Genomic DNA, 56,225 nt, shown 5'->3' with positions numbered 1-56,225 from the left:
GCCGCGCAGCGGCTTGCGGTGGTAGCGCTCGTGGGCCGTCGCGAGCCCCCACACGACGGTGGCGTAGTTCCAGCGCAGCCATTCCGGGTCGTCGGCGTCGTAGGGCAGGCCGTCCGGACGGGTGCCCTTCACGGTGTGGTGCATGGCGCGGACGGTCCGCGCGAGCCGCTCGGCGGTCTCGGTGGAGCCGTAGGCGGTGCCGATGAAGAACGACAGCGAGTGGCCGAGCCGGACGGCGGCGCCCTCGGGGTCGATGCCGCCGGTCGGGACGCCGTCCACCCGCTCGGGGATGCGGGAGTGGTCGTAGGCCATCCAGCTGATGCTGGGGTCGAGGCCCTCGATGTAGGCGGCGCCGACCAGGCCGAGGACCAGGGTCGGCAGGTGCGAGTGGACGTACCAGACCGCGCTGTCCGGGCCGAACCAGCCCGGGTCGCCCTCTGGCCCGGCGAACTCCAGGCCCCGGAAGAACCGGGACCGGATCTCGGCGTCGAAGGCCCGCTCGAACCGTGCCGCGAGGAGGTTGCTTCTCGGTGCCATCCCGGCGCTCCCGTCAAAGTCTGGCTACGACCGTGTCCAGACCTCAGCGTAAGCGTCTGGGTACATGCGTGTCCAGACTTGGTATCGTGACGGCCATGGCGAACGCCCGGACGGCCGCGAACACCCGGTGGGCGGGCATCCCCGCCGCCCGGCGCCGCGACGAGCGGCGCGACATGCTCGTCCGGGCCGCCTACCGGCTCTTCACCGCCGGCGGCGAGGCGGCCCTGGCCGTCCGCGCGGTGTGCCGCGAGGCCGAGCTGCACACGCGCTACTTCTACGAGAACTTCGCCGACACCGCCGAGCTGCTCGCGGCCGTGTACGACCAGCAGGCCACGGCGCTCGGCGACGTCCTGGCCCGCGCGGTGGAGGACGCCGGCCCCCGCCCCGACGCGCGCACCCGCGCCGGCATCCGCGCCGTCCTGCGGTTCATCAGCGAGGATCCCGGCCGCGGGCGGGTCCTGTTCGCCGAGGCGCGCGGCAACGAGATCCTCGCCGCCCGCCGCCGCGCGGCGCAGACCGCGCTGCTGGAGGGCGTCCTCGCGATGACCAGCGACCAGGACCCGCCGCTCCCCGTCGTCATCGCCGCGACCATGTTCACCGGCGCCATGACCGAACTCGCCCAGCAGTGGGCCGACGGCCGCCTCGGCGACGACCTCGACGCCGTCGTCGACACCGCCGGCACCCTCTCCCTCGCCATGCGCTGTTAGCCCCCGGTCGCGGGCATGGTCACCGGGCTTCTCAGGCCCCTGCGCCTCGACGGGCCGCCGCCGTTCGGTGGAGCGCGAGGGCGGCCGTGCCGGTCGTCAGCGTGACCGCCAGCCCGGCCAGGACATGCCGCTGCCGCCGTGTTCGCCGTTCGACCCGCGCATAGGGTTCCGTGGAGAACGAGACGAGCTCGTACCGGGACACCCACCGGCCCGGCAGGGCGCGCTCCATCGCGTGGTCGGCCTTCCGGGCGAGCTTGAAGGCCGGTGAGGCGACCTTCTCCCGCATCTCCGTGAAGTTCTCGAGCGCCATCCTGCCGATGGCGTCCGCGTTGCCCTTACGGCGCTCCTCGTACAGCGGCAGCGCGCGGTCCCATCGGCCGGCGGTCTCGGTGAGGCAGCGGTCGAGTTCGACGACGTCCTCGAAGGCGCAGTTGGCGCCCTGCCCGTAGAACGGGACGATCGCGTGGGCGGCGTCGCCGATCAGTGCGGCCCCGCGGCCCGGCACCAGCCACCTGTCGCAGTGCACGGTGCCGAGCCTGCCCACCGGGTTGCGGAGGTAGTCGTCCACCAGGCCGGGCGAGAGCGGCGGCACATCGGGGTAGCGGGTGCGGAAGTGCCGCTCCACGGCCGCCGGGCCGTCGAGCGCGGCGAACCCGGACGCGCCGTCCCGCGGCCAGAACAGCGTGCAGGTGAACGACCGGTCGGGGTTGGGCAGCGCGATCATCATCGAGCCGCCGCGCGGCCAGATGTGCAGCGCTCCGGGGTCGAGGGCGAACCCGCCGCCGGCCGCGGGGATGGTCAGCTCCTTGTACCCGTGGTCGAGGAACGCGACCTTCTCGCGGACGGCGCCCGACGCCGCCATCTGCGCCCGCACGGCCGATCCGGCGCCGTCGGCTCCGAGGATGACCGGCGCGTCGGCGTGCACCGTGCCGCCGGGGGTCTCGAACCGCAGCGCGCCGGCCGCGAAGTCGGCTCCGGTGAGCCGGTGGCCGAAGTGCACCCGCACTCCGGGTGCGGCCTCGGCGGCGTCGAGCAGCGCGGCGTTGAGCGCGCTCCGGCCGATCGAGTGGATCGCCTTGCCGCCGTCCCGGCTGTAGGGCTGGAAGTCCAGCCCGCCGGCCACGGGGTGGATCATCCGGCCGCTCATCGGCAGCGCGCCCGCCATGACCCGCCGTTCCAGGCCGATCCGGCGCAGCGCGTCCAGGCCCCGCTCGGACAGGGCGAGGTTGATGGAGCGCCCGCGCTCGCCGTCGCCGGTCCGGGGGTCGGGCCGGCGCTCGTACAGGGCGACCTTGTGCCCGCGCCTCGCGAGGTAGCAGGCGAGGAGGGAGCCGGTGAGGCCGGCTCCGACCACGGCGATCTCCTGTGGTGTGCTCATGGGATCGCGGACCTTTCTAGATGTGGGTGCGGGCCGACCACAGCTCCGGGAAGACCTCGCGGTCCAGGCTGCGCCGGAGCCACTGGACGCCGTTCGAGCCCCCGGTGCCGGCCTTGGCACCCATCGCCCGCCGGACCGAGGCCAGATGCCGGTGGCGCCAGTCGCCGAACCCTTCGGAGATCGCGGTCAGCGCCTCGCCGAGCAGCCGCAGATGGTTGCCGGGTCCCGCGTCGCCGTAGATCTCCACCCAGGCGGCCTCCACCGCGGGATGCGGCTGGTGCTCGTCCGAGAAGTCCCTGCCGAGAAGGTCCGCCGGGATGTCGTGCCCCGCGCGGGCGAGCAGCGCGACCACGTCGTCCCAGACGCTGGGCGCCCGCAACGCTGCCGCCAGTTCGGCGTGCACCGCGGGCTGCCGCCTGAAGGGCCGGATGAGCGAGGCCGTCTTGAGTCCCAGGAGGAACTCCAGCCGCCGGTACATCGCGGACTGGAAGCCGGAGCCCTCGCCGAGCAGGTCGCGGAACCGGTTGAAGTCGGCCGGGGTCATCCAGCGCAGGCACTGCCAGCCGGCGTTCAGCCCGTCGAGGTGCAGCGCCGCCCTGCGCGCCGGCAGCAGGGCGCCCCACACGTCGTCGGCGCGCAGCAGCCGCTGGACCTCGCGCAGTTCGTGGTGGACGAGCCCGAAGTACAGCTCCATCACCTGGCTGATCACCAGGAACGACATCTCGCCGGGGTCGTCGCTCAGCGTCCGCTGGAGCGTGTGAAGGGTGTCGGCGCGCACGTAGGCGTCGTAGGGGACGCGTTCCGTGAAGGCCAGCGTGGGCTCGCCCCCGCTCGCGGCGGCGCGCTCGGCGCGCTCCCGCTCGGACGCGGGCCGGATCGATGATGCGAGATCGGTGCTGGTCAACGCTGCCCCTCCTCGTGGCTCGGCGATGTGACGTGGTGTTAATGATCTGATAGGAGATAGGGCGCAGTACATGCCGATTCGAAGGCATCAAGCCGGATATTGCACTGCATCAGCTTCATTCGGCCAGGTTGAGTTTCAGATCGAGAGGACCACCATGGACGAGACCGACTGGCTGCTCCTCGCGCAGCTCCAGGCGGACGCGCGGCTGTCGTTCAGCGAGCTGTCGCGGCGGGTCCACATGTCCCCGCCCGCGGTCGCCGAGCGCGTGCGCCGGATGGAGGAGGCGGGCGTGCTCACCGGTTACCGGGCGCAGGTGGACCCGGCCCGCGTCGGGTGGTCCGTCGTCGCGTTCATCCAGATGTCCTGTTACGGGCCGCGGTGCGTGCTGCGCGCCCCCGAGGTGGCGGAGTGGCCCGAGATCCGCGAGATCCACCGCGTCACCGGCGCCGCGTGCAGCCTGCTGAAGATCGCGGCGTCCTCCATGGACGCCTTCGAGTCGCTGATCGACCGGCTCGCCCCCTTCGGGCAGCCCACCAGCACGATGGTGCTGTCCACACCGCTGGCCTGGTCGCCGATCACGTCCCCCGACGCCCCGGCGGCCCCCTGACCCGCGAGCGGGGCCGCCGCGCGGGCGGGGGAAGTCAGACGGCCCGCGCGGCGGGCTCGGACGCGGGCTCGGGCTCGCGGAGCGGGAAATGGCACGCGGCGACGTGGCCGGGACCGAAGTCGCGCAGCACCGGCTCCTCCTCGGCGCACCGGGCCTGCGCGCGCGGGCAGCGCGTGCGGAATCGGCAGCCGGACGGCGGATCGAACGGGCTGGGCATCTCGATGGCGCCGCCGGCCTGCTCGCCGGCCTCGGCGCCCGCGTCCTCGGCGGGTCCGGCTCCCGGCTCCGGCACGGGGATCGCGGCGATCAGCCCGGCGGTGTAGGGGTGCGCGGCGCGCAGGTAGACGTCGTCCGGCGAGCCGATCTCGACCAGCTTCCCCAGGTACATCACCCCGACCGTGTCCGCCAGGTAGCGGACGACGGTGAGGTCATGGGAGATCACCACGAAGGTGAGGTCGTGCTTGGCCTGGAGCCGCCGCATGAGGTTGAGCACCTGCGAGCGGATCGACACGTCCAGCGCGCTCACGGGCTCGTCGGCCACGATCACGCGAGGGTTGAGCGCCAGGGCCCGGGCCAGCGCGATGCGCTGGCGCTGCCCGCCGGAGAACTCGTGCGGGTGCCGGTCCAGGACGTCGTGCGGCAGACCGACCTCGTCCAGGAGGCCGTGGATCGCCGTGAGCCGCTCCCCGGCCGTCCCGACGCCCTGCGCCGCGAACGGCTCCGCCAGGGCGGCGCCGACGCGCATCCGCGGGTCGAGCGCGTCGAGCGAGTCCTGGAACATCATCTGCAGGTCGCGGCGGTGCCGGCGCAGTTCCCGCCCGCGCAGGCGGCCGAGGTCGCCGCCGAGCGCGGTGACGCCGCCGGACGAGGGCTTCTCCAGCGCGACGAGCATCCGGGCCAGCGTGCTCTTCCCGGAGCCGGACTCGCCGACGAGCCCGAAGGTCCGGCCGCGCGGCACCTCGAACGACACTCCGGAGACGGCCTTGACGCTCCGCGCCGGGCCGCGCAGCGACCGGCCGGCCGGGTACTCCTTGACCAGGTCCTCGACGACCATCACGGGGCCGGCGGCACCGGCCGCGGGCGCCTCCGGTGCGGGTTCCGCCGCGGGCTCGGGCGCCGTCGCCGGGAGCGGGCCGTCGACCGGGTGCCAGCAGGCCACCGTGTGCCCGGGCCGCGGCTCGGTGAGCGCCGGCGCCTCCGTCCGGCAGCGGTCGTCGGCCCGCCCGCAGCGGGCGGCGAAGCGGCACCCGGCGGGCGGGGCGGCCAGGTCCGGCGGGGAGCCGGGGATGGAGAACAGGACGTCCTCGCGCCGCTGGGTCAGCCGGGGCGTGCACGCGAGCAGGCCCTGCGCGTACGGGTGGCGCATGCCCGTGAACAGCTCGGCCGTGCCGGCGCTCTCGATGACGCCCCCGGCGTACATGACGCCGACCCGGTCGACCCACTGCGCGACGACCCCCATGTCATGGGTGATCAGCAGCATGGCCATGCCGAGCCGCTCCTTGAGGTCGTGCAGGAGCCGCAGTACCTGCGCCTGCACGGTCACGTCGAGCGCCGTGGTCGGCTCGTCGGCGATCAGCACCTTCGGCTCGCAGGACAGCGCCATGGCGATCATGACCCGCTGCCGGAGCCCGCCGGACAGCTCGTGCGGGTACTGGCCGAGCCGTTCGGCGGGGCCGGCGATGCCGACCATCGCGAGCATCTCCAGGGCCCGGTCGCGCGCCTCCTTGCGGCTCGCACCGCGGTGCAGCCGCACCGGTTCGGCGATCTGCTCGCCGATGGTCTTGGTGGGGTTGAGCGACGTCATCGGGTCCTGGAAGACCATCGCGATCTCGTTGCCGCGGATCCGCTGGTAGCGCCGCTCCGGCAGGCCGGCCAGCTCGCGGCCCTCCAGCCTGATCGACCCGCCGGTGACCCGCCCGCCGGGCGGCAGCAGCCCCATCACCGACAGGCCGGTCATCGACTTGCCGGAGCCCGACTCCCCCACCAGCCCGAGCGTCTCGCCCCGGCGCAGGGTCAGGTCGACCCCGTCGACGGCGCGGACCTCCGACCGGCTCGTCCGGATGCTCGTGCACAGCCCCTCGACCGCCAGCAGGGGCTCCTCGCCGGTCCTCACATCGCCACCTCTCGCGCCGGCGGCCATCAGCGCCGCCTCAGCCGTACGTCGATCGAGTCGCGCAGCGCGTCCCCGACGAAGTTGAACGCCATGACCACCGCGACCAGGCAGCCGCCGACCGGGTAGATGAGCCACCAGGAGCCGTCGAGCAGGGAGCTCACGCCCTTCGACAGCTGGGTGCCCCACTCGACCGCCGGGTAGTTGAGGCCGAATCCGAGGAAGCCCAGCAGCGACACCGCGATGATCGCGTCGGCGACCTGGAAGGTGATGTTCACGATCACCACGCCGAGCGCGTTCGGGATCAGGTGCCGGACGATGATCCGCGCCTTGGTCGCGCCCATCACCGTCGCTGCCGCGACGAACCCGCGCGAGCGCAGCGCCAGCACCTCGGCCCGCACCAGCCGGGCCGGCGCGAGCCAGGAGAACGCCCCGAGGGTCAGGCTGAGCGACAGCACCGTGGAGCTGAACCGGGTCGCGATGATCAGCACGATGAACAGGAACGGGATCGACAGCAGCGTGTCGACGACGCGCATCATGACCGCGTCCAGGAGGCCGCCTGCGAGGCCCGCGACCGTCCCGTAGAGGGTGCCGATCGCGGTGGCGATCAGCGCCGCGAGCAGCCCGATCTGCAGGGACGCCTGGCCGCCCTTCATGATCCGTCCGAGCACGTCGAAGCCCTGCGCGTCGGTGCCGAGCGGGTGCCCGGCGCCGGGCGGCAGCATGCTGTTCACCGGGTCGACGGAGATCTGCTCGGTGACGTAGAGGTGCGGGCCGACGAAGCAGAAGAGGACGAAGAACACGATGATGCCGCCGCCGAGGACGGCGAGCCGGTTCCTGGTGAACTCCCGCAGGGTGAGCCGGCCGCCGCGCGTCCGGCCCGGTGGACGGGTCCCCGGCTCGTCGGGCGCGGTGGGCGCCGTGGTCCGGTCGGTCGCCGATTCGGTCATGCCCGCCGCGTCCTCGGGTCGGTGACCGCCACGAGCAGGTCGGCCACGAGATTGCCCAGGACGGTCAGGGTCGCCGCGATCAGCGTGTAGCCCAGCAGCACCGGATAGTCCTGGTTGTTCAGGGCGTTGAAGAACAGCAGCCCCAGCCCCGGGTAGTTGAAGACCGACTCGACCACCAGGTTGCCGGCGAGCAGCAGCGGGATCGACATGCCGATCAGGGTCACCAGCGGCGCGCAGGCGTTGCGGAGCAGGTGCCGGGTGAGGACCATGCGCATGGACAGGCCCTTCGACCGCGCCACGGTGATGTAGTCCTGCGCGAGCTGGTCGAGCGCCGCCGACCGCTGGTACCTGGAGAAGAGCGCGACCGTCACGCCGGTGAGCGTCAGCACCGGCAGCAGCATGGCGCGCGGGTCGGTGAAGATCACGAAGGCCGAGCTGGACTGGGACGCCTGCGCGGGCAGGACGCCCAGCCCCATCGCGAAGACCTGGATCAGCAGCATCGCCAGCAGGAAGACGGGCATCGAGTAGGCGACGAAGGTGAGGGTCGTCAGCACGGTGTCGCCGATGCCGCCGCGCTTCACCGCCTGGAAGACGCCGAGCGGGACCGCGATGCCGATCGCCAGGACCAGCGCCACGGCGGACAGCAGGGCGGTCCGCCCCGCGTTCTCGGCCACCAGCGCGTTCACGCTCTGGTTCAGCTTGTAGGAGTACCCGAGGTCGCCGTGCAGCAGATGCGCGAGGTAGCTGAGGTACTGCACGACGATCGACCGGTCGTAGCCGTGCTCGTGCTCGAACGCGGCCACCGCCCCCGGGCTCGCCTGGACGCCGAGGATGGCGCGGCCGGGCGAGCCGGCCATCCCGTGCAGCAGGACGAAGGTGATCACCGAGACGCCCAGGATCACGATCACCGACGTCGCGAGCCGCCGCAGCGCGTACTGGATCACGTTCCGCCTCCTTTCCGTGTCGCGGTCCCGGGCGTCGCCGGGACGCCGGCTAGCGCGTGTACCAGTACTCGGGGGTGAGCACGTTGGCGGGCAGGTTGGCGAAGGAGGCGGTCGGGCCGGACAGCGTCTTCTTCCAGGCCCAGATGGTCTGCGCGGCGGGCAGCCACAGCACGGGCAGGCCGGTCCGCAGGTGCTCGACCTCCGCCTGGACGGCCTTGCGGTCCGCGCCGTGCACCGAGGCGTCGATCAGCCTGTCGGTCTCGGGGTCGCCGAAGGCGCCCACGTTGCCCGAGCCCTTGGTGTCGAAGATCCCGGACGCGGTCGGGTAGGGCGGGGTGCTGAAGCCGCCCCAGGTCGACATGGCCCACTCGCCGGCCTTCGACGGCGCCGCCGGGACGTTGTAGTTCTGGATCAGGAAGCTGAAGGTCTTCGGCGCGACGGTGATCGTGATGCCGAGCTTGCGGGCCTCCGAGGCGAACGCGGTGCTGACCGCGCTGTGCAGCTGCGGGCCGCTCCGGTAGAAGAGGTTGAACTTCATCGTCTGGCCCTGCGGGATCCCGGCGCCGCACTGCGACGGCCCGGTGCCGGGACGCTCGCAGGTCGTGGTGCCGTTCGGCACCACCTTCCAGCCGTGGTCCTCCAGCAGCTTGCGTGCGGCGGCGGGGTCGTAGGGGTAGGGCGCGGTGGCGGTGCTTCCGGAGACGTAGGGTGACGTCGCGGGGGCCGTGCCGTAGCTCTCGACGGCCGCGCCGTTGTAGATGCCCTTGCTGGCGATGTACCCGGGCTGGTCGATCAGCCGCTGCAGCGCCTGCCGGATGTAGAGCTGGGCGTAGAGCTTGCCGACGTTGTCGGTGGTGTCCTTGAAGTTGAGCATGATGAAGTTGAAGCCCAGGGCCGGAGCGCCGTAGACGTTGTAGCCCGCGGCCTTGAGCGCCGACACCTGCCCGACGTTGCTCTGGTCGACCGTGGCCATCGCCAGCTTGCCGCTGAGCAGCTGGTTGAACTTCGCGCTCTCGGAGGTGAACGGCCGGAAGTTCAGCGTCGCGAGGTGCGGCTTCTGCGGGCCGCCGTACGCCTTGTTCGCGGTCATCGAGTAGGCGTTCGTCGTCACGTCGAAGCTGCTCAGCCTGTACGGGCCGTCGACCGTCTGCCAGAGCGGGTTCTTCGCGAACGAGGCGGGGTTCCGCGACGCCTTGTCCAGGTAGGCGTAGATCGCCGCGGCGTCCTTCGGCGAGGCGTGGTCGCCGCCGCCCGCGGCGCGCGACCACTGCTCGGCCGGCAGCGGGACGAGCGAGGTCAGCTCGTTGGCGGTGAACCACTCGGGGTTGTAGGCCTCCTTGAGCTTCAGCGTCACCGTGTTCCCGGACGTCGCCTTCGCCTCGGCGACGTTGTCGGGGAACTGGCCGGGCGTGTAGCTGCCCCAGTTCGCCGGGCTCTTCTTCAGCGCGGCCTTCAGCAGGTCGATGAAGAACACCACGTCGTCGGCGTCGACGGGCGTGCCGTCCGACCAGGTGTAGCCGTCGCGCATGGTGATGGTGACCGTCTTGTTCCCGTCGGAGAACTGCGGCGGGGACGCCAGGCTGAGGCTCTCGTCGATCTTGGGGCTGCCGCCCTGCGGGAACCAGTAGAGCGGCCGGTACATGAGCCGCTGGAACTCGTACGTCACGTAGGTGGAGTTGAAGGCGCCGGGGACGATCGGCAGCATGTAGAACGGCCCGGCTCCCGGCTGCTGCGCTATGTCGATGGCGCCGCCGTCCTTGGGCGTCCCCGACTGGGCGGGGATGGAGCCGAAGGTCGGCGACCCCGACTTGTGCTTCGTCGTCCCGCCGCCGCCACCGCCGCACGCCGCCAGCGGCAGCACGGCGGCCAGTGCCCCGGCGAGGAGCGCGTACCGTGTCCGGCCGCCCCGGGCGCGCGCCGTGCGGCGGCCCGATGTCCGTGCACTGCCCGTGCCGATGCAGGTGTTGATGCCCATGCGCGCCCGCTCCTGTGTCGTGTCCGTGGCGGGGGGAATCGCGTGACTCCGCGTCTCGGCGGCCGTCAACTCCCCCAGACCGCCTTCGCGTAGTTGTGGAAGTTCAGGCCGAGGATCTTCTCGATCCGGGTGGAGGAGTAGCCGCGCTCGTCCAGCAGCCGCGCGAGCTCGCGGAACTGGTCGACGCCGCGCAGGTCGACCACGAACGGGAAGGTGTCGGCGCGCTCGCCCGCGGCGGACGCCCCGGCGGCCTGCCGCTGCGCCACCTGCTCGGCGAGCAGCGCCCGGTAGCCGTCCAGGTCGTCGATCGCCGTGATCGTCCCGTCGGTGCCGATGCCGACGTGGTCCTCGCCGCAGACGTTCACCGCGTGCGCGATGTGCTCCACCACGTCCGCGGCCGTGGCGTGGCCCGACGCGTTGACGAACGGCATGAAGTAGATGCCGACGAACCCGCCCTTGGAGGCGACCAGCCGGAGTTCCTCGTCGGTCTTGTTGCGCGGCAGGTCGACCAGCGCGCGGCAGCCCGTGTGGTTGATCGAGATGGGCTGGGTGGACGCGCGCGCGGCCTCCAGGCAGGTCCGCTCGCCGCTGTGGGAGAGGTCCACCATGACGCGGTGCTCGTTGAGCGCCTCCACGACCTGGCGTCCGAGCGGCGTCAGGCCCCGGTTGCCGGGCGCCATCGAGCCGTCGCCGATCTGGTTGGCCTGGTTGTAGGTGAGCTGGATGATCCGCACGCCCAGGCCGGCGAACTCGGCGACCCGTTCGGGGCGGTCCTCCACGGCGGCGGCGTTCTGGAAGCCGTAGATGATGCCGATCTTCCCCAGCCGCTTGGCCTCGGCGATGTCTGCGGCGGTGTCGATCCGCATCAGGTCGCGCGAGTGGGCGGCGATGATCGCGTCCCAGGTGCGGATCTCGTCCAGGGTGTGCTGATAGGGCGGGAAGTCGCCGAGCGTGTACCCCAGGGTCACGTTGATGGCCGTCACGCCGGAGGCGTGCGCGTCGGCGAGGGTCCGCTCGTCGATGGTCAGCTGGTCGCTGGTCTGGACGAGCGCGCCGGACGCGGAGGCCGACGCCGGCGCGTTCGGGTTGTCCAGGCCGCCGAGCGCGTTGACGACGATGAGGTCCTCGATGTCAGCGCTCACGGGGCGCTCCTTCCTGGGCGGCGGCGCCGGCCCGGACGTAGTCCGCCCGGTCGTAGCGCCGGCCGCGCTTGACGGTGGTGACGATGCGGCGCAGGTGGCCGATGTCCTCGCAGGGGTCCGCCTCGACGACCACGAAGTCGGCCCGCTTGCCCGGCTCCACGGTGCCGACCGTGTCCTGGAGCCCGACGGCGGCGGCGCCGGCGGAGGTGGCCGCGCGGATCACCTCGTGGGGCGGCATCCCCATCGCGTGGACGAGGAAGTGCAGCTCCTCGTGGAGCGAGGGGAAGGGGTCGGCCGGCTGTGTCTCGTAATCGGTTCCGGTGCAGATCGTGACCCCCGCGTGCCGTGCCCGGTCGATGAGCCTTCTCAGCACGTCGGGGGCGAGCTCGGCCGCGCCGGGCGCGCTCGACGGCAGCCGCGCCACGAGGCTCGCGGTGGCGTCGAGGACCGTGCCGCGGCGCCGCATGTCGGCGAAGAGCGCGTCGAGGGCGTCGACCGGCGCGTCGAGGAGGCGCCGGTAGGTGTCCGCGAGGTGCCCGCGCTGCCGCCGGTACTCGCCGGGCCGGTCGCCGGGGATCTCGTGGGCCAGCATGTGGGCGTGCGAGACCACGTCGGTGCCCGCCGCGACGACCTCGCCGGGCATGGCGGGGAACACCGCCGCGTGCGCCCACACGAGCATCCCCTGCCGGTGGGCCTCCTCGGCGATCCGGGTGACCGTCGCGGCGTCGAGGTCGGCGTAGATCTTGATGGCGACGGCGCCGGTGCCGCGTGCGGCGGCGACGGCCAGCCGCAGGTCGGTGTCCGCGTCGACCGCCTGCATCCAGGGGACGGTGCCGGGCGTCGCGCCCTGGGTCACCTGCCACGTGCGCGGGTCGTCGAAGAACCCCGGGCCCGCCATCAGCGCCGCGCAGTGCACGTCCGGGCCGGGGATCTCGCCGACCAGTGACGCCCGCGCGAGGTCGGCCATCTGCCGCAGGTCGCCGGCCATCTCGCGGATCGCGGTGACGCCGCCATAGATCTGCCGCCGCATCAGCGCCTCCGCCTGCTCCCGGTTGGGCGGCGTCGACAGGTGCTGGTGCGCGTCGACCAGGCCGGGCAGCAGGAACGCGCCCTGCAGGTCGACCGTCTCCGCGCCGGGCGGCACCGCGGCGCCGAGGTCGGCGTCGGGAACGACCGCGGTGATCGTCGGCCCGTCGGTCACCACCGCCATGCCGTGCCGGACCGGGCCGCCGGTCCCGTCGATCAGCGAGACGCCGCGGTAGGCCGTCACCCGGCCGGGTTCGGGCGCGGCGAAGGGAGTGGGGGCGGGGTCGTTGCCCGCGACCGGGGGCTCGTCCTTGTCCGTCATGGCGATCGCACGGTCTCCGTTCTCGGTCCCGGACGGCTGGCGCACCCCTCGGACCAGGTGTGTTACATAGAGCGCAACAAGTGTTACAACATTAGCAACGTCTGCTAATGTGCGTCAAGAATCGGAAAACCCGCTCAGCGACCGTGGAGGGAAGTTGCCCAGACCGGCGAGCTCTGCCGTGGACAAGGCTCTGGATCTCATCGAGTCCGTCGTGCGGGCCGACCGCCCGCTCCGGCTGAGCGAGGTGGCGAACGAGGCGGGGATGCACCGCGCCACCGCCTACCGCATCCTGGTGGACCTGGTGAGGCGCGGCTGGATCATGCGCAGCGAGGACCACTACCTGCCGGGCCCGGTGGTGCTGCAGTTCTCCGAGGCCGCGGCCGCCAACTCGGTGGTCGTGCTGGGCCGGCCCGTGCTGCAGGCGCTGTCGGACCGGACGGCGATGATGGTGAACCTGCAGGTCCTCGAGCCCGAGGGCGCCCGGGTGATCGACGTCGTCCGGCCGCCCCGGCTGGCGATGATCAACGACCTGCTGGGCGAGCTGCTCCCCGTCCACACGTTCGCCGGGCCCATGGCGCTCGTCTCCGCGCTCGACGAGGCCGCGCAGATCCCCTACCTGCGCGCCGCCGAGCAGCAGGGGCATCCGCCGGAGCGCCGCGCCGAGCTGCTCGCCGACATCGAGCGGACCCGGCGCACGGGCTTCGCGCTCGAGCGCGGGCGCAACGAGGAGGTGATCGCCTCCCTCGGCCGCGCGGTGCTCGCCGGCAACGGCCGGCCGCTGTGCGCGCTCACGATCGTCGGCCTGGACAGCGAGTTCGACGATCCCACGCTGACCGGGCTCCAGGACCACCTGACCGCGGCCACCGCGGAGCTGGAACGCGCCCTGACCGGGCCGGACGCCGGAGCCGGCGTTGGCTGATCCCGCAGGCGGCGTGCTCGTCCTCGACCGGGAGGCGACCAGGGCGGCCGCTCCTCCGGAGGCGGTGCTGGAGGCGGTCCGCACCGCGCTCATCGCCGTCGCGGCCGGCGGGGTCTCCGCGCCGCCGCGCGTCGCGGCCCGCTCGGGGCGCGGCCTGCTGGGCGCGATGCCCGGCCACGTGCCCGGGCTGGGCCTGTCGGCGAAGCTCGTGTCGGTCTTCCCCGGCGCCGCCGCGGGCGACCACGGCGCCCACCGCGGCATCGTCGCCCACTTCGACGCCGAGACCGGGCGGCCGCTGGCCGTCATGGACGCCGAGGCGGTCACCGCGGTGCGGACGGCCGCCGCCGCCACGGTCGCCATGCGCGCGCTCGCCCGGCCCGGCGCGTCCCGGATCGCCGTGATCGGCACCGGGACGCAGGCGCGCGCCCAGATCGAGCTCATCGCGCCGCTGGACGGCGTGGAACTCGTCGTCGGCGCGCGCGATCCGGGCAAGGCCGAGCGGCTGGTCGCGGGCCTGCCGGCGGGATCGACGGCGGCCGGCGTCGAGGCGGCGGTCAAGTCGGCCGACGTGGTCTTCTGCTGCACCTCCAGCCGGGAGCCGGTCCTGCAGCGCTCGTGGCTGCGCGACGGCGCCCACCTCAGCTCGGTCGGCGGCTCCGACGGCCCGGAGTTCGGCGCCGAGACGCTGCGGGCGTCGTCGCTGTTCGTCGAGTGGCCCGGCGCCGTGACCGAGCCGCCCCCGGCCGGTGCGTGGGAGCTGCAGGGGACCGACCCCGCCGGCGCCCGCCTCATCGGCGACGTGCTCGCCGGGAGGCGCCCCGGCCGCCGTTCGGCCGCGGAGCTGACGCTCTTCAAGTCCACCGGCCACGCCGCGCTCGACGTCGCGGCGGCCTCCGTGGTCTACCGCGCGGCCCGCGAGCGCGGGCTGGGAATCGCCGTCGACCTCTAGGCGAACGCATGATCCGGCTCGCGCCCCATTCGGATGTGCGGCCGGCACATAACAGTCGTCCCGTTTCCGGGTGCTCTCCTCCCGGATCGGCACCGCACGGAAGGGCGGCTCGCCGCCCCGCTCCCCCGCATTCGGCGCGTGCCGGGACGCGCTCTTCCTCGTTTTCGGAACGCGGTCCGGAGCCGGCCGCGCCGCCTGCGGAAAATGCGTTCGCCCGGCCCGGAGGGTTCGGGGCAGCATGAAGGCCGCGGCGGCGTGGGAGGGCGTGTGGTTCTGGCAGGGGCACGAGAGGGTTCTCAGGACGTTCCGGCGCCCCGCAGGCGAGCCGTCCTGCTGGCGCTGCGCTACTACAGCGCCGTCCTGCGCCGCCACTGGCGGGTCTCACTTCCGGCGATGCTCTTCCCCGCCCTCGGGAACACCTGCCTGTACTACCTGACGCCGCTGGTAGTGGCCGCGCTGGTCGGGCATCTGGCCGGCGGCGGGGACGACGGCTCCGGCGCGGTCCTTCCCTACCTGCTCGCCTTCGCCGGCCTGATGCTGGCGGGCGAGGCGTTCTGGCGGGCGGGTCTGCACTGCCTCAACCGGACGGACGGCCGGGGCATCGAATGGCTCGGCATCACCGGCATGGACGAGCTGCTCGCCAAGGAGACGGCCTTCTTCCACGACAACTTCGCCGGTGCGCTGACCAAGCGGATCCTGAACTTCTCCAGCGGCTTCGAGGACTTCGCCGACACCCTCGCGTTCTCGATCATGGCCAACGTGATCCCGCTGTCGTTCGCCTCGGTGGTCCTGTGGCGGTACCACCCGGCGCTGGTCCTGGTGCTGGTGGGAATGATCGTCCTGACCGGCCTGCTCATCGCCCCGCTCATCCGCCGCCGGCAGGCGCTGGTGGACGCGCGCGAGGCCGCCAAGGTGCGGGTGTCGGGCCACGTCTCCGACGTGGTGACCAACATGGAGACGGTCCGCGCGTTCGCCGCCGAGGAGCGCGAGTCCGCGGAGCACCGGAGCCGGGTGATCGAGCAGCGCCGGCTCTCGCTGCGCTCCTGGGACTACGCCAACCTCCGCGTCGACATGATCGTCGCGCCGATGTCGATCCTGACGAGCGTCCTCGGCCTGCTGGCCGCGGTGGCGCTGCGCGGCGGCCTCGGGGTGGAGGCGGTCGTGGTGACGTTCACCTACTACACCAACGCCACCCGGATCATGTTCGAGTTCAACCAGGTCTACCGGCGGATCGAGAGCACGCTCACCGAGGCCGCGCAGTTCACCGAGCTGCTCCTGGCGCCCCCGGTCGTCGTCGACCCGCCCGACCCGGAGCCGCTGGGCCCGGCCGACGCCTCGGTCCGCTTCGAGCGGGTGCTCTTCGCGCACGGCGGCGGCCCGCCCCTGTTCGACGGGCTGGACCTGGAGATCCCCGGGGGCGCCAAGATCGGGCTGGTGGGCCGGTCCGGCGGCGGCAAGAGCACCCTCACCCGGCTGCTGCTGCGGCTGATGGACGTCGACGGCGGGCGCATCCTGGTCGGCGGCCAGGACATCGCCCGGCTGCGCCAGAACGACCTGCGCGGACTGATCGCCTACGTGCCGCAGGAGCCCGCGATGTTCCACCGGTCGGTGCGCGACAACATCGCCTTCGCCCGGCCGGGCGCCACCGACGAGGAGATCCTGGCGGCCGCGCGGGCGGCGCACGTCACCGAGTTCACCGACGGCCTCCCGGACGGGCTCGGCACGCTGGTCGGCGAACGCGGCGTCAAGCTGTCCGGCGGGCAGCGGCAGCGCGTCGCGCTCGCCCGCGCCATCCTGCGGGACGCGCCGATCCTGCTGCTGGACGAGGCCACCAGCGCCCTGGACTCCGAGAGCGAGGTCCTCGTCCAGGAGGCGCTGTGGCGCCTGATGCGCGACCGCACCGCCCTGGTCGTGGCGCACCGGCTGAGCACGGTCGTCCGCATGGACCGGCTGATCGTCCTCGACCGCGGCCGTGTCCTCGAACAGGGCTCCCACCGGGAGCTCCTCCAGGCGAAGGGCCCCTACGCCCGGCTGTGGCACCACCAGTCCGGCGGCTTCCTCACCGACGAGGCCGCCGCCGAGGACCTGGACCGCCGTCCGGCCTGACGCCGCGGCCGGTGCGCCCGCACCGCCCTGGCGCGAAATAAACGCCAGAATTGTTGACAATTTGGGCGACAGGATTCAGGATCGGTGCTGATCGGCCCTGTTCGGGGGCGGGTTCCGTCTGCAGTTGGAGGAGTCTGAATGAGCACCGACGCCGCCAGTCCGCTGCTCGTGGTGAGCGCCCACGCGGGCGACTTCGTGTGGCGCGCCGCGGGCGCGATCGCGCTGGCCGCGGAGCGCGGCGACCGGGCGAAGGTGGTGTGCCTGAGCTACGGGGAGCGCGGGGAGTCCGCACGGGCCTGGCGCGAGGGCAAGGGCCTCGAGGAGATCAAGGCGCTGCGGCGTGGCGAGGCGGAGGCCGCGGCGGCCGAGCTGGGCGCCGAGATCGAGTTCCTGGACGCCGGCGACTACCCGCTGCGGGAGACGCCCGAGCTGGTGGACCGGCTCGTCCGGGTGTACCGGGAGTTCGAGCCCGCGGTCGTGCTGACGCACACGCTGGCCGACCCGTACAACGGCGACCACCCGGCGGCGGCGCGGATGGCGTTGCAGGCCCGGGTGCTGGCGCAGGCCATCGGGTACGACGCGCCGGGCGAGCCGCTGGGCGCTCCCCCGGTCTTCTTCTTCGAGCCGCACCAGCCGGAGCAGTGCGACTTCAAGCCCGACGTCCTGCTGGACATCACCGCGGTGTTCGAGCGCAAGCGCAAGGCGATGGAGTGCCTCCCCGCGCAGGTGCACATGTGGGACTACTACACCGATCTGGCCAAGCGGCGGGGCGTCCAGCTGAAGCGGAACGCGGGCCCGAACCTGGGGCTCCCCCACGAGACGATGGCGGAGGCGTACGTTCGCGTGTACCCGCAGACGACGGGGGTGCTGGCATGAGGACGGTGGTGGTGACCGACCCGCCGCGCGCGGACGCCGGCGCGGTCGGCGAGCTGGGCGGCTTCGGGGTCGCGACCGTGCACGAGGCGATGGGCCGAACCGGCTACCTCGGGCCGGGCGTCCGCCCGGTGCACCTCGGGTCGCGGATCGCCGGGACGGCGGTGACGGTGCTGTCGTGGCCGGGCGACAACCTGATGATCCACGTCGCCGTCGAGCAGTGCCGGCCGGGCGACGTGCTGGTGGTGGCGACGACGTCGCCGTCCACGGACGGGATGTTCGGCGAGCTGTTCGCGACGGCGCTGCAGTACCGGGGCGTGCGCGGGCTCGTCATCGACGCGGGCGTGCGGGACGTGGCGGACCTGCACGCGATGGGGTTCCCGGTCTGGTCGGCGGCCGTCAGCGCGCAGGGCACGGTGAAGGCCACGCCGGGCGCCGTCAACGTGCCGGTGAGCATCGGCGGCCAGGTCGTCCGGGCGGGCGACGCGATCCTCGCCGACGACGACGGTGTGGTGTGCGTCCCGCGCGAGAAGGTCGCGGACGCGGTGGAGGCGGCGCGCGCGCGGGAGGAGAAGGAGAACGCCACCCGCGCGGCGTTCCAGAAGGGCGAACTCGGGCTCGACCGATACGGGTTGCGCGACCGGCTGGCCGGGATGGGCATCGAGTACGTCCCCTACAGCGAATACGGCGAGTCATGAGCGCCGGGATCCGCTGCATGATGATGCGCGGCGGGACGTCCAAGGGCGCCTACTTCCTCGCCGAGGACCTGCCCGCCGACCCCGCCGAGCGCGACGAACTGCTGCTGCGGGTCATGGGCACGCCCGACCCCCGGCAGATCGACGGGATCGGCGGAGCGCACCCGCTGACCAGCAAGGTCGCGGTGGTCTCCCCCTCGGAGCGGCCGGGCGTCGACGTCGAGTACCTGTTCCTGCAACTCGGCGTCGAGGAGCCGACCGTCTCCGACCAGCAGAACTGCGGGAACCTGCTCGCCGGGATCGGCCCCTTCGCGGTCGAGCGCGGCCTCGTCGCGGCGGGGTCCGGACGCAGCAGCGTGCGGATCCGGATGGTCAACTCCGACAGCATCGCGACCGCGACGTTCGCGACGCCGGGCGGCGCCGTCGACTACGACGGCGACACCGCCATCTCGGGGGTGCCCGGCACCGCCGCGCCGATCGTCCTGGACTTCGAGGACACCGAGGGCTCGGCGTGCGGAGCGCTGCTGCCGACCGGGAACGTCCGGGACGTCGTCGACGGCGTCGAGGTGACGTGCGTCGACAACGGGATGCCGGTCGTGGTCGCCGCCGCGTCCGACCTCGGCGTCACCGGCTACGAGGATCCCGCCGAGCTGGCGGGGCTGCGGGACCGGATCCAGTCGCTGCGGCTGGCGGCCGGGAAGCTGATGGGCCTCGGCGACGTGCCGGACGCGTCCGTCCCGAAGACCACGCTGGTCGCGCCGCCCCGCGACGGCGGGACGATCTGCACCCGCACCTTCATCCCGCTGCGCGTGCACACCTCGATCGGCGTGCTCGGTGCCGTTACCGTCGCGACGGCGCTGCTCATGGACGGTGCGGTCGGCCACGACCTCGCCGAGTTCCCCGCGCCGGGCGTGCCGATGAGCATCGAACACCCCACCGGGCGGCTCGACGTCGAGGTGGAGCTCGACGGAACGTCCGTGCGGCGGTCCAGCATCGTCCGCACCGCCCGCAAGCTCTTCGACGGAACCGTCTTCCCCCGGAGGTCCCTTTGATCACGCACGAGATCGCGCACGTCGGGAGCGTCGAGCTGCTGACGCCCGAGCCGGAGAAGAGCCTGCGGTTCTTCACCCGCGTCATGGGCCTGACCGAGGCCGGCTCCGAGGGCGACTCGGTGTACCTGCGGACGTGGGACGACTACGAGCACCACACCGTCAAGCTGACCGCGCACAGCACGTCCGGGATCCGCCGGACCGCGCTGCGCACCTGGTCGCAGGAGGCCCTCGAACGGCGCGTCAAGGCCATCGAGGAGGCGGGGCTCGGCGTCGGCTGGCGCGACGGCGACCCCGGCATCGGCCCGACGTACGTGTTCCGCGACCCCGACGGCCACGAGCTGGAGCTGTACTGGGAGAGCGAGTGGTACGAGGCGCCGCCGGAGCTGAAGCCGTCGCTGAAGAACCAGGCGCAGGCGTACCCGGCGCGCGGCGTGTGCGTCCGGCGCCTCGACCACGTCAACTACCTGTCCGCCGAGGTCGAGCCGAGCACCGAGTTCCTGATGGAGACGCTGGGCGGGCGCACCACCGAGCAGATCCAGCTCGACAGCGGTGACATCGCGGGGCGCTGGCTGCACTTCACCAACAAGTCCTACGACATCGTCTACACCCGCGACTGGACGGGCGCCAACGGGCGCCTGCACCACGTCGCGTTCGCCACCGACACCCGCGAGGACATCCTCCGCGCCGCCGACATCTTCCTCGACCACGACGTCTTCATCGAGACCGGGCCGCACAAGCACGCCATCCAGCAGACGTTCTTCCTGTACGTCTACGAGCCCGGCGGCAACCGCATCGAGCTGTGCAACCCGTGCGCGCGGCTGGTGCTGGCGCCCGACTGGAAGCCGATCACCTGGACGGAGGCGGAGCGCGCCAAGGGCCAGGCCTGGGGCCTGAAGACGATCGAGTCGTTCCACACCCACGGCACCCCGCCCCTGTGACCCGTTGAAGGCGGGTCAGCGGGAGAGGCGTTGCAGGAGGTCGCGGCTCGCGGCGGCCATCGTCGGGGGGACGTCCAGCTCGGCGAGCATGGCGGCCGCCGCGTCCATCTCGGCGGCGCGGCGGACGGCGTGCTTGTGCGTGCCGGCGACGAGGCGGTCCACGGTCGGCTCCCCGGCCGCGACCAGCTCCTCGACGATGTTGCCGCGCAGCCAGTCCTCGCAGCCGGCCGCCCGCGCCGCCTCCAGCGCCTCGACCACCGAGGCGGCCAGGCCCTTGAAGAAGACGCTGCGCAGCAGCTTGCGGGTCGCGGCGGCGCCCGCCTCGGCGTCCATGACCTCGACGGACGCGCCCAGCCCGGTGAGGATCTCCGCGGCGTCCGCCGCCGCGTCCCCGCTGGTCAGCATGGGGGTGTACAGCCCGCGGCCCGGCACCGGCGCCATGATCGCGATGTCGGCGAACCGCACGCCGGCCGCCTTCGCGGTGGCCGCCAGCTCCCGCTTCAGCCCGGGCGACGCGGTGTTCATGTCGGCCCAGAGGGCGCCGCCGGCGCCCGCGAGCCCGGCGCGCAGGGCCGCCATGGCGTCGTGCGCGCTGTTGACGCTCAGCACCAGGTCGGCGCCGGACGCCGCGTCCGCCTCGCCGGTGCAGGGGATCGTCCCCTCCGGCGCCGCGACGGCCGGGTCGTAGGCCCGCACGGCGGCGCCCGCCGCGGCGAGGTCGCGGGCGATGGCCCCGCCGGCCTCGCCCAGCCCGAGCACGGCGACGGCCGGCCTCCGACCGGTACCCTGCGTCATTCCAGCCTCCTGCCTCCGGCGGCGCGATCATGCCGACCGCTAGACTAAGGTGCGCGACAAAATTGGCGACAATATCTTCGCACGGAGCTCCAGGGGAGGGACAGTGCCGACACCCGACGACCGGGACACCGGCCGCCCGGTGGTGACCGGGATCCGGGAGGCGATCCTCTCCGGCGAGTTCGTCCCCAACCAGCGGCTGGTCGAGGCCGACCTCGCCGAGCGGTTCGACGCCAGCCGCGCGGCGGTCCGCGCCGCCCTCCTGGAGCTCGCCAACGAGGGGCTGATCGAGCGTGTGCAGAACCGCGGCGCCCGGGTGCGCGCGGTGTCGCTGGAGGAGGCCGTCGAGATCAGCGAGCTGCGCATGGTGATCGAGGGGCTGTGCGCGGCCAAGGCCGCCGAGCGGGTCACCGAGGACGGCGTCCGGCTGCTGACCGAGATCGGCGACGGCATGCGCGCGGCCGTCGCGGCCGGGGACGTGTTCGGCTACTCCCGGCTCAACGAGCGGCTGCACCGCGAGATCCGCGAGATCAGCGGCCAGCGCACCGCCGCGCGGGTGCTGGAGCGGCTGCGCGCGCAGAGCGTCCGGCACCAGTTCAAGCTGGCGATGCACCCCGGCCGCCCGGCGGTGTCGCTGCCCGAGCACCTGGCGATCATCGAGGCGATCCGCGACCGCGACCCCGAGTCGGCCGAGCGGGCCGCCCGCGAGCACCTGCGCGGCGTCATCCGCACCCTGCCCGAGGCCGACCGCACCCGCCCGCACGGCAACGGCCTGGCCCGCTGACCCGCGCCCCGGTCGCCCAGGGCGTCGCGGGCGGACGTTCCCGCCGGTCAGGACCGTTCCTGGGCAACGGATTGATCGCGGTCGCGGTAGTGCCTAGATTGGCGGGTGGAGCCCATCCGCCAGCACCGTCCCGGTGAGGGAGCCGCCATGTCCCCGCGAACACGACCGCCCTTCCGCGCCGACCACGTCGGGAGCCTGCTGCGCCCCGCCGACCTGCTGGCCGCGCGCGACGACCACGCCCACGGCCGCATCGACGACCGGCGCCTCGCCGAGGTGGAGGACGCCGCCGTCCGCGACGTGGTGGCGATGCAGCGCCAGGCCGGGCTGCGGACCGCCACCGACGGCGAGTTCCGCCGCACGTCCTGGCACATGGACTTCATCTACCGGCTGGGCGGGATCAGCCCGGCGGACGAGAAGATCAAGGTCAGGTTCCGCAACGAGTCCGGCGACCTGGAGTTCAGCACGGCCGCGCTGCGCGTGCACGACCGGGTCCGCCTCGACGAGACGATCTTCGCCGACCACTTCCGGTTCCTGCGGGACGCCGCGGGCGAGGGCGTCACGCCGAAGCTGACGATCCCGTCGCCGAACATGGTCCACTACCGGGGCGGGCCCGCGGCGATCGACCCGGAGGTGTACCCGGACATCGAGGAGTTCTGGTCCGACCTGGCCGCCGCGTACGCCGAGCAGGTGCGGCGGATCGCCGGTCTCGGCTGCCGCTACCTGCAGCTGGACGACACCAGCCTGGCCTACCTCAACGACCCGAAGCAGCGCGCCATGATCGCCGAGCGCGGCGACGACCCCGACCACCTCCACCTGCGCTACATCAGGCAGATCAACGCGGCGCTCGCGGACCGTCCCGCGGAGCTCGCCGTCACCACGCACATGTGCCGGGGCAACTTCCGCTCGTCGTGGACGGCCGAGGGCGGCTACGACTTCGTCGCCGAGGCGCTGTTCTCCGAGCTGGACGTCGACGGGTTCTTCCTGGAGTACGACGACCCGCGCTCCGGCGGCTTCGAGCCGCTGCGGTTCGTCCCGCCGGGCAAGACGGTCGTGCTCGGCCTGGTCACGACCAAGCGCGGCGAGCTGGAGTCGAAGGACGAGCTGAAGCGCCGCATCGACGAGGCCGCCCGGTTCGTCCCGCTGGAGCAGATCTGCCTGTCGCCGCAGTGCGGCTTCTCCTCCACCGTGGAGGGGAACGCGCTGACGGCGGACCAGCAGTTCGCCAAGCTGCGGCTCATCGCCGAGACCGCCGAGGAGGTCTGGGGCTGAGCCCCGGCCGGGCCGTGCCGGGGACGCTAGACGGTCTCGGTCATGAGGTGTTCGAGGGCGGTGACCGCGTGCGCGCGGTGCACGTCGAGGACGCGGACGGCCTCGTCGGCGTCCCCGGCGCGCAGCGCGGCGAGGGCCGCGCGGTGCTCGCCGATGACGCGTTCGCGGTTGACGCCCTCGCCGTAGTAGATGGAGCGGTAGGCGTCGGTGGCGTCCCACAGCGTGCGGATGAGCCGGATGAGGCGCGGCATGGCGGCGTACTCGTACAGCGCCATGTGGAAGGCCCGGTTGGCCGCCGCCATCGCGAGCACGTCGCCGGCCCGCCCGGCGCGCTCGACCTCGTCCTCGGCGCGGTCGAGGGCGGCGAGGTCGGCGGCGGTCATCAGGGCGGCGGCGCGGCGGACGGCCTCCTCCTCCAGGATGGTGCGGATCCGGTACACCTCGCGCAGGTCGTCCAGGGACAGTTCCTCGACGTAGTAGCCGCGGTGCGCCCGGTAGGTGACCAGCCCTTCGCCCTGCAGGGTCTTGAGCGCCTCGCGCAGCGGGACCCGGCTGACGCCGAGCTCCTCGGCCACCATGTCCTGGCGGATCGGTGCGCCGGGGCGCAGCCGGCCGCTGGTGATGGCGCGCCGCAGCTCCTCCAGGACGAACTGCTGGGCCGTCGGAGGCCGTCTGGGCTGCGTGGTCATCGGCTCAATATCTCATGGCGGTAACGGTGGACGGGCGTCAGTGGGCGGCGGCGGCCCAGTCGGGGCCCGTGCCGATCGCCACGTCCAGCCCGACGCCGAGCGGGTAGGCGGTCGTCATCCGGGTGCGGACGAGGTCGCGGACGGCGTCGTGCTCGCCCGGCGCGAGCTCCAGCACGACCTCGTCGTGGACCTGGAGGAGCAGCCGGCTGCGCGCCCCGGCGGCGGCGAGCGCCGCGTCCACCCGCAGCATCGCGATCTTGACGATGTCGGCGGCGGAGCCCTGCACCGGGGCGTTCAGCGCCATCCGCTCGGCGGTCTCGCGCCGCTGCCTGTTGTCGCTGGTCAGGTGCGGCAGGTAGCGGCGGCGGCCGAGGAGCGTGCGGGTGTAGCCGGTGACGCGGGCCTCCGCGACGACCTCCTCCAGGTAGTCGCGGACGCCGCCGAGCCGCGCGAAGTAGGCGTCCATCAGCGGGCGCGCCTCCGCCATCGCGATGCCGAGCTGCTTGGCCAGCCCGAACGCCGACAGGCCGTAGGCCAGCCCGTACGACATCGCCTTGATCTTGCGGCGCATGTCCGGGGTCACCGCCTCGGGCGCGACCTGGAAGACCCGCGCGGCCATGGTGCCGTGCAGGTCCTCGCCGGACGCGAACGCCGCGAGCAGCGTCGGGTCCTGCGACAGGTGCGCCATGACGCGCAGTTCCAGCTGACCGTAGTCGGCGGTCAGCAGCGCGTCGAAGCCCTCGCCGGGCCGGAACGCCCGCCGGATCCGCCGTCCCTCCTCGGTGCGGACGGGGATGACCTGGAGGTTCGGTTCGGTGGAGGTGAGCCGGCCGGTGGCCGCGACGGTCTGCTGGAACGTGGTGTGCACGCGGCCGTCCGCGCCGATCTCCCGGATGAGCCCGGCGACGGTCGCGCGCAGCCGGGCCAGGTCGCGGTGGCGCAGCAGGATCTGCGGGAGCCCGTTGTCGGTCTGGGTCGCGAGCCAGGTCAGCGCGTCCAGGTCGGTGGAGTGGCCCGACTTGATCTTCTTGGTCTTCGGCAGCCCCAGCTCGCCGAACAGCACCTCCTGGAGCTGCTTGGTGGAGCCGGGGTTGAAGCGGCGCCCGGCGATCTCGGCGGCGTCGTCTGCGGCGCGCTCCATGCCGTCGGCGAAGTGCTGCTCCAGCTCGCGGAGGAGCCCGGCGTCCACGGCGACGCCCGTGCGCTCGGCGCGGGCGAGCAGGCCGGACAGGGGCAGTTCGACGTCGCGCAGCAGCTCGTCCATCCCGGTGGACGCGAGGTCGGGGGCGAGTCGGTCCGCCAACTCCAGGACGGCGCCGGCCTGCAGCATCAGCCCGTCCGGGCCGTCCGAGGGCGGGCGGCGGCCGAGGTAGCGGGCGGCGACGTCCACGACGCCGTACGCGGCGAGGCCGGGCAGCAGCAGGTAGGCGGCCATGGCGGTGTCCGTCATGACCCCGCCGAGCCGCCAGCCGCGGTCGGGCAGGACCCGCGACAGCTCCTTGGCGTCGTGCACCGCCTTGGGACGGCCCGGGTCGGCGAGCCACGCGGCGAACGCGCGCTCGTCGCCCGCGGTGAGCGCGGACGGCTCGAACGCGGCGGCGAACCCGTCGGGCGTGGCGAGCGCGATCCGCTCGATGTCGCCTGTCCCGCGCGTCCAGGTGCAGTCGGCGGCGAGCCCGACCGGCCCGGTCGCCCTGGTGGCGAGCCAGGGCGCCAGCTCGTCCGGACCGAGTTCGTGGCCGCGCAGCACGGGCCCGGTGGGCTCCGGCGGGCGGCCTCCGCCCGGATCGGCCGCGAACAGGCGCTGCCGCAGGCTCGCGTTGCGGAACTCCAGGTCGTCGAGAAGCGCGGTGAAGGCGGCGATGTCGTAGGGCCGCCGCCGCAGATCGCCGACGTCCACGGGGAGGTCGACGTCGCGGACCAGCTCGGTCAGCCGCCGGTTCAGCCGGACGGAGTCGAGCGCAGCGCGCAGCCGCTCCCCCGCCTTGCCCTTCACCTCGCCGGACCGCTCCAGCAGCGCCGCGAGCGACCCGAACTCGCGGATCCACCTGGCGGCGGTCTTCTCCCCGATGCCGGGGATGCCCGGCAGGTTGTCGGACGGGTCGCCGCGCAGCGCCGCGAAGTCGGGGTACTGCGCCGGCGTCAGGCCGTACTTCGCCTCGACCGCCTCCGGTGTGTAGCGGATCATCTCCGACGCCGTCCGGTAGAAGTACAGGACCGTGACGTCGTCGCTGACGAGCTGGAGGGCGTCGCGGTCGCCGGTGACGACAAGGACCTCGAGGCCGTCGGCCACCGCCCGGGCGGCGAGCGTCGCGATGACGTCGTCCGCCTCGTAGCCGGGCGCCCGCAGCACGGACACGTTCATCGCGGCCAGCAGGTCGTCGAGGACGGCGAGCTGGCTCCCGAACTCCTCGGGCGAGCGTGCCCGCGTCGCCTTGTAGTCGGGGAACGCCTCGGTGCGGAACGTGCGGCGCCCGACGTCGAACGCGACCGCGAGATGCGTGGGCCGCTCGTCGCGCAACGCGTTGGCCAGCATGTTCGCGAACCCGTAGACGGCGTTGGTGGGCTGGCCCGCCGTCGTGCTGAAGTTCTCGACCGGCAGGGCGTAGAACGCCCGGTAGGCCAGCGAGTGGCCGTCCAGGAGCAGCAGGCGGGACCGGTCGGTCATGGTCTCATCCTCGCAGCCGCGGGTAGTGGGCACGCGGAGGCACCTGCCGTTGGAGGGGGACATGACGGAGATCAATGTGGGAGGCGTCGGCATCTGGCGCTCCTGGAGCGGCCTGAGTCCGGAACTGGCCAGGGAGGTGGAGCTGCTCGGCTACGGGACGATCTGGATCGGCGGTTCGCCGTCCGGCGACCTCGGCATCGCCGAGCGGCTGCTGGCCGCCACCGACCGGATCATGGTGGCGACCGGCATCGTCAACATGTGGGCCACGCCGGCGGAGGAGGCCGCCGCTTCCTACCACCGGCTGAACTCCGCGCACGGCGGCCGGTTCCTGCTCGGCGTGGGCATCGGCCACCGCGAGGCCACGCAGGACTACCGCAAGCCCTACGAGAAGATCGTCGACTATCTCGACCGGCTGGACGCCCAGGAGGTCCCCGTGTCGGGTCGGGTGCTCGCGGCGCTCGGTCCGAAGGTGCTGCGGCTGTCGGCCGAGCGGGCGGCCGGGGCGCACCCGTACCTGACCACGCCGGAGCACACCCGCCAGGCCCGCGCCGAGCTGGGCGAGTGGCCGCTGCTCGCGCCCGAGCAGAAGGTCATCGTGGACACCGACGCCGGCCGCGCCCGCGCGCTGGCCCGGGAGAACCTGTCCGGCACGTACCTGAAGATGCGCAACTACGTCGCGAACCTCGAACGGCTCGGGTTCACCCGCGCGGACTTCGCCGGCGAGGGCAGCGACGCGCTCATGGACGCGCTCGTCGCGCACGGCGGCCCCGAGGCCGCGGCGGCCAGGGTGACCGAGCATCTCGACGCGGGCGCCGACCATGTCGCGGTCCAGGTGCTGACCGGCTCCGGCCAGGACCCGCTGCCCGCCCTGCGCGCCGTCGCGGAGGCGCTGAACCTGGGCTGAGCACCGAAACGGAGGGACCTTCCGCCGGGGCTTGCGGTGGCCGCCGGGGCGCGGAATGATCATGTCTGCACGATTCGCGCCCGCCGTCACGTTGCACCCGAGCGCCCAGGAGGCGTTGGCCGTGAACGCCGAATCCGAGGTCGCCGGGCTCCGGCTGCTGACCGCCGCGGGCGCCCGGATGGCCGGCGTCCTGGACATGGAGCGGGTCGCGCGGCACCTGGTCGCGGCCGCCCTCGGCGAGGCCGCGGAGGCCGGCGAGGCCGCAGGCGGCGGGTTCGCCGACACGGTCGGGGTGTACGTGGTCGAGCAGCTGATCGTCGGGGACGAGCTGCCGCGCCCGCCCGGCGTCCGGGCCGTGGAGGCGCGCCGGATCGCGGTCGGCGCCGCCGGCACCGACCTGGAGCCGCTCTTCCCGTCCGGCGAGACGGTGGTGTTCGCGGCCGGCACCGCCTACGCCGCCTGCGTCACCGGCGGGACGCCGCAGCGGTTCGCCGAGCTGGACCGGCACTTCGCCCTCGAACCGCGGGTGCCGCCGCCGCGGCAGGCCCGCGAACGGCTGGCCGACCTGTCGGACTTCCTGCTCGTCCCGCTGCGGGACGGCGAGGCGGTGCTCGGCCTCGTGGCGTTCGCACGCGGGTCGGCGTCCGGACCGTTCAGCGACGCCGACGCCGCTGTGGCGGCGGACCTGGCCGCGCTCACCGCCGGCTGCCTGGAGGGCGCGCGCCGCTACCAGCGCGAGCATGCGGCTGCCCGCGCGCTGCAGTCCGGGCTGCTGCCGCTGCCGCCGGGCGCCGTCCCGGGCGTGCGGGTGGCGCACCGGTCCGTCCCCGCCGGGCGGGCCAACCTCGTCGGCGGCGACTGGTGCGACATCATTCCGCTGCCCGCCGGGCGGGTCGCGCTCGTCATCGGCGACGCGATGGGGCACGGCTCGGCCGCCGCCGCGGCCATGGTGCAACTGCGCGCCGCCGCGCGCACACTGGCGATGCTCGGCAAGGACCCGGCGCAGATCCTCACCTGGCTGGACCGGATCACGCCGGGCATCGGCCCCGTCCAGTTCGCGACGTGCGCGTGCGCCGTCCTGGACACAGCCGCCCGCACCGCCGAGATCTGCCGGGCCGGGCATCCGCCGCCGGTCCTGCTGCGGCCGGGCGGCGGCTGCGACGTCCTCGACCTGCCGCCCGGGCTGCCGCTCGGTCTGGACGGCGCCGAGTACGAGAACACCCGGGTGCCCATGCCGGACGGGTCGACCCTCGTGCTCTACACCGACGGACTGATCGAGACGCGCGACCGCGACCTGGAGGCGGGGATCGCCGCGCTGCGGGGGGCGCTCGCCGGGGCCGCCGCCGGGCTGGAGGACGCCTGCGCCGGCGTCGTCGAGAAGCTGATCGTTCCGCCGAACCACGACGACGTCACGGTGATGCTCGTCCGCACCGGCACCTGACCGCGGACGCGCCGGACGCACAACGAGAGGGGACCCGTTGAACGACCCGGACTGGGCGAGCGGCATCGACCCGAACCAGGCCAGCGTCGCCCGCGTCTACGACTACCTGCTGGGCGGCGCGCACAACTTCTCCGCCGACCGCGACATCGCCCGGACGCTGGAGGCGATCGAGCCGCAGGCGCGCGCGATCGCGGCGGCGAACCGGGCGTTCCTGGTGCGGGCGGTCCGGTACCTGGCGGCGGAGGCCGGCGTCCGGCAGTTCATCGACATCGGCTCGGGCATCCCCACGCAGGGCAACGTGCACGAGATCGTCCACCGGGTCGACCCGGCGGCGCGGGTCGTCTACGTCGACCACGATCCGGTCGCGGTCGCGCACAGCACCGCGCTGCTGGACGGCGAGCCGAACGCCGCGGTGATCCAGGCGGACCTGACCCGGCCCGCCGAGATCCTCGGCCACCCGACCGTCCGGAAGATGATCGACTTCGGCGAGCCGGTGGGGCTGCTGCTGGTCGCCGTCCTGCACTTCATCACCGACGAGCAGGACCCGGGCGCCATCGTGGCCGAGCTGACCGCGCCGCTCGCGCCCGGCAGCCACCTGGCCGTCAGCCACGGCACGCACAAGCAGCAGACCGGCGAGGCCGTCACGAAGGTGTACCGGCGGGCCGTGTCGCAGGGCGAGCCGACCCTGCGCACCGCCGGGGAGATCGGCGCCTTCCTCACCGGCTTCGACCTGCTCGATCCCGGTCTCGTGCACGGCCCGCTGTGGCGTCCCGGCTCGCCGGACGACCTGCCGGACGACCCGTCCCGCTTCTGGTTCCTGGTCGGCGTCGCCCGCAAGCCCTGACCCCGCCCCCTCTTCGTTGAGTTGCGGCGAGTCGTCGTTATGGGACGTCCCATAACGACGACTCGCCGCAACTCAACGTGGGGTCAGCGGGTCTGGTAGGGGCCGACGCGGGTCGGCGGGACCTTCTCCGCGAGCGCGTGCTTGCGCGCGAGCTCGTTGCCGTTGACGGTGAGCGTGCTGTTCGCGAACTGCTCGGTGACCGCCGCGGTGGCGTCGATCATCTGGTCGAAGCCCTGCAGGTTCACGTTGTCGTAGCGGTCGCAGGCGGAGTGGTAGCACGGGTCGTAGGCGATGCCGGCGGTGCCGCCGTACACCTTCGCCTGCTCCTCGGTCTTGATCTTCTCGGCGCCGGTGAAGATGCCGCCCGCCGGGATGCCCGCGGTGATGAAGGCGTTGTAGTCGGACCGGCCGTCGAACGCGGTCGGGTCGGTGGCGAGGCGGCGTCCGGTGAAGTAGTCGTTGAACGCCTTCTCGATCGCGCCGGTCCCGGCCGGGGTGTCGACGTTGTTGCCACCCTCGCTGTTGTCGCCGTCGTAGACGAACCGGACGTAGTTGGGCGAGGCGAGCATGTCGAAGTCGAGCATCAGCGCGACCTTGTCGCGCTCGGCCTGCGGCAGGTTGTCGACGTAGTACTGGGAGCCGAGCAGGCCCTCCTCCTCGGCGCCCCAGAACGCGAACCGCACCTGGTTGCGGACCTTCTTGCCGAGCTTGTGGATCTGCTTGGCCATCTCCAGCAGCGTCGCGGTGCCGGAGCCGTCGTCGTTGATGCCGGGCCCGGCGACGACGCTGTCGTTGTGCGCGCCGACCACCACGACGTTGTCGGCGCGTCCGCGCGGGGTGTCGGCGATGACGTTGGCCGCCTCGCGCTTCTGGTTGGTGGTGTCGGTCTTGACGTGCAGCGTCACGCCGCCGTTCTGCGCCTGCTTGACGAGGTCGGTGCCGACCGCGTTCGTCGGGCCGACGACCGGGATCGAGTACGGCGTGGTGAGGGTGCCCGCCACCGGTCCCGGCTCGTCGGGCAGCTGGTAGATGACGACGGCGCTCGCGCCGGCGGCGATGGCGTTGTCGGCCTTGACGGAGAAGAAGCAGCCGCCGCGCTGGATCAGCGCGATGTTCCCCTTCGGGAACCCGGTGAAGTCGCCGGCCTCGCATCCGCTGCCGGTTCCGGACGCGGCCGGGTCGACGGGGGTCGCGGCGGCGGTGACGTCGCCGGACCCGGAGTACTGCAGCGTCGCGAAGTCGGTGTCGGGGGTGAACGTCTTCGGCGCCGGCGCGGTCTCGGCGAACGTCGCCGGCGCGTTCTCCTGCCAGAAGTCGAAGGTGAAGTTCTGGACCGTCGGCTGGTAGCCGGCGCGCTTCAGCTGGTCGGCGATGTACTTGATGGTGATCTTGTTGCCGTCCAGGCCGGCGGCCCGGTTGCCGCCGTTGGCGTCCGCGATCTTCTGCAGGTTGAGCTGGTGGTGGCGGACGGCCTTGAGGGTGACGAGCCCGGCCAGCCGTGATCCGGCCGGCGCGGCGGCCTCGGCACCGGGCGCCACCAGGGCGGTGGCGGCGAGCGAGAGGCCGAGGAGGGAGGCGAGCGCGGCTCTGCGCATGACCGTGTCTCCGTTGCGTGGGGGACAAATCGCACGAAGCGTGACATGTGGGCTTACCGCGGACAAGATCTAGAGTTGCCAATCCGCGGCCCGTAGCCGGAAGCGGCCAGACGGAGCGGCCGGGCACTTTCAGGGGCGCCGATTTAGCTCATCTGACGAGCACATGTCAACCCCACCGGCGTCCGCGCAGGCGATAAATACAGGTTGATAGCACTGGTCAGCGATAAATCCGACTCAGTATGCTTCGGGCCTTTGCAGCTCAGCAACGGAGCGAGCTCCGCGAACGGACGAAAAGGAAGTGAACCGGTGACGCGACCCGACCAGGCGCCCGCGCCGCCGCGGCGTCCGCGCGGCCGGACCGGGCCGCGCACCCGCAGCATCAGGCGCCGGATCGCGCTGCTGCTGGCCGTCCCGCTCACCTCGCTGCTGATCCTGTGGGCCATCCCGACGGGGGTCTCGCTGAACAGCGCGCTCGAGCGGTACGACTTCTCGACCGTCTACGACAAGGTCGGGCTGCCGGCCACGACCGTCATCGAGGCGATCCAGCAGGAGCGCTCCGCGGCCGTCGTGTCGCTGGCGGCGCGCAGCGCCGCGAACGACAGGAAGTACCAGGCGCAGACCGCCCGCACGGACGCGATCGTGGCGGCGTTCCGCAAGTCGGCCTTCTCCTCGGCCGCCAAGGACGCGATGAACGACGCCGTGCTCCAGCGGACGCGGCTGCTCAGCGGCGCCTTCGACGACCTCGGCTCGCTGCGCGCCCAGGTCCGCATCGGCAGCCCGCCGCTGCGGATTATCAACGGGTACAGCAAGATCTCCGACGGCACGATCCGGGTGCTCACGACGCTGGTGAGCGTCAACGCCATCTCGGTCTACCAGCAGACCAACGCCCTGCTGGACATGTACTGGGCCCGCGAGTTCATGCTGCGCGAGGCCGACCTGGTCAACGGGCTGCGGCACGGCCGGATGACCACCGACGACCGCGCCGCGTTCACCGGCTGGGCGAGCAACCGCGACCAGTTCTTCGAGCTCGGCCGCGCGTCGGCGAGCGGCGGCATCGGCAAGATCATGGCCGACCTGGTCGACTCGCAGGCCTACACCGACTACTCCGTGCTGGAGAACGACGTCGTCACCAACGGCGCGAACCCGGACCCGCGCGAGTGGCGGGCCGCCGTCGCCGCGGTGTCGCCCGTCTGGCTCGGCGCCGCCGCCAAGGCCGGCGACGAGGTGAACCGCAAGGACGTGGAGCCGGCCGGCCGCCGGATCATGCTCGCCTTCTACCTGATCGGCGGGCTCGGCCTGCTCGCCGTCGTGGTGTCGGTGGTGCTGTCGCTGCTGTTCGCGCGGCGGATCACCTTCGAGCTGCGGCAGCTCCAGCGCAGCGCGCAGGAGCTGGCGCACGAGCGGCTGCCGCGGCTGGTCGCGCGGCTGCGGCGCGGCGAGAAGGTGGACGTGGACGCCGAGGCGCCGCGTCCGCAGGGCGGGGGCACCCGGGAGATCGCGCTGGTCGGCGAGGCGTTCGGCGCCGTCCAGCGGACGGCGGTCAGCACCGCGGTCGGCGAGGCCGACCTGCGCGCGGCCATCAACCGGGTGTTCGTGAACCTGTCGTGGCGCAGCCAGTCGCTGCTGCACCGCCAGCTCCGGCTGCTGGACCAGATGGAGCGCCGCGCCGCCAGCCCCGAGGAGCTGGACGACCTGTTCCGGCTGGACCACCTCACCACCCGCATGCGCCGGCACGCCGAGGGCCTGGTCATCCTGTCCGGCTCGCCGACCGTCCGCGCCTGGGACCACCCGGTCTCCGCCGAGGACGTGATCCGCGCGGCGATCGCCGAGGTCGAGGACTACACCCGGGTGGAGGTGACCGGTGCGTCGTCGGCCGCGGTGACCGGCGCCGTGGTCGCCGACGTGATCCACCTGCTCGCCGAGCTGATCGAGAACGCCGCGTCGTTCTCCCCGCCGACCACCGAGGTCACCGTCAAGCTCGAGACGGTCGCGAACGGGCTGGCGGTCGAGGTGGTCGACCGCGGCGTCGGGCTCGCCCCGGACGAGCGCGACGAGCTGAACCGGCGGCTGGCCGGCGCCGGGGAGTTCGACCTGGTCGACACCGAGCGGCTCGGGCTGTTCGTCGTCGCGCGGCTCGCCGACCGGCACGGCATCGGCGTGTCGCTGCAGCCGTCCCCGTACGGCGGGACGACCGCGATCGTGCTGGTCCCGCACTCCCTGGTGGTGCTGGACGAGCCCCGGGAACTGCTGGGCGGCGACGAGGCCCCGCTGGTCGGGCACCCCGTGGGGTCCGCCGTGCCGGCGCCGCGCGGCCTGGCCCGTCCGGTGCGTCCCGCGCTGCCCGGCCCGGCCTACCCGCCCGCGTTCCCGCCGCCGGCCGCGCCGCCCGACGGGCGGGCTCCCGGACCCGCCGCGCCGGCCGGTGGCCGGACCCGGCCGCCCGCCGAGGATCCGGAGCCGGCCGGCGCCGAATCCAGCGAGGTCACGGGCCGGCTTCCCCGGCGGGTGCGGCAGCGGAACATGGCGCCGCAGTTGCGGGCGCGTCCCGCGCCGGAGCCCGCGGCCGCCGTCCCGGAGCAGGAGCGGGAGTGGGGCGGCGGGCCGGCCGAGGAGTACGAGGAGCCGAGCCCGGAGGTCAGCCGGGACCTGATGGCATCGCTACAGTCGGGATGGCTTCGGGGCAGGGACGACGACGAGCCGGACGATCGCGACCCGCGCGATGAATGGGGGCAGGGATGACGCAGCACGCCACCGGAGAGCTGGACTGGCTGCTGGACGATCTGGTGAACCGGGTCGGGGAGGTGCACCAGGCCGTGCTGCTGTCGCGGGACGGCCTGGTGATGGGCGCCTCCGGCGGGGTCACCCGCAAGGACGCCGAGTTCCTGGCGGCGCTGTCGTCGGGCTTCCACAGCCTGGCCAACGGCGCCCGCGAGCACTTCCAGGCCAAACAGGTCCGGCAGACCGTCGTCGAGCTGGACGGGCTGCTGTTCTTCGTCATGCCGGCCGGCAACGGCAGCTGCCTGGCGGTGCTGAGCGACGCGGGCGGCAACGCCGGGCTCGTCGCCTACGAGACGACGATGCTGATCAAACGGGTGCGGCGCCAGCTCGGCACGGCGCCGCGGGCGGAGGCCGCCGACCCCTCACAGGCCGGCGCCCCGGGCTGAGCCGGCCGTGGAGACCCCGAGAGAGCGCTGGGTCGGCGCGGACGCCGGCCCGATCGTGCGGCCGTACGCGGTGACCCGGGGGCGCACCCGCCCCCGGGGGCTGGTCGCCGACCTGGTCACGCTGCTGATCGCGACGGGCCGCACGCCCGGCGAGCGGGTGTGGCTGTCGCGCGAGCAGCGGCGGCTGCTGGAGCTGTGCCGCCGCCCCTCCACCCCGGCCGACCTGGCCTCCGACACCGACCTGCCGCTGCGGGTCGTGCAGGTCCTGCTGGCGGACCTGCACCACTACGGCCTGATCGAAGAACTCCGCCAGGGCGGGCCGTCCGGGCAGAGCGCCGGACGTCCCGACCCGAAGATCCTGATGAGAGTGCTCGATGAACTCCGCCGCCTATGACCCCACCGCGCCGGCCGAGGACCTCCCCGCGCACACGCTGAAGATCCTGGTGGCCGGCGGCTTCGGCGTCGGCAAGACCACCCTGGTCGGCGCCGTCAGCGAGATCCGCCCGCTGCGCACCGAGGAGACCCTCACCGACGCGTCCGTCGGGGTGGACGACCTCGGCGGCGTCGAGCGCAAGACCACCACCACCGTCGCCATGGACTTCGGCCGGCTCACCTTCTCCGGCGGCGTCCGGCTGTACCTGTTCGGCACCCCCGGCCAGGAGCGGTTCTGGTTCATGTGGGACCAGATCGCCTACGGCGCCGTCGGGGCGATCGTCCTGGTCGACACGCGCCGGCTGCCGACCAGCTTCGCCTCCATCGACTTCTTCGAGAACCGGGGGATCCCGTTCGTCGTCGCCGCGAACGTGTTCGACGGCGCCCGCCGCTTCACCGCCGAGGAGATCGCCGACGCGCTCGACCTCGATCCGGACGTCCCGGTCGTGCTGTGCGACGTCCGGCACTACGACTCGGCCAAGAACGTCCTGATCCGGCTGGTGGAGCACGCCCTGCAGTCGACGGGATGACCGGTGGTCAGGCCGTCGTCCGCGCGACGACGAGGGCGGCGAGCGCGGCGTAGGCGGCGGAGTCGTCCAGGCCCGTCTGCGCCTTGATCTCGCCCCGGTGGATCGACTCCATGACCTGGCCCGCGACGGCGCCGACGAACTCCGCGTCGGCGGCCGGGGCGGCCTCGCGGACGAGCGCCTGCACGCGCCGCGCCGCGATCAGGGTGTTGCGCTTGTAGATCTCGCGGGCGGGGGCGAAGGCGTCCAGGTCGGCGAAGAAGGCGGGCGAGGCGGGCGCCAGCTCGGCGGAGATGGCGCGCAGGTAGGCGCCGACCCGCTCGCGGGGCCCGGCGCTCGCGTCCACGGCCGCCTCGACCCGCTCGGTCGCGCGGCGGAAGAACGCCCGCACCACCGTCACGATGATCTGCTCGCGGCTGGCCGCGACGGCGTACAGGGTGCTCTTGGAGCAGCGCAGGACGGCGGCCAGCTCGGCGACGCTCAGCCCGGCGAACCCCCGGTCGAGGAACACCTCGATGAGCCGCTCGATCAGTTCCGCGCGGCGCCGCGCGGCCCGGGTCTCCGTCATCCCGTGACAGTACCAAAAGGGGTTCTCTGGTACGGATTCTGGTACCGTTCAGGTGGCGAAAGGAGTCGCGCATGCCCGCCACCCGGCACCTGCCCACGTCCGAGTCCGAGGACCTGCTCGCGCTCGCCCGCGAGATCGCCGCCAAGGAGCTGGCGCCCCGCGTCGCGGACGCCGAGCGCACCGGCACCTTCCCCCGCGACGTCTTCGCGACGCTGGGCCGGGCGGGCCTGCTCACGCTCCCCTACCCCGAGGAGTTCGGCGGCGGCGCCCAGCCGTACGAGATCTACCTCCAGGCCCTGGAGGAGATCGGCGCGGTGTGGGCCAGCGTCGGCGTCGGTGTCAGCGTGCACGCGCTGTCCTGCTTCCCGGTGTTCGCCTTCGGCTCCGGCGAGCAGCGCGCGCGCCTGCTCCCCGGCATGCTGTCGGGCGAGCAGCTCGGCGCGTACTGCCTGTCCGAGGCGCACGCCGGCTCCGATCCCGCCGCGATGCGCGCCAAGGCCGTCCGGGACGGCGACTCCTACGTCCTCAACGGCGCCAAGGCGTGGACGACCCACGGCGGCAAGGCCGACTTCTACACCGTCATGGCCCGCACGTCCGACGAGGGGTCGCGCGGCATCTCCTGCTTCTACGTCCCGGCGGACACTCCCGGCCTGGAGTTCGACCAGCCCGAGGACAAGATGGGCCTGATGGGCTCCACCACCGCGACCGTCCGGCTGGTGGACGCGCGGATCCCGGCCGGCCACCTGATCGGCGCCGAGGGCCAGGGCCTGTCCATCGCGCTCGCCGGCCTGGACGCCGGCCGGCTCGGCATCGCCGCCGTCGCCACCGGCCTCTCCCAGGGCGCCCTCGACCACGCCGTCGCCTACGCCAAGGAGCGCGAGGCGTTCGGCAAGGCGATCATCGACCACCAGGGCCTGGCGTTCGTCCTCGCCGACATGGCCGCCGCGGTCGAGTCGTCCCGCGCCACCTACCTGTCGGCGGCCCGCCTGAAGGACGCCGGCCGCCCCTACGGCCGCGAGGCGTCCATCGCCAAGCTGGTCGCCACCGACAACGCCATGAAGGTGACCACCGACGCCGTCCAGGTCCTCGGCGGCGCCGGCTACACCCGCGACTTCCCGGTGGAGCGCTTCATGCGCGAGGCCAAGGTCATGCAGATCTTCGAGGGCACCAACCAGATCCAGCGCCTCGTCATCTCCCGCCACCTCGCCCGCTGACCCACCCGGCCGCAAGCGCGGAGAAATGGGGTGCGGGGGCGCAAAACGCCCTGGGAGCATGGCGGGGTGAACGGCACCCTCGAAGAACTCGTCATCTCGCGTACACTTCGCGTTCCCACGCCGCAGGGCGAGGCGGGAACGGGCGAGGTCGCGGCTCGGCAGTTCGACGCGGCGCTGATGTCGGCGGGGTTCAAGCTGTCGCGGGACCTGCTGGAATGGCTGTCGGGCCTCTATGAGGGCGACGTCATCGACGTCGCCGTCCGGGTTCTGAAGACCGTGCGGACGATGGCCGGTGACCACGTCCGGCACAACGTGTACTTCCGCAACTTCCCGCGCAACGTGCCGGACACCGTCGACTTCTGGGCCGAGTGCATACAGAAGTGGCTGCTCGACCCGGTGTCGGCCGCCGATGTCAGGAGCGCCGCGTCCCAGGGGTGGCTGAACCTGCTCGACTTCCCGGACTACGGGCGGTACCTGCACACGTACGAGGAAATGCTCGCGGCGCAGGACGACTTGATTGCGAGCGCGAAGGACCGCGTCACCGTCCTGCACCTGGGTGAGAGCCTCGACCGTGAGGTGGAGGAGCTGTACGTGGCGCTGGCCGGCAGCGTCACTCCGCTGAACGACGCCGATCTGGAGGCGCTGCGCGTTCTCGCCGAGCACTGCGTCGCGGGACGGCAGCCGGACGCGATCCCGGTGCGGGAGAACCGGGCCATCGTCAATGCGGTGCGGGTGAAGGCGGGGATGCCGCTGCTGCTCGACACCGTCACCGACGTGCTGCGGCTGGCCTGCGCGCTGTCGGACGGCGACGTCACGTTGATGGAGCCGACACGGTTCCGGTCGCTGGGGCGGCCGCTGCGGCGCGCGCTGCTGGCTGGCCTGGACGAGGTCGTCCGCGACTCCCCCGCCAAGCTCGGCGATGTCAGCCAGTACCGGGAGGAGTGGAAGCGGCTGGGTGAGCGGCTGCATCCGCACGAGTTCCCGGCGTGGCCGCATGCGGCGGACGTGTTCGCGATCGCGCGCCGGGAGAAGACGGCGCGATCGTTCGCGGGTCGTGTCGAGATGCTGGTCGGTGAGGGCGACGTCGCCGGGGCGGCACGGTTGCTGGGCGGTGCGCCGGGGATGCTGTTCCGGTCGGCGGACCGGCTGCTGCGCCTCACGTCCGGCGACGAGCGGGACGCCGTTTTCGAGGCGATCGAGGCGGCCGCGAGCGGGGTCTCGGGGCGCGTCGTCCTGTCGCTGCGCGAGCACCTACTCAACCGGCCGGAGAAGCCCGGCCACGCGCGGGTCTTCGCCAACCGGCACGGCCGTGGCGCCGTCGTTGTGGACGCGCGGCCGCCGCTCGGCGACGACGTGCGGGAGCGGCTGGTGGCGCTGCTGGACGGGGAGGTCGCGCGGCGGCTGCCGGAGCCCGGGCACCTGGTCGTCGATCCGAATGTCCTGGACGTCGCGCTGCCCCTGAGCGGGAAGGCCACGGCCGCCGGAATGGGCGTCCTCCCGCGCGGGTCGGTTTCGCCGGTCGAGGGAGAGCTGCTCCGGTTCTTCATTTACTGGAAGCAGGCGAAGGCCCGGACCGACTTCGACCTGTCGGCGCTGATGCTGGACGGCGACTACCTGAACCCGACGTGGCTGTCGTACACGTCGCTGACGGAAGTCGGCGGCGAGCACTCCGGCGACATCACCTCCGCGCCGGACGGGGCGTCGGAGTTCATCGACCTGCGACTCAGGGAGATTCCGGCGCGGGTGGTGATCCCGCAGGTCAACGTGTACTCGGGCGAGGGGTTCGAGCAGGTCGCCGAGTCGTTCTTCGGGTTCATGCTCCGCGATTCCGAGCAGAAGGGACGGCCGTTCGAGCCGCGGACGGTGCGGATGAAGTCGGACCTGCGCGGTGCGGGCCGGGTCGCGCTCCCGCTGGCGTTCCTGCGCGGCGACGACGGCCGGTGGCGTGCCAAGTGGCTGCATCTGTTCCTCAAGGGCCACATCGACTACAACCAGGTCGAAGGCAACCGCCTCACCACGGCGGCGCTGGTCCGGGCGGTCGTGGAGCGCCGGTACCCGACCGTCCGGTATCTGACGGACCTGTGGGCGTCCAAGGCCGGGAAGGTCACGGTGTGGGACGGTCAGGTGCCTGACGAGCCGGTGACGTTCGTGGGGTTCGAGCGGCCGCAAGGTCTCCATGAGGAGTCGCGGGTGTTCACGCCGGAAAATCTGCGCGACATCGTCCCAGCCTGATTGCTAGCCTGAGCGCGGCGAGGCCATGAGGGGGCTTCCTTCTCATACTTCTGATGACTCCAGCCCTCTCGCTCTCTTCGCCCTGGCGTTCACAGGACGGGCGCCGCCTCACCGGGCGGCGCCCGTCCTTCGTGTGCGGGGCAGAATGGCAGAGTGACACGTGAGTCCGTCCTGACCAGGGCGGTGCGGATATTCGACGCGTTCGATCCCGACCATCCGGCGCTGTCGGTGTCGGAGATCGCGCGGCGCACCGGCCTGCACGTGGCGACGGCGTCGCGGCTGGTCGACGAGCTGGTGCGGCACGGGCTGCTCGCGCGGGACGAGCGGCGCCGCGTGCGGGTCGGCCTGCGCATGTGGGAGCTGGCGTCGCGGGCCGCGCCGACGCTCGGGCTCCGCGAGGCCGCGATGCCGTTCATGGAGGACCTGCACGCGGTGATCGGCCACCACACCCAGCTCGGCGTGCTGGACGGCCGCGAGGTGCTGTTCGTGGAGCGGCTCTCGATGCCGAACGCGGTGATCAACCTGACCCGGATCGCGGGGCGGCTGCCGCTGCACGCCTCGTCCAGCGGGCTGGTGCTGCTTGCGAACGCGCCCGCCGACCTGCAGGAGGACGTGCTGGCCGGGGAACTCGTCGCCTTCACGCCGAGCACGGTGGTCGATCCGCGCCGGCTGCGGGCGCTGCTCGCCGACGTGCGCCGCAGCGGCGTCGCGCTGTGCCCCGGCTACATCGACGAGCGCGCGACCGGCATCGCCGTGCCGGTCCGGGGACCGGACGGCAAGGTCATCGCGTCGCTGTCGGTCGTGGTCCCGAACGACGGCAACGCCCGCGCCCAGGTCCCCGCGCTGAAGGCCGCCGCGCGGGGCATCTCGCGGGCCGCCGGCGCCGACGCGTTCGACCTGGCGCCCGACACCCGTCCGGCCTGACGGAACCGCGGGTCAGGACAGGTGGACGTAGTCGTAGTCGAAGGGCTTGCCGTTGATGCCGTTGCGGGGCGGGGCGATCCAGGAGGCGATCTTGCCGCGCTCGTGGACGGGGCGCATCAGCGAGCGGACGTGGGTCTTGTCGACCTCGGTCGGCAGCCAGGCGGCCTGGCGGGCCTCCCACTCCTCGGGGGCGAGGCGCTCGCCCCTGGGGGTGGCCTCGATGCCGGCGAAGGCGCCGACCTTGCGGTTGAACGCGACGCTGGGCAGGTAGAGGCGCTGCGGCAGGCCCGCGTCGGCGAGGATGCGGTTCCAGCGGTTGACGCCGCTCTGGCAGTCGGAGACGTACTCGCGGCGCAGGTCGGTGTTGAGGCCGACGAGGGCGGCGACCTCGGTCTGCCCGATCTCGCCGTCGACCAGGGCGTCCACCAGGATGGCGTCGTCGGTGAGGCGGTGGTCGTCCTTGCGCCGGCCCTCCATCCAGCGGCCCTTGAGCCCGGCGGTGTAGTAGTTGGCGACGTTGCTGGACGTCTCGGAGCCGAACAGGTCGAGCGACACCGAGTAGTGGAAGTTCAGGTACTTCTGGATCATGTCCAGGGGGATCGCGCCGTAGGCGGCGACGTCGTCGGTGTCGTGCTCGATCATGAGCTGGACGGTCCGCTCGACGACGCGGTCGATGCCGGTGGTGCCCACCATCATGTGGTGGGCCTCTTCCTTGAGCATGAACTCGCAGGTGCGCGACAGCGGGTCGAACCCGGATTCCTTCAGGGTGCCGAGCTGGTACTTGCCGTCCCGGTCGGTGAAGTAGGTGAACATGAAGAAGGAGAGCCAGTCGGGGGTCTCCTCGTTGAAGGCGCCGAGGATGCGCGGCGACTCCTCGCTGCCGGAGTTGCGGTGCAGCAGTTCCTCGGCCTCCTCGCGGCCCTCGCGTCCGAAGAAGGCGTGCAGGAGGTAGACCATCGCCCACAGGTGGCGGCCCTCTTCGACGTTCACCTGGAACAGGTTGCGCAGGTCGTAGAGGCTCGGGGCGGTGGCGCCGAGGTTGCGCTGCTGCTCGACGGACGCGGGCTCGGTGTCGCCCTGGATGACGATCAGGCGCTGCAACTCGGCGCGGTACTCCCCCGGCACCTTCTGCCAGGCGGGCTCGCCCTTGTGCGCGCCGAAGCCGATGCGGCGGTCGCCGTCGCGTTCGGCGAGGAAGATGCCCCAGCGGTAGTCCTTCATGGCGACGTGCCCGAAGTGCGCCCAGCCCTCGCGTCCGACGTTCACGGCGGTGCGCAGGTAGACCTCCTGGGTCGGCAGGGTCGGGCCCATCGACTCCCACCAGGACAGGAAGTTCGGCTGCCACGACTCCAGGGCCCGCTGCAGGCGCCGGTCCTCGTGCAGGTCGACGTTGTTCGGGATCTTCTCGGAGTAGTCCGCGGAGACGGGCATGCTCAGACTCGCTTTCGGTCGAAGTCGGCGCGCCGTCCGGTGCCGTAGCGGCGCAGCGCGCCGTCCGGGCCGGACGCGTTCGGCCGGTTGAAGATCCAGTTCTGCCAGGCGGTGAGCCGGCCGAAGATCTTGGTCTCCAGGGTCTCGGGGCCGGGGAAGCGGTAGTTGGCCTCCAGGCCGGTCAGGGCGTCGGGGGAGAATCCGGCGCGCTCCTCGACGGCGATGCGGACCTCCTCGTCCCAGTCGATGTCGTCGGGCGCGAAGGTGACCAGGCCGAGGCGCTCGGCGTCGCCGGCGTCGAGGGGCTTGGCGACGGCGTCGCGGACGGCGGCCAGGGCCTCGTCGTCACCGAGGAAACGCGTCTCCAGGCGGGTGAGGCCGTTGCCCATCGGAAGGGGGCCGAGGTTCATCGCATCGACGGCGATGGTGGCGGGGTCGGCGTCCGGGTCGACGTCCTCGAAGACGCCTTCCAGCTGGTAGGAGCGGTCGGCGGCGAGCGCGAGCTCGAGCAGGGAGCCGGCGAAGCAGCTGCCGGGCTCGATCAGCGCGATGAGGCTGCGGCTGGTGACGTCGAGGCGCTTCAGCGTCCGCTTGAGGTACAGGACGATCTCGTTCGCGAGCCAGTCGCCGGGGTTGTCGAGCAGCAGGCGGTCGTGGTCGAGGACCTTCAGCGGGTCGCCGGCGGTGCGGAAGATCCACGTGCCCAGGGACGGCTCGTTGGTGCGCAGGTCGAGGATCAGGTCGTCCAGCTCGCGGGTCATCGCCAGGGACCAGAACTCCGCGCCTTGGACGTGGACGCCCGCGATGTCCTCGGGTGCGTCGGCGACGGGGCCGGCGATGGTGATCTCGACGGCGGCGGCGTCGCGGTCCAGCTTCGCCGTCACGTGCCGGTAGGCGATCTCGTCTTCGGTGCGGGTCTTGTCGAGCGGGGTCAGCGCGACGCCCTCGGCATCGGCCGGACGGTTCGAGCGGGCGGCCAGCTCGGCGGCTCGGTCCGCGACGGCGGCGTCCCACGCGGTGCGGGCCACGGCCTCGTCGACCAGCCGCCACGCGACGGCCTTCTTGCCGCCGAGCCCCTCGGCTTTGGTGGAGAAGTAGTCGGCCCGGTCGCGGCGGACGTGGCGCTTGTCGGTGACGCGGGTCAGCCCGCCGGTGCCCGGCAGCACGCCCAGCAGCGGCAGCTCCGGCAGTGAGACGGTGGACGACCGGTCGTCCACGAGCATGATGTGGTCGCAGGCGAGCGCCAGCTCGTAGCCGCCGCCCGACGCTGTGCCGTTGCACGCGGCGAGGTAGGTCTGCCCCGAGTTGGCCGTCGCGTCCTCGATGCCGTTGCGGGTCTCGTTGGTGAACTTGCAGAAGTTCACCTTCCACGCGTGCTCGGACGCGGCCAGCATCCGGATGTTGGCGCCCGCGCAGAAGATCTTCTCCTTGCCGCTGGTCACCACGACCGTGCGGACCCCGGGGTGCTCGAACCGCAGCCGCTGGACGGCGTCGTACAGCTCGATGTCGACGCCCAGGTCGTAGGAGTTGAGCTTCAGCTCGTAGCCGGGGACCAGGCCCCCCTGTTCGTCGACGTCCATCGTCAGCGTGGCGACCGGACCGTCGACCTCGACCCTCCAGTGCCGGTAGCGGGCCGGATCCGTCCGGAACTCGACGTGCATGGGGTGCTCCTCCAGTCTGTCCGTGCTCCCATGCTCCACAGGACACGGTCACCACGTCAAGAGTTTGTAGCATATCGGCACCGGGCGAGCCGCCGCCGGAACAGCGGCGGCGTGCGGGGTCAGTCGCGTCCGAGGAGGGCGGCGGCCAGGTCGCGGACGGCGAAGCGGCGCAGCTTGCCGCTGGCCGTGGTCGGCAGCACGTCCATGATCAGCACTTCGCGGGGCCGCTTGAACGCGGCCAGGCCCGCCCGGCAGAACTCGATCAGCTCCTCCGGCTCGGCCTTCACCCCGTCCGCGAGGACGACGCACGCGATCGGCTTGTCCAGGCCGTCGCCGTCCGGGAGGCCGACGACCGCGACCATCGCGACCGCCGGATGCTCCAGCAGCCGGGCCTCCACCTCCGCCGGCGACACCCAGATGCCGCCCGCCTTGAGCATGTCGCCGGTGCGCCCGAGGCAGGTGTAGTAGCCGTCCTCGTCCACCACGTAGGTGTCGCCGGTGCGCAGCCACTCGCCCTGGAACACCTGCCGGGTCGTCTCCGTCCGGCACCAGTAGCCCGTGGCGATCGACTCGCCCTTCACCAGCAGCGACCCGGGGGTGCCGGGCGGGACGTCGGCGCCGGCCGAGTCGACGACGCGCAGTTCGTAGCCGGGGACGGCGACGCCGGTGGTGCCGTGACGCACCTCGCCCGGACGGTTCGACAGGAAGATGTGCAGGCACTCGGTCGAGCCGATGCCGTCGATGATCTCCACGCCGTACCGCTCGGTGAAGCGGCGGCACAGCTCGGCGGGCAGCGGCTCGCCCGCCGACACCGCCAGCCGCACCGACGCGAACGCCTCGGACGGCACGTCCGCGTTCAGCAGCGCGGCGTAGAAGGTGGGGACGGCGAAGAACAGCGTGGGACGGTACTCGCGCAGCCGCTCGGCCACGGACGCGGGCGTCGGCCGGTCCGGGTCGAGGATCGTGGTGGCGCCGGCGGCGAGCGGGAAGAACAGCGAGTTGCCGATGCCGTAGGCGAAGAACAGCTTGGCGACCGAGTAGCAGCGGTCCTCCGGCGTGATGCCGAGGACCTGCCGGCCGTAGGCCTCCACGACGTGCCGGATGTTGGCGTGCCGGTGCATCGCGCCCTTGGGCTTGCCGGTCGTCCCGGACGTGTAGAGCCACAGCGCGCTGGAGTCGTCGGCGGTCGCGTACGGTTCGCGGACCTCCGCGCCCTGCGCCGCACCCTCCTCGACGAGGTCGGCGAAGGGGTTCAGCCGCACGCCCGCCGGAACGCGGAGCGCCGCGTCCCCTTCGACCGCGTCCCCTTCGACCGCGACGCGCCGGACGCCTGGGGCCAGCGCCAGAGCCTCCTCCGCAGGAAGGGCGAACCGGTCGCTGACCAGCAGCAACCGGGCCCGCGCGTCGTTCAGCAGCGCCGCCAGCTCGGCACCGGTCAGCATGGTCGACACCGGGACGGGGACGGCGCCGAGCCGCATCGCACCGAGGATCGCGCCCGCCATGGCGGGGCCGTCCGCCATGAACAGCACGACCCGCTCCTCAGGCCGCAGCCCCCACGCCTCCAGCCCGGCGGCGACGTTCCCCGCGAGGACGTCCAGCTCGGCGTAGCTGAGGTCGCCGCCGGGGCCGGTGAGCACCGTCCGTCCGGCGGTGACGGGATCCCGCGCGGCCTCCAGCAGATAATCGGAGGCGTTGAACGTGTCCGGCCGCGCTTGGCCGGTCGCCGCGTCAGCGGTCATCGGGGGCTCCCCTTCGCCGTGAACCGTGGCAAATATGTTCTACACTCGCAAAACGCTAGTCAATAGTTATGTGGAATGATGAGGGACCGGATGCAGCCACCCGCGGAGGGAGAGCCGATGACCCCGGCCGCCGGCACGGACGCGGAAACCGGCGCGGGTCCGCGGTTCCGGCGCCGCCGCGAACTCGGGGCGGCGAGCGCGCGCTCGCTGCTGCTGACCGTCCTCGGCGAGTTCGTCCTGCCCGCCGGCGAACCGGTGTGGACGGCGGCGTTCCTGGAGGCGCTCAGGCTGCTCGGGGTCGAGGAGAAGGCCGTCCGGCAGGCGCTCGCCCGAAGCGCGAGCGAGGGCTGGCTGTCCGGGGAGCGGCAGGGCCGGCGCACCGCCTGGCACCTGACCCCGGCCGGGAAGCGGCTGCTCACCGCCGGCACCGAGCGCATCTACGGCTTCGGCCGCCCCGGCGGCGACTGGGACGGGCGGTGGCTGCTGGTCCTCGCCACCGTCCCCGAGACGAACCGGAAGCTGCGGCACCTGCTGCGGACCCGGCTGTCCTGGAACGGCCTCGGCAACCTGTCCCCCGGCGTGTGGGTCAGCCCGCATCCCGAACGCGAGCCCGAGGTGCGCGAGGTGCTCGGCGAGATCGGCGTCGCCGACACCTCGACGCTGTTCGTCGGCGGCCTCGGCGACCTCGGCGAGGCGCGCCGCGTCGCCCGGCAGGCGTGGAGCCTCGACGAGATCGAGCTGGCCTACGAGGACTTCCTCGACGCGGTCCGCGCGCTGCGTCCCGCCGACGATCCGGGGACGTTCGCCGCGCACGCCCGGCTCGTCCAGGAGTGGCGGCGGTTCCCGTTCCTGGACCCGGCGCTGCCGGCCGAGCTGCTGCCGGACGACTGGAGCGGTTCGCAGGCGTGCGCGCTCTTCTACGAGCGGCACGGCGCCTGGCGGCCGGTCGCGGACCGGCAGTGGAAGGCGATGACCGCCGACTGACCGGCCGCTCATCAGCCGGCCGCCGGTGACCTCGCCGCCCGTCCGCCCTCGGGCCCGGGCGGGCCCTGCGGGGTGAGCCGCAGCAGGTTGACGGTGCCCTCGGCGGCCACCCGGCCCTTGTCGTCGGTGATGGTCGCCTGCCAGGTGACGTGGTCGCCGACCCGGTCGACCGGGCGGGCGCGGGCGGTCAGCCGGCCTTCCCGGACGGCGCGCATGAAGCGGGTGTGGTTGCTGATCCCGACGACCCGGTGCTCCAGCCCGACGGTGAGCGCGGCGCCCATGCTGCAGACGGTCTCGTTGATCGCGCAGTACACGCCGCCGTGCACGATCCCGTACGCCTGCATGAGCCTGCCCGTCACCTCGATCTCGGCCACGACCTCCCGGTCGGACGCCTCGACCACCCGCAGGCCCAGCGTGCGGTCCAGCGGGCCCGCGTAGCCGGACGGATCCTCCGCCATCGCAGCCTCCTCGACGATCTCCCGACGCTATCCAGCCGTCCGAAAAGCCGTCAATGCACCGACATGTCCCAGCGGAGCCCGGAACGGCGCAGGTGTAGGCGGCCTTCTCGCGGGAAGGGACGCAGCGCCTTGTCCACGGGCCGGAGGTGACCACATGAGCGGGCTGGTCGGACGGAACCTGCTGGCGGGCGCCGAGCCCGGCGTCGCCGCGGACGCCGGCTATCCGGACGCCCCGCCCCGCATGGGGTTCTTCACCGACACCTCGGTCTGCATCGGCTGCAAGGCCTGCGAGGTCGCCTGCAAGGAGTGGAACGCCGTCCCCGAGGACGGCCTGGAGTTCACCGGGATGTCCTACGACAACACCCAGGGGCTCGGCGCGGACACCTGGCGGCACGTCGCCTTCATCGAGCAGGACAAGCCGGTCGGCGACGCCGACTCCGGCGTGCGGTGGCTGATGGCGTCGGACGTGTGCAAGCACTGCACGCACGCCGCCTGCCTGGACGTCTGCCCGACCGGGTCGCTGTTCCGCACCGAGTTCGGGACGGTCGTCGTCCAGGAGGACATCTGCAACGGCTGCGGCTACTGCGTGCCCGCCTGCCCCTACGGCGTCATCGACCAGCGCAAGGAGGACGGCCGCGTCTGGAAGTGCACCCTGTGCTACGACCGGATCGGCGACGGCCTCGAACCGGCCTGCGCCAAGGCGTGCCCCACCGACTCCATCCAGTTCGGCCCGCTGGACGAGCTGCGCGAACGCGCCGCCGCCCGCGTCGACCAGCTGCACGACATCGGCGTCGAGGACGCCCGGCTGTACGGGCACGACCCGGAGGACGGCGTCGGCGGCGACGGCGCGTTCTTCCTGCTCCTGGACGAGCCGGAGGTCTACGGGCTGCCACCGGACCCGGTCGTGACCACGCGGGACCTGCCGTCCATGTGGAAGCACGCGGGCGTCGCCGCCGCCGCGCTCGCCGGCGGGATAGCCGCGCTGTTCACCGTCCACGGCCGGCCGGGAGGCGGGCGATGAGCACGTCCGACGTCACCAAGGACGGCGTCCAGGGGCAGCGGGAGGGCAGGGACGCCCTCATCGGCCAGGGCAGCCGCAAGGGCGAGCGCCGCAGGCGCCGCGGCGAGCGGGCGATGGTGCCGAAGGCCGAGTTCACCTCCTACTACGGCAAGCCCGTGCTGAACGCGCCGGTGTGGCAGGCGGCCGACATCGCCGGGTACTTCTTCCTCGGCGGCCTGGCGGGCGCCGGGTCGGTGCTGGCGGCGGGCGCGGAGCTGACCGGGCGTCCGGCCGCCGCGCGGGCGCTGAAGATCTCCTCGCTGGCCGCCATCGCCGGATCGGCGGCGGCGCTGGTCCACGACCTCGGACGTCCCGCGCGGTTCTTCAACATGCTGCGGGTGATCAAGCCGACCTCGCCGATGAGCATGGGCTCATGGCTGCTGGCCGCCTACGGCCCGGCGGCCGGCGCCGCCGCGGTGCTGGACGTGACCGGGCTGTTCAAGCCGCTGGGCAGGGCCGCGACGGCGGGCGCCGCGGCGCTCGGCCCGGCGGTCGCCGCCTACACCGCCGTCCTCGCCGCCGACACGGCGGTGCCCGCGTGGCACGAGGGCTACCGGGAGCTGCCGCTGGTGTTCGTCGGCTCCGCCGCGGCCGCCGCGTCCGGGATGGCGCTGCTCGCCTCGCCGGTCGCCGAGACGGCGCCGATGCGCAGCGCCGCGGTGTTCGGCGCGGGGCTCGAACTCGCCGCGTCCAAGCTGATGGAACGCCGGCTCGGGATGGTCGCGGAGCCGTACCGGCAGGGCAAGGGCGGCACGCTGATACGGGCGGCGGAGATCCTGTCGGTCGCAGGCGCCGCCGGCGGCGCGCTGCTCGGCGGGCGCAGCCGCGTCGCGGCGGCCGTGAGCGGCGCCGCGCTGCTGGCCGGTTCGGCGTGCACGAGGTTCGGGGTGTTCCACGCCGGAATGCAGTCGGCGCAGGACCCGAAGTACACCGTGGTGCCGCAGCGCGAGCGCGCGAACGCCCGGGACACGGCGAAGACCGAAGGCGCATGACCGTCAGGTTTCTGCAAGAGCTATGAAATCTTGCGCAAGCTCTTGACCTGACTGCAAGAAGAGAGCATTCTCACGGTGCTCGCGGACGGCCGTCCCCCACCCCCTTCAGGCACGCGCCATGTGCCCTGTGACAGGAGTTCGCCGACATGCACCGTCGAAGCCCCGCTCGCTCCCTGATCACCTCCGCCACCCTCCTGATCTGCGGCGCCGCGCCGTTCGCCGTCCCGTCCCCGGACGGGACGGCCCGCGCCGCCGCACTCCGCGCCGACACGGCCCTCAACGCCAGTGACGTCACCGCGAACCTGTGGGAATGGAACTGGAACTCCGTCGCCAAGGCCTGCACCGACCAGCTCGGTCCCGCCGGGTACGGCGCGGTCCAGGTCGCCCCGCCCGCCGAGTCGGTCAGCCTCGCGTCCACCGGCGACGGCGCCCACCCCTGGTGGGAGGTCTACCAGCCCGTCTCCTACACCCTGACCAGCCGGCTCGGCACGCGCGCGCAGTTCGCCGCGATGGTCACCGCCTGCCACGGCGCGGGCGTCCGCGTCTACGCCGACGCGGTCGTCAACCACATGGCGGGCGCGAACAACACGCTCACCACCACCTACGGCGGCTCGACGTTCGACCCGTCCGGGTACGCCTATCCCGCCGTCCCGTACGGGTACGGCGACTTCCACCATCCCGGCGACGGGTACTGCAACGACGACGACGGCGTCATCGACGACTGGAACGACACCGCCGAGGTCCAGAACTGCGAGCTGGAACATCTCTCCGACCTGAAGACGCAGACCGACTACGTTCGCGGCGAGATCGCCGGATACCTCAACGACCTCGTCGGGCTCGGCGTCGACGGGTTCCGCGTCGACGCGGCCAAGCACATCCCGCAGGCCGACTTCGCGGCTATCAAGGGCGCGCTGCACACCACGACGGCGGAGGGAAAGGCCCCGTACATCGCGCAGGAGGTCATGCCGGGCTCTTCGACCGACGCCCTCAAGCCGTCCGCGTTCACCGCCAACGGCGACGTCATCGGCTTCTCCTACGCCGACGGGTTGAAGGCGCAGTTCTCCGCCGGCACGCTGTCGAACCTGTCGGGCATCCCGTCCTGGTCGCTGGACGCCGGAAGCGGCCAGACGTTCGCGATGGTCGCCAACCACGACACGGAACGCAACGGCAGCACGCTCAGCTACAAGAACGGGACCGCCTACACGCTGGCGAACTACTTCCTGCTCGCCTACCCGTACGGCAGGCCGTCCGTGTTCGACGGGTTCGCCTGGTCGGCGGCCGGGCAGTCGCCGCCCGCCGATTCCAACGGCTTCGTCACCGACGCGAACTGCTCGGACGGCTGGCAGTGCATCACGCAGTCGACCGGCGTCAAGGGAATGGTCGGCTGGCACAACGCCACCGCGTCCGCCACCACCGTCTCCAACTTCACGGCCACCGCCGGCGACGTCATCGGGTTCAGCCGCGGCGCGAAGGGCTGGATCGGGCTGAACGCCTCGTCCGGCGCGTCCACCGCCACCTACAGCACGGGCCTGCCGGACGGCGTGTACTGCGACGTCATCACCGGCGGCACGAAGGCGGACGGCTGCAACGGCACGGCGGTAACAGTGTCGGGCGGAACCGCCACCGTCACGATCCCGGCAGGCGGCGCCGTCGCCATCGACGTCGGCGCGACCGCCGGATGACCCGGTGAGAGCGCGCCCCCGCTCAGCGGTTGCCGTAGTCGGGGGCGCGCTTCTCCACGAACGCGGCCATGGCCTCGGTCTGGTCGGCGGTCATCATCGTCAGGACCTGCTGGCGGTTCTCCAGCTCGACGGCCGCGTCGAACGACGGGATCTCCAGCGACAGCCACATCGCCTGCTTGGTCAGCGACAGCGACAGCGGCGGCATCGACAGCAGGTCGTCGACGGCCCTGTCCACCCGCGCGGACAGCTCATCGGGCGCGACGGCGTCGGCGAGCATCCCGATGCGCAGCGCCTCCTCGGCGTCGAACCGCCGGGCGGTCATCATCAGCTCGTGCGCCCGCCCCGCGCCGACCAGCCGCGGCAGCATCCAGGACGTGCCGATGTCGCAGGCCGAGAACCCGACCCGCATGAACGACACCGCGAACACCGCCGACGTCGAAGCGATCCGCAGGTCCGACGCCAGCACCAGCGCCAGCCCGCCGCCCGCCGCCGCGCCGTTCACCTCCGCCACCACCGGCTGCGGCAACCGCCGGATCCGCTGCACCAGCCCGGCGATGTGCCGCTGCGTGGCCAGCCCCCGCTGCACCGCGCCCGCACCGTCCACGCCCTCCGGCTCGCCGTAGCCGCCCAGGTCCAGGCCCGCGCAGAAACCGCGACCCGCGCCGGTCAGCACGACCGCCCGGCACTCGGGATCCGCGCCCGCCTCGGCCAGCGCCGCGTGCAGGCCCTCGATCATCCCGGCCGTCATCGCGTTCAGCCGCTCGGGCCGGTTCATCTCCACGCGGGTGACGCCCGGCCGCGGCCGGGACACGACGATCTCGCTCAACGTTCCTCCTGCGACGGCTGCGTCCGCCACGGCGGCGGGCGGCGTCAGCGTAGCCGCGTCAGGAGGCGGGCCGGTCGCGCGGGGTGCGGAACAGGCACTCCTGGGTGAGGCTCGCGACGAGCACGCCGTCCCGGGTGTGGATCGTTCCCGAATACAGGCCGCGCCCGGAGGCGACGGTCAGCGGGACGAGGTCCATCAGCACCCACGCGTCCATCCGGACGGGCCGGTGGAACCACACCGCGTGGTCGAGGCTGGACCCCGAGCGGGCCTTCCCGTCGTGCAGCGCCGTCAGCCCGCTGGAGATGTCGGACAGGTACGTCAGCACGCACGCGTGCAGCAGGTCGTCGTCCGGGAGCGGCTCGACGCAGCGCGACCAGACCCGCGTCGGGAAGTCGGACGCCGCGTAGGGCTGGGGCGGCACGCGGCTGTCCATCGAGAACAGCCGCGGCATCTCCGCGTCCGGCAGCGTCTCGGGGCCGGGCGCGTCCGGGGCGGGGTGCACCTGGCGGTCCTCGTCCGCGGCGGGCTGCTGGAACGACACCGACATGTTGAAGATGACCTCGCCGCCCTGCAGCGCGACGACGCGGCGCGCGGAGAACGAGCGGCCGTCGCGGTCCCGGTCGACGCGGAAGATCGTGGGGCGGGCGGCGTCGCCGCCGCGCAGGAAGTAGCCGTGCAGCGAGTGCGGCAGCCGGCCCTCCGGGACGGTGCCGCCCGCCGCGCGCAGCGCCTGCGCCGCGACCTGCCCGCCGTACAGCGGGTACGGGTCGTCGAACACGAGGGCGCCGCGGTACAGGTCCCGGTCGAGCTCCTCCAGGTCCAGCAGTTCCAGAACGGAGTGCATCTCTTCCAGCCGGGGTTCGGGTCGCTCGTTGATCGTGGGTCGCACGGACGAGACGCTATCCGACGTCGCCCGGTGCTTCTCCGGCCGCCCTCACGGCAGGACCTCGTCGACCAGGCCCCAGGCCAGCGCGGTGCGCGCGTCGAGGGGCTCGCCGGTGAGCGCGAGGTACAGGGTGCGCCACCGGCCGATCCGGCGGGGCAGCGACACCGTCCCGCCGGCCCCGGGGATCAGGCCCATCGACACCTCGGGCAGCCGGAACGTCGCGTCGCCGGCCGCGACGACGCGCCCGGCGAACGCGGGCAGCTCGATGCCCGCGCCGACGCAGGCGCCCCGCACCCGGACCTCGATGCGCGGCCCGAGGCGGTGGACCAGCCGGCCCGCGCCCGCGCGGGTCCGCACGAAATGCGCCGTCGCGAGGTCGGGCGCGGTGCCGAACTCGTCCAGGTCGCCGCCGGAGCAGAACACCGGGCCCGCGCCGTCCAGGACGACGCGGGAGATCCCGTCGTCGAGCAGCGCGACGCGGAGGGCGTCGACGAGCGCGTCGCGGAGCTGGCGCCCGTAGGCGTTGCGGCGCTGCGGCCGGTTCAGCGTGATCGACAGGACGCCGCCGTCCCGCGCCATCAGCACCGGGTCCTTGACGTCGGACGGCAGCAGCCGCGGCCCGCGCGAGGCGAGCCAGCGCGCGAACTCGGCCCCGCCGAGCAGCGTCGAGTAGGCGTAGGACTCCACGTCCAGCGCCGCGCCGACGGGCATGCCGTCCGTGGTGCGCAGCACGTCGCGCAGCACCAGCGCCGCCTGCGGGCTGTGCGCGGCCGCGGCGCGCAGCGCGGCGAGCCGTTCCGCCGGGTCGCCGGCGGCGACGCTCTCCGGCCCGCCGCCCGCCGGCCCGGTGAGGGTGAGGTCGAGGGCCCGGACCAGGTCGCGGTCGCCGGCGCCCACGCCGACCAGGATGCGGTCACAGTCGCGGGCGCGGCGCACGGCCCGCGCGACGACCGCGGCGTCGGCCGGCGCGAGGTCCACGGCGACGAGGGGGTCGCGGACCGCGCCGTCCCCGTCGAGCGGCGGCAGGTCCGCCGCGCCGTCCGCGAGGTCCGCTATGGAGACGTGCACGCCGGTCCCTCTCGCCCGGGGACCCTCCGGTGTGGCGGCGGATCCGCGCGTTGATCTCTACCGGGACGGGAGTGTAGCGCCGCGCGCTCTCCGGCGCGGCGGCGGCACCGCGAGTCCGTGCAGGTGAGCGACGTGAACACGGCCGTCCGGCCACCTCAGCGTGGCCTTCGCGGGGACGGCCCGGCGGCGGGCCGCCGGGTTAGGGTGGAGGCTCCCGGGGCCCGGCGGGCGCCCGGGACGTCCGGACGAAGGCGTGCGGGGAGGGGCCGTGCAGGCACCGGGTCAGGCCGTCGAGCGGGTCCGCATCATCGACGCCGCGTACCGCTGCCTGGCGGCGGCGGACGGCGCGCCCGTGACGACCGGCGACATCGTCGCGGCGGCGGGGCTGCCGGACGAGGCGTTCGGCCGGCACTTCGAGTCCAGGGACGCGCTGCTGCTGACGATGTTCCGCCGCGACGGCGCGCTGGTGACGGCGGAGATGCGCTCGTGGGCGGCGTCCGCCGCGAGCCCGCCCGAGGCGCTGCGCGCCCTGGTCGACGGGATGCTGCGGATCACCGCGGACGTCCGGCGCCGCCGCCGGGCGCTCGCGCTGACCTCGGAGGAGGCGACGCGGGCCCGCGGCTGCGCCGAGGAGCGCGCCCGCGCCGCGGCCGAGCAGGAGGCGCTGATCGCGGAGATCCTGGCCGCGGGCCTGGCGGACGGGTCGCTGCCCTGGGCGGACCCGGAGCCGGACGCGCGGTCCGCGCGCGCCGCGCTCGGCCGGGCGTTCGAGCACCAGCTGGCCGGGACGGCGCGGGAGAGCGCGTCGGCGGGCGCCGCCCAGCTCACCGCGTTCCTGTTCCGGGCGCTCGGCGTCCGGTCCGCCAACGGCCGCCCCATGACGAATGTCATGGGCGGGTGATGCGCGAACTCACTGTGCGTGACCGGGTGCCCGCGAACACCATGACGGGTATGGACGCACTCGACGAAAGCACCTCCCGCGACCCCCGCGACCTGCGCGCCTTCCGTGCGATCACCCTGCTCACCGGCGCCTACCTCGTGCTCAGCTGGCTGACGATGGCGGCCGTCTACCTGCTCCGCGACCACCACTCGATGGTGAACGACACCGTGTGGGTGCGCGGGACCATCGTCGCCGTCGTGTCGGTGATCTCGTTCGCCCTCGCCCGCCGCACCGCCAGGGGTTCCCGGGGGGCGTACCGGCGGCTGCGGATCTTCTCGGCGGTGATGGTGGCGGCGGTCGTCGTCATCGTCTCGATCCCCGGCTTCCTCCCGCCGTGGATGAAGGTCGAGCAAGCGGTCTGCGGGCTGCTGCTGCTCTGCGTCGTCGCCATCACCGCGGGCCGGCGCATGCGGGCGCTGTTCGCCGCCGCCAGCGCGGGCCGCTCGGGCGCCGAGTCCGACGGCCGGTAGCGTGCCCGTCATGGACGACGCCGTGACGGCGCCGGCGGGCGGCGGGCCGGCGGCCGATCCGCAGCGGTGGACGCGCGGCCGGCGCCGGGCGGGGCTCGCGACCGGGATGCTGGTGTACCCGTCGGTGGCGGCTGTCGGGGTGGCGCAGTACTCCACGGGGGCGGGCGCTGCGGCGGGGTTCACGATCGCCGCCGTCTTCGCAGCCGTCTACGTCCTCGCCGGCGTCTCGGTCGCCCGCAGGAACGACCGGGTCCGGCTCTGGGTCCTCCACGGCGTGATGGTCGCGCTGTTCCTCGCGGAGCTGCCGTTCGCCCGGAACTTCGCGTTCTACCTGTGGGCGGTCGTCATCGCCTTCACGGCTCTGGTAGTGCGCCGGCGCATCCTCCTCATCGTGCTGGCCGGGGCGCTGCCGCCGCTGATCGTCCCGTGGACGGTGCGGCCGTGGCACGCCGGGCCCGACCTGCTCACCGCGCTGATGATCGTGTTCACCACGATGACCGTCTACGCCTACGCCGAGATGGCCGACACCAACGAGGCACTGGTGGAGGCGCGCGCGGAGGTGGCGCGGCTGGCGTCGGAGGCCGAGCGGGCGCGGATCGCCCGCGACCTGCACGACCTGCTCGGGCACTCGCTGACCGTCATCACGGTCAAGAGCGGGCTGGCCCGCCGGCTCGCGGCGACCGGCTCCCCGCGCTCGGTCGTGGAGATCACCGAGGTGGAGGAGCTGTCCCGGCAGGCGCTCACCGATGTGCGCGCCGCCGTGTCCGGCTACCGGGAGGTGTCGCTCGCGGGCGAGCTGGCCCGGGGCCGGGAGGTGCTGCGGGCCGCGGGCGTCGCCGCCGACCTGCCCGCCTCCACCGAGATGGTCGACCCCGCCCATCAGGAGCTGTTCGGCTGGGTGGTCCGCGAGGGCCTGACGAACGTGGTGCGGCACGCGCACGCCGCCCGCTGCACCGTGACGCTGTCGCCGTCGGCCGTGGAGATCGTGGACGATGGTGCGGGCGGCGCCGCGTCCGGGGGGAACGGGCTCACCGGGCTCCGCGAGCGGGTCGCGGCGGCCGGCGGGCGCGTGGAGGCCGGGCCGGCACGACCCCGCGGCTGGCGGCTGAAGGTGACGGTCGGGACGGCGGAGGGTGCGCGCGCATGACGATCCGGCTGCTGCTCGCCGACGACCAGGAGCTGATCCGCACGGCGCTGTCGGCGCTGCTGGACCTGGAGGACGACTTCGAGGTCGTCGCCTCCGTCGGGCGCGGCGACGAGGTGGTCGCCGCGGTCCTGGAGCACCGCCCGGACGTGGCGCTGCTCGACATCGAGATGCCCGGGACGGACGGCCTGGCCGCGGCGGCGGTGCTCGCCGAGAAGGCGCCGGACTGCCGGGTGGTGATCCTGACGACGTTCGGCCGCGCCGGCTACCTGCGCCGGGCGATGGCGGCGGGCGCCGCCGGGTTCGTGGTCAAGGACGCGCGGGCCGAGGCGCTCGCGGACGCCGTCCGCCGGGTGGCGCGCGGGGAGCGCGTCGTCGACCCGGCCCTCGCGGCGGCGACGCTGGCGGCCGGCGACTCGCCGCTCACCCCCCGCGAGGTGGACGTGCTCGGCACCGCGCGCTCGGGCGCGACCGTGGCGCAGATCGCCGCGACGCTGCACCTGTCGGAGGGGACCGTCCGCAACTACCTGTCCGCGGCGATCGCCAAGACCGGCACCCGCAACCGGATGGAGGCGCTGCGCGTCGCCGACGAGCGCGGCTGGCTGTGACGGGCCGGCCGGGCTAGTTGTTCTAACCACAGAGGTTGCGAACACGGTCAGCCGATGATCTTGAAATGAGGGAGGGCCTCCGGGTTCGGTGTGGA

50 protein-coding genes (1 of these 50 running past the window's edge) are annotated in these 56,225 nt (G+C 73.2%); 29 read left to right on the top strand and 21 right to left on the bottom strand.

From position 1 onward, the window contains the following. Positions 1-537, bottom strand: partial view of an oxygenase MpaB family protein gene (locus ABD296_RS18270; RefSeq protein ID WP_344268054.1) — the 5' portion only. 471 nt of this gene lie to the left of the window's left edge; 537 of the gene's 1,008 nt are visible here — the first part of the coding sequence; its start codon is at positions 535-537; its stop codon lies off the left edge, out of view. A gap of 95 nt (positions 538-632) precedes the next feature. Here ABD296_RS18270 and ABD296_RS18265 point away from each other — a divergent pair, with 95 nt between their 5' ends. Next, on the top strand, positions 633-1,244 hold the full coding sequence (locus tag ABD296_RS18265) for a TetR/AcrR family transcriptional regulator (protein WP_344268052.1): 612 nt from the start codon (positions 633-635) through the stop codon (positions 1,242-1,244). Between the two features lie 31 nt (positions 1,245-1,275). Here ABD296_RS18265 and ABD296_RS18260 read toward each other — a convergent pair whose 3' ends face one another. Both ABD296_RS18260 and ABD296_RS18255 read right to left on the bottom strand, forming a co-directional pair. Further along, positions 1,276-2,622, bottom strand: coding sequence for an FAD-dependent oxidoreductase (locus ABD296_RS18260; RefSeq protein ID WP_344268050.1), 1,347 nt, complete (start codon positions 2,620-2,622; stop codon positions 1,276-1,278). A gap of 16 nt (positions 2,623-2,638) precedes the next feature. Further along, positions 2,639-3,526 carry a tryptophan 2,3-dioxygenase gene (locus ABD296_RS18255; protein ID WP_344268048.1) on the bottom strand — a complete coding sequence of 296 codons (888 nt, stop codon included), beginning with the start codon at positions 3,524-3,526 and terminating at the stop codon, positions 2,639-2,641. 154 nt (positions 3,527-3,680) lie between these two features. On the opposite strand from ABD296_RS18255, the gene ABD296_RS18250 reads away from it, so the two are divergent. Then, on the top strand, positions 3,681-4,133 hold the full coding sequence (locus tag ABD296_RS18250) for an Lrp/AsnC family transcriptional regulator (RefSeq protein WP_344268046.1): 453 nt from the start codon (positions 3,681-3,683) through the stop codon (positions 4,131-4,133). Positions 4,134-4,167: 34 nt separating this feature from the next. Here the strand turns inward: ABD296_RS18250 and ABD296_RS18245 are convergent, their stop codons facing one another. From ABD296_RS18245 to ABD296_RS18220, 6 genes are all read right to left on the bottom strand, one after another. Beyond that, positions 4,168-6,246 (bottom strand): ABC transporter ATP-binding protein, encoded by a 2,079-nt coding sequence (locus ABD296_RS18245; RefSeq protein ID WP_344268044.1) that lies wholly within the window; start codon positions 6,244-6,246, stop codon positions 4,168-4,170. A 26-nt stretch (positions 6,247-6,272) separates the two neighbouring features. Then, positions 6,273-7,193 carry an ABC transporter permease gene (locus ABD296_RS18240; protein WP_344268042.1) on the bottom strand — a complete coding sequence of 307 codons (921 nt, stop codon included), beginning with the start codon at positions 7,191-7,193 and terminating at the stop codon, positions 6,273-6,275. Then, positions 7,190-8,137 (bottom strand): ABC transporter permease, encoded by a 948-nt coding sequence (locus ABD296_RS18235; RefSeq protein WP_344268040.1) that lies wholly within the window; start codon positions 8,135-8,137, stop codon positions 7,190-7,192. Before ABD296_RS18235 ends, ABD296_RS18240 begins: the two co-directional genes overlap by 4 nt. Positions 8,138-8,186: 49 nt before the next feature. Then, positions 8,187-10,112 carry an ABC transporter substrate-binding protein gene (locus tag ABD296_RS18230; RefSeq protein WP_344268038.1) on the bottom strand — a complete coding sequence of 642 codons (1,926 nt, stop codon included), beginning with the start codon at positions 10,110-10,112 and terminating at the stop codon, positions 8,187-8,189. A 65-nt stretch (positions 10,113-10,177) separates the two neighbouring features. Continuing rightward, positions 10,178-11,254 carry a dipeptidase gene (locus ABD296_RS18225; RefSeq protein WP_344268036.1) on the bottom strand — a complete coding sequence of 359 codons (1,077 nt, stop codon included), beginning with the start codon at positions 11,252-11,254 and terminating at the stop codon, positions 10,178-10,180. Further along, positions 11,244-12,602, bottom strand: coding sequence for an amidohydrolase family protein (locus ABD296_RS18220; protein ID WP_344268034.1), 1,359 nt, complete (start codon positions 12,600-12,602; stop codon positions 11,244-11,246). The genes ABD296_RS18225 and ABD296_RS18220 overlap by 11 nt, the downstream gene beginning before the upstream one ends. Positions 12,603-12,780: 178 nt before the next feature. On the opposite strand from ABD296_RS18220, the gene ABD296_RS18215 reads away from it, so the two are divergent. The 7 genes from ABD296_RS18215 to ABD296_RS18185 all read left to right on the top strand — a co-directional run bounded on the left by ABD296_RS18215 (position 12,781) and on the right by ABD296_RS18185 (position 20,134). Continuing rightward, entirely contained in the window at positions 12,781-13,521 is a 741-nt protein-coding gene (locus ABD296_RS18215; RefSeq protein ID WP_344268032.1) for an IclR family transcriptional regulator, read from the top strand. After that, complete coding sequence (locus tag ABD296_RS18210) at positions 13,514-14,470, top strand: ornithine cyclodeaminase family protein (RefSeq protein ID WP_344268031.1); 957 nt, start codon at positions 13,514-13,516, stop codon at positions 14,468-14,470. Before ABD296_RS18215 ends, ABD296_RS18210 begins: the two co-directional genes overlap by 8 nt. Before the next feature lie 267 nt (positions 14,471-14,737). Continuing rightward, positions 14,738-16,576, top strand: coding sequence for an ABC transporter ATP-binding protein (locus ABD296_RS18205; RefSeq protein WP_344268030.1), 1,839 nt, complete (start codon positions 14,738-14,740; stop codon positions 16,574-16,576). A 138-nt stretch (positions 16,577-16,714) separates the two neighbouring features. Beyond that, on the top strand, positions 16,715-17,452 hold the full coding sequence (locus ABD296_RS18200) for a PIG-L deacetylase family protein (protein WP_344268028.1): 738 nt from the start codon (positions 16,715-16,717) through the stop codon (positions 17,450-17,452). Then, positions 17,449-18,147, top strand: a complete 699-nt coding sequence (locus ABD296_RS18195) for a 4-carboxy-4-hydroxy-2-oxoadipate aldolase/oxaloacetate decarboxylase (RefSeq protein ID WP_344268026.1) — start codon at positions 17,449-17,451, stop codon at positions 18,145-18,147. Before ABD296_RS18200 ends, ABD296_RS18195 begins: the two co-directional genes overlap by 4 nt. After that, positions 18,144-19,196 (top strand): 4-oxalomesaconate tautomerase, encoded by a 1,053-nt coding sequence (locus tag ABD296_RS18190; RefSeq protein WP_344268024.1) that lies wholly within the window; start codon positions 18,144-18,146, stop codon positions 19,194-19,196. Before ABD296_RS18195 ends, ABD296_RS18190 begins: the two co-directional genes overlap by 4 nt. Continuing rightward, positions 19,193-20,134, top strand: coding sequence for a catechol 2,3-dioxygenase (locus ABD296_RS18185; RefSeq protein WP_344268022.1), 942 nt, complete (start codon positions 19,193-19,195; stop codon positions 20,132-20,134). The genes ABD296_RS18190 and ABD296_RS18185 overlap by 4 nt, the downstream gene beginning before the upstream one ends. A gap of 15 nt (positions 20,135-20,149) precedes the next feature. Here ABD296_RS18185 and ABD296_RS18180 read toward each other — a convergent pair whose 3' ends face one another. Beyond that, positions 20,150-20,929, bottom strand: a complete 780-nt coding sequence (locus ABD296_RS18180; RefSeq protein WP_344268020.1) for an NAD(P)-dependent oxidoreductase — start codon at positions 20,927-20,929, stop codon at positions 20,150-20,152. 103 nt (positions 20,930-21,032) lie between these two features. On the opposite strand from ABD296_RS18180, the gene ABD296_RS18175 reads away from it, so the two are divergent. Both ABD296_RS18175 and ABD296_RS18170 read left to right on the top strand, forming a co-directional pair. Beyond that, complete coding sequence (locus ABD296_RS18175) at positions 21,033-21,710, top strand: GntR family transcriptional regulator (RefSeq protein ID WP_344268018.1); 678 nt, start codon at positions 21,033-21,035, stop codon at positions 21,708-21,710. A gap of 147 nt (positions 21,711-21,857) precedes the next feature. Further along, entirely contained in the window at positions 21,858-22,979 is a 1,122-nt protein-coding gene (locus ABD296_RS18170) for a 5-methyltetrahydropteroyltriglutamate--homocysteine S-methyltransferase (RefSeq protein ID WP_344268016.1), read from the top strand. Positions 22,980-23,005: 26 nt separating this feature from the next. Here the strand turns inward: ABD296_RS18170 and ABD296_RS18165 are convergent, their stop codons facing one another. Together ABD296_RS18165 and polA are read right to left on the bottom strand one after the other, a co-directional pair. Then, a complete protein-coding gene (locus ABD296_RS18165) occupies positions 23,006-23,668 on the bottom strand; it encodes a GntR family transcriptional regulator (RefSeq protein ID WP_344268014.1) in 663 nt (220 codons plus the stop codon). A gap of 37 nt (positions 23,669-23,705) precedes the next feature. Further along, positions 23,706-26,336 (bottom strand): DNA polymerase I, encoded by a 2,631-nt coding sequence (gene polA, locus ABD296_RS18160; protein WP_344268012.1) that lies wholly within the window; start codon positions 26,334-26,336, stop codon positions 23,706-23,708. A 61-nt stretch (positions 26,337-26,397) separates the two neighbouring features. Between polA and ABD296_RS18155 the strand changes: the two genes are divergently transcribed. The 3 genes from ABD296_RS18155 (at position 26,398) to ABD296_RS18145 (ending at position 29,525) form a co-directional block, all read left to right on the top strand. Then, positions 26,398-27,240 carry an LLM class F420-dependent oxidoreductase gene (locus ABD296_RS18155; protein ID WP_344268010.1) on the top strand — a complete coding sequence of 281 codons (843 nt, stop codon included), beginning with the start codon at positions 26,398-26,400 and terminating at the stop codon, positions 27,238-27,240. A 61-nt stretch (positions 27,241-27,301) separates the two neighbouring features. Beyond that, a complete protein-coding gene (locus ABD296_RS18150) occupies positions 27,302-28,681 on the top strand; it encodes a PP2C family protein-serine/threonine phosphatase (protein WP_344268008.1) in 1,380 nt (459 codons plus the stop codon). Between the two features lie 37 nt (positions 28,682-28,718). Then, positions 28,719-29,525 (top strand): SAM-dependent methyltransferase, encoded by an 807-nt coding sequence (locus tag ABD296_RS18145; protein ID WP_344268006.1) that lies wholly within the window; start codon positions 28,719-28,721, stop codon positions 29,523-29,525. Between the two features lie 83 nt (positions 29,526-29,608). Here ABD296_RS18145 and ABD296_RS18140 read toward each other — a convergent pair whose 3' ends face one another. After that, entirely contained in the window at positions 29,609-31,120 is a 1,512-nt protein-coding gene (locus tag ABD296_RS18140) for a M20/M25/M40 family metallo-hydrolase (RefSeq protein ID WP_344268004.1), read from the bottom strand. Positions 31,121-31,426: 306 nt separating this feature from the next. Here ABD296_RS18140 and ABD296_RS18135 point away from each other — a divergent pair, with 306 nt between their 5' ends. From ABD296_RS18135 to ABD296_RS18120, 4 genes are read left to right on the top strand one after another with little or no spacing between them, the layout of a single operon-like run. Beyond that, positions 31,427-33,859, top strand: a complete 2,433-nt coding sequence (locus ABD296_RS18135) for a sensor histidine kinase (protein ID WP_344268002.1) — start codon at positions 31,427-31,429, stop codon at positions 33,857-33,859. Next, positions 33,856-34,284, top strand: a complete 429-nt coding sequence (locus ABD296_RS18130) for a roadblock/LC7 domain-containing protein (RefSeq protein WP_344268000.1) — start codon at positions 33,856-33,858, stop codon at positions 34,282-34,284. The genes ABD296_RS18135 and ABD296_RS18130 overlap by 4 nt, the downstream gene beginning before the upstream one ends. A 7-nt stretch (positions 34,285-34,291) precedes the next feature. Continuing rightward, the gene (locus tag ABD296_RS18125; protein WP_344267998.1) at positions 34,292-34,678 is read left to right on the top strand and encodes a DUF742 domain-containing protein; all 387 of its coding nucleotides are present in this window, start codon (positions 34,292-34,294) and stop codon (positions 34,676-34,678) included. After that, on the top strand, positions 34,659-35,246 hold the full coding sequence (locus ABD296_RS18120; RefSeq protein WP_344267996.1) for a GTP-binding protein: 588 nt from the start codon (positions 34,659-34,661) through the stop codon (positions 35,244-35,246). Before ABD296_RS18125 ends, ABD296_RS18120 begins: the two co-directional genes overlap by 20 nt. Before the next feature lie 7 nt (positions 35,247-35,253). Here ABD296_RS18120 and ABD296_RS18115 read toward each other — a convergent pair whose 3' ends face one another. Then, positions 35,254-35,811, bottom strand: coding sequence for a TetR/AcrR family transcriptional regulator (locus ABD296_RS18115; RefSeq protein WP_344267994.1), 558 nt, complete (start codon positions 35,809-35,811; stop codon positions 35,254-35,256). A 71-nt stretch (positions 35,812-35,882) separates the two neighbouring features. Between ABD296_RS18115 and ABD296_RS18110 the strand changes: the two genes are divergently transcribed. The 3 genes from ABD296_RS18110 (at position 35,883) to ABD296_RS18100 (ending at position 40,181) form a co-directional block, all read left to right on the top strand. Continuing rightward, positions 35,883-37,025, top strand: coding sequence for an acyl-CoA dehydrogenase family protein (locus ABD296_RS18110; RefSeq protein WP_344267993.1), 1,143 nt, complete (start codon positions 35,883-35,885; stop codon positions 37,023-37,025). A 66-nt stretch (positions 37,026-37,091) separates the two neighbouring features. After that, entirely contained in the window at positions 37,092-39,257 is a 2,166-nt protein-coding gene (locus ABD296_RS18105) for a TerD family protein (protein WP_344267992.1), read from the top strand. Positions 39,258-39,410: 153 nt separating this feature from the next. Continuing rightward, on the top strand, positions 39,411-40,181 hold the full coding sequence (locus ABD296_RS18100; RefSeq protein WP_344267990.1) for an IclR family transcriptional regulator: 771 nt from the start codon (positions 39,411-39,413) through the stop codon (positions 40,179-40,181). A gap of 12 nt (positions 40,182-40,193) precedes the next feature. Here ABD296_RS18100 and boxB read toward each other — a convergent pair whose 3' ends face one another. The 3 genes from boxB to ABD296_RS18085 all read right to left on the bottom strand — a co-directional run bounded on the left by boxB (position 40,194) and on the right by ABD296_RS18085 (position 45,012). After that, positions 40,194-41,612: a benzoyl-CoA 2,3-epoxidase subunit BoxB gene (gene boxB, locus ABD296_RS18095; RefSeq protein ID WP_344267988.1), complete on the bottom strand. Its 1,419-nt coding sequence runs from the start codon at positions 41,610-41,612 to the stop codon at positions 40,194-40,196. 2 nt (positions 41,613-41,614) lie between these two features. After that, a complete protein-coding gene (boxC, locus tag ABD296_RS18090; protein ID WP_344267986.1) occupies positions 41,615-43,273 on the bottom strand; it encodes a 2,3-epoxybenzoyl-CoA dihydrolase in 1,659 nt (552 codons plus the stop codon). Positions 43,274-43,392: 119 nt separating this feature from the next. Continuing rightward, positions 43,393-45,012, bottom strand: a complete 1,620-nt coding sequence (locus ABD296_RS18085; RefSeq protein WP_344267984.1) for a benzoate-CoA ligase family protein — start codon at positions 45,010-45,012, stop codon at positions 43,393-43,395. 117 nt (positions 45,013-45,129) lie between these two features. On the opposite strand from ABD296_RS18085, the gene ABD296_RS18080 reads away from it, so the two are divergent. Further along, the gene (locus ABD296_RS18080; RefSeq protein ID WP_344267982.1) at positions 45,130-45,996 is read left to right on the top strand and encodes a PaaX family transcriptional regulator; all 867 of its coding nucleotides are present in this window, start codon (positions 45,130-45,132) and stop codon (positions 45,994-45,996) included. An 11-nt stretch (positions 45,997-46,007) separates the two neighbouring features. Here the strand turns inward: ABD296_RS18080 and ABD296_RS18075 are convergent, their stop codons facing one another. Beyond that, the gene (locus ABD296_RS18075; RefSeq protein ID WP_344267980.1) at positions 46,008-46,454 is read right to left on the bottom strand and encodes a PaaI family thioesterase; all 447 of its coding nucleotides are present in this window, start codon (positions 46,452-46,454) and stop codon (positions 46,008-46,010) included. 241 nt (positions 46,455-46,695) lie between these two features. Between ABD296_RS18075 and ABD296_RS18070 the strand changes: the two genes are divergently transcribed. The 3 genes from ABD296_RS18070 (at position 46,696) to ABD296_RS18060 (ending at position 50,188) form a co-directional block, all read left to right on the top strand. Next, positions 46,696-47,475 carry a 4Fe-4S dicluster domain-containing protein gene (locus tag ABD296_RS18070; protein ID WP_344268119.1) on the top strand — a complete coding sequence of 260 codons (780 nt, stop codon included), beginning with the start codon at positions 46,696-46,698 and terminating at the stop codon, positions 47,473-47,475. Continuing rightward, positions 47,472-48,506, top strand: a complete 1,035-nt coding sequence (gene nrfD, locus ABD296_RS18065) for an NrfD/PsrC family molybdoenzyme membrane anchor subunit (RefSeq protein ID WP_344267978.1) — start codon at positions 47,472-47,474, stop codon at positions 48,504-48,506. The genes ABD296_RS18070 and nrfD overlap by 4 nt, the downstream gene beginning before the upstream one ends. A 146-nt stretch (positions 48,507-48,652) precedes the next feature. After that, positions 48,653-50,188: an alpha-amylase gene (locus tag ABD296_RS18060; RefSeq protein ID WP_344267976.1), complete on the top strand. Its 1,536-nt coding sequence runs from the start codon at positions 48,653-48,655 to the stop codon at positions 50,186-50,188. 22 nt (positions 50,189-50,210) lie between these two features. Here ABD296_RS18060 and ABD296_RS18055 read toward each other — a convergent pair whose 3' ends face one another. From ABD296_RS18055 to ABD296_RS18045, 3 genes are read right to left on the bottom strand one after another with little or no spacing between them, the layout of a single operon-like run. Continuing rightward, complete coding sequence (locus ABD296_RS18055) at positions 50,211-51,014, bottom strand: enoyl-CoA hydratase/isomerase family protein (protein ID WP_344267974.1); 804 nt, start codon at positions 51,012-51,014, stop codon at positions 50,211-50,213. A 58-nt stretch (positions 51,015-51,072) separates the two neighbouring features. Continuing rightward, positions 51,073-51,903 carry an acyl-CoA thioesterase gene (locus ABD296_RS18050; protein ID WP_344267972.1) on the bottom strand — a complete coding sequence of 277 codons (831 nt, stop codon included), beginning with the start codon at positions 51,901-51,903 and terminating at the stop codon, positions 51,073-51,075. A 45-nt stretch (positions 51,904-51,948) separates the two neighbouring features. Continuing rightward, positions 51,949-52,968, bottom strand: a complete 1,020-nt coding sequence (locus ABD296_RS18045; RefSeq protein ID WP_344267970.1) for an enoyl-CoA hydratase/isomerase family protein — start codon at positions 52,966-52,968, stop codon at positions 51,949-51,951. 268 nt (positions 52,969-53,236) lie between these two features. Here ABD296_RS18045 and ABD296_RS18040 point away from each other — a divergent pair, with 268 nt between their 5' ends. The 4 genes from ABD296_RS18040 to ABD296_RS18025 are packed head-to-tail and all read left to right on the top strand — an operon-like array spanning position 53,237 to position 56,130. After that, on the top strand, positions 53,237-53,869 hold the full coding sequence (locus ABD296_RS18040; RefSeq protein ID WP_344267969.1) for a TetR/AcrR family transcriptional regulator: 633 nt from the start codon (positions 53,237-53,239) through the stop codon (positions 53,867-53,869). Positions 53,870-53,919: 50 nt separating this feature from the next. Then, positions 53,920-54,378, top strand: coding sequence for a hypothetical protein (locus tag ABD296_RS18035; protein WP_344267967.1), 459 nt, complete (start codon positions 53,920-53,922; stop codon positions 54,376-54,378). A gap of 10 nt (positions 54,379-54,388) precedes the next feature. Next, on the top strand, positions 54,389-55,525 hold the full coding sequence (locus tag ABD296_RS18030; RefSeq protein WP_344267965.1) for a sensor histidine kinase: 1,137 nt from the start codon (positions 54,389-54,391) through the stop codon (positions 55,523-55,525). Beyond that, positions 55,522-56,130, top strand: a complete 609-nt coding sequence (locus ABD296_RS18025) for a response regulator transcription factor (protein WP_344267963.1) — start codon at positions 55,522-55,524, stop codon at positions 56,128-56,130. The genes ABD296_RS18030 and ABD296_RS18025 overlap by 4 nt, the downstream gene beginning before the upstream one ends. Positions 56,131-56,225 lie beyond the last annotated feature (95 nt).

Source organism: Actinomadura napierensis (assembly GCF_039529375.1).
Lineage (GTDB): Bacteria > Actinomycetota > Actinomycetes > Streptosporangiales > Streptosporangiaceae > Spirillospora > Spirillospora napierensis.
The sequence above is the reverse complement of the archived record's forward strand: the minus strand, read 5'-3'. Positions and strand labels throughout refer to the sequence as shown.

What these genes read in the sequence shown, in the direction of transcription:
- ABD296_RS18170 (WP_344268016.1), top strand. Translation starts at nt 21,858, where the DNA reads ATGTCCCCGCGAACACGACCGCCCTTCCGCGCCGACCACGTCGGGAGC.
- ABD296_RS18115 (WP_344267994.1), bottom strand. Translation starts at nt 35,811, where the DNA reads ATGACGGAGACCCGGGCCGCGCGGCGCCGCGCGGAACTGATCGAGCGG.
- ABD296_RS18265 (WP_344268052.1), top strand. Translation starts at nt 633, where the DNA reads ATGGCGAACGCCCGGACGGCCGCGAACACCCGGTGGGCGGGCATCCCC.
- ABD296_RS18260 (WP_344268050.1), bottom strand. Translation starts at nt 2,622, where the DNA reads ATGAGCACACCACAGGAGATCGCCGTGGTCGGAGCCGGCCTCACCGGC.
- ABD296_RS18190 (WP_344268024.1), top strand. Translation starts at nt 18,144, where the DNA reads ATGAGCGCCGGGATCCGCTGCATGATGATGCGCGGCGGGACGTCCAAG.
- ABD296_RS18195 (WP_344268026.1), top strand. Translation starts at nt 17,449, where the DNA reads ATGAGGACGGTGGTGGTGACCGACCCGCCGCGCGCGGACGCCGGCGCG.
- ABD296_RS18110 (WP_344267993.1), top strand. Translation starts at nt 35,883, where the DNA reads ATGCCCGCCACCCGGCACCTGCCCACGTCCGAGTCCGAGGACCTGCTC.
- ABD296_RS18230 (WP_344268038.1), bottom strand. Translation starts at nt 10,112, where the DNA reads ATGGGCATCAACACCTGCATCGGCACGGGCAGTGCACGGACATCGGGC.
- boxC (WP_344267986.1), bottom strand. Translation starts at nt 43,273, where the DNA reads ATGCACGTCGAGTTCCGGACGGATCCGGCCCGCTACCGGCACTGGAGG.
- nrfD (WP_344267978.1), top strand. Translation starts at nt 47,472, where the DNA reads ATGAGCACGTCCGACGTCACCAAGGACGGCGTCCAGGGGCAGCGGGAG.
- ABD296_RS18220 (WP_344268034.1), bottom strand. Translation starts at nt 12,602, where the DNA reads ATGACGGACAAGGACGAGCCCCCGGTCGCGGGCAACGACCCCGCCCCC.
- ABD296_RS18180 (WP_344268020.1), bottom strand. Translation starts at nt 20,929, where the DNA reads ATGACGCAGGGTACCGGTCGGAGGCCGGCCGTCGCCGTGCTCGGGCTG.
- ABD296_RS18070 (WP_344268119.1), top strand. Translation starts at nt 46,696, where the DNA reads ATGGGGTTCTTCACCGACACCTCGGTCTGCATCGGCTGCAAGGCCTGC.
- ABD296_RS18080 (WP_344267982.1), top strand. Translation starts at nt 45,130, where the DNA reads ATGACCCCGGCCGCCGGCACGGACGCGGAAACCGGCGCGGGTCCGCGG.
- ABD296_RS18035 (WP_344267967.1), top strand. Translation starts at nt 53,920, where the DNA reads ATGGACGCACTCGACGAAAGCACCTCCCGCGACCCCCGCGACCTGCGC.
- ABD296_RS18200 (WP_344268028.1), top strand. Translation starts at nt 16,715, where the DNA reads ATGAGCACCGACGCCGCCAGTCCGCTGCTCGTGGTGAGCGCCCACGCG.
- ABD296_RS18060 (WP_344267976.1), top strand. Translation starts at nt 48,653, where the DNA reads ATGCACCGTCGAAGCCCCGCTCGCTCCCTGATCACCTCCGCCACCCTC.
- ABD296_RS18155 (WP_344268010.1), top strand. Translation starts at nt 26,398, where the DNA reads ATGACGGAGATCAATGTGGGAGGCGTCGGCATCTGGCGCTCCTGGAGC.
- ABD296_RS18250 (WP_344268046.1), top strand. Translation starts at nt 3,681, where the DNA reads ATGGACGAGACCGACTGGCTGCTCCTCGCGCAGCTCCAGGCGGACGCG.
- ABD296_RS18085 (WP_344267984.1), bottom strand. Translation starts at nt 45,012, where the DNA reads ATGACCGCTGACGCGGCGACCGGCCAAGCGCGGCCGGACACGTTCAAC.
- ABD296_RS18165 (WP_344268014.1), bottom strand. Translation starts at nt 23,668, where the DNA reads ATGACCACGCAGCCCAGACGGCCTCCGACGGCCCAGCAGTTCGTCCTG.
- boxB (WP_344267988.1), bottom strand. Translation starts at nt 41,612, where the DNA reads ATGCCCGTCTCCGCGGACTACTCCGAGAAGATCCCGAACAACGTCGAC.
- ABD296_RS18030 (WP_344267965.1), top strand. Translation starts at nt 54,389, where the DNA reads ATGGACGACGCCGTGACGGCGCCGGCGGGCGGCGGGCCGGCGGCCGAT.
- ABD296_RS18150 (WP_344268008.1), top strand. Translation starts at nt 27,302, where the DNA reads ATGTCTGCACGATTCGCGCCCGCCGTCACGTTGCACCCGAGCGCCCAG.
- ABD296_RS18140 (WP_344268004.1), bottom strand. Translation starts at nt 31,120, where the DNA reads ATGCGCAGAGCCGCGCTCGCCTCCCTCCTCGGCCTCTCGCTCGCCGCC.
- ABD296_RS18240 (WP_344268042.1), bottom strand. Translation starts at nt 7,193, where the DNA reads ATGACCGAATCGGCGACCGACCGGACCACGGCGCCCACCGCGCCCGAC.
- ABD296_RS18025 (WP_344267963.1), top strand. Translation starts at nt 55,522, where the DNA reads ATGACGATCCGGCTGCTGCTCGCCGACGACCAGGAGCTGATCCGCACG.
- ABD296_RS18130 (WP_344268000.1), top strand. Translation starts at nt 33,856, where the DNA reads ATGACGCAGCACGCCACCGGAGAGCTGGACTGGCTGCTGGACGATCTG.
- ABD296_RS18120 (WP_344267996.1), top strand. Translation starts at nt 34,659, where the DNA reads ATGAACTCCGCCGCCTATGACCCCACCGCGCCGGCCGAGGACCTCCCC.
- polA (WP_344268012.1), bottom strand. Translation starts at nt 26,336, where the DNA reads ATGACCGACCGGTCCCGCCTGCTGCTCCTGGACGGCCACTCGCTGGCC.
- ABD296_RS18075 (WP_344267980.1), bottom strand. Translation starts at nt 46,454, where the DNA reads ATGGCGGAGGATCCGTCCGGCTACGCGGGCCCGCTGGACCGCACGCTG.